The following is a 53755-nucleotide window of genomic DNA, read 5'->3' on the forward strand; positions in this document are numbered from 1 at the left end:
GGGGCAATTCAACGCCGATGCCACCGCGGTGCGCTTCACCAACGGCGGCAGCGCGCCGGCCTGGTATGTGGTGACGCAGGCCGGTTACGACCTGAATGCGCCGCAAAAAGCGCTGTCGCGCGGGATTGAGATCGTTCGCGATTACACCGACGAACAGGGCAAGCCGGTAACGCAGGTGACGCTGGGGCAGAAGATCAACGTCCATCTGAAGGTGCGCGCCAACTCGAAAGAGGGGCAGAGCAACCTGGCGATCGTCGATCTGCTGCCGGGCGGGTTCGAAGTGGTGCAGCAGACGCCGCCCGAGCCGGCCGATGCCGGTGAAGAGAGCGACGATCGCGGCGGCTGGCAGTCGCCGCTGGCCGCGTCCGGCTCCACCTGGGCGCCGGACTACAGCGATATCCGCGAAGATCGGGTGATTATCTACGGTAGCGCCGGCACCGAAGTGCAGGAGTTCGTTTATCAAATCAAGGCCACCAATACCGGCAGCTTTATTGTTCCACCGGCCTACGGTGAAGCCATGTACGACCGTGAAGTGCAGGCCATGTCGGCAGGCGGCGGCAAGCTGGTGGTCGTGCCGGCGAGCAACGATTAGGCCGTATCCGGCGCCAGGCCAACGCCTGGTGCCGGGATGCTGAGAGCGTATGAAGATCCTGACCGGGCGCGTGCTGCAAAACGGCTTGATGGCGGTGTTTTTACTGACGCTGCTGTTGGCCGCGATTCGGCTGTGGCCGCATCCGCCTTTGTGGCAGGGGCTGCCGCAGTCTTCCGTCTATTACGACAGGCACGGCGCGCTGCTGCGCATTACGCTGGCCAACGACGATCGCTACCGGCTGTGGACCCCGCTGGAGCAGGTGTCGCCGTTGGCGGTGCGCGGGCTGCTGTTGCACGAAGATCGCTGGTTCTACTACAACCCCGGTTTTAACCCCGTCAGCCTGATGCGCGGCTTCTGGCGCAGCTATGTCGCCGGCGGCAAGATGCAGGGCGGTTCGACCATCAGCATGCAGCTGGCGCGTATGCGCTGGCATCTCAATACCCGCACGCCGGGTGGCAAGCTGCTGCAGGTGCTGCGTGCGGTGCAGCTGGAGCTCAGCTATTCCAAGCGCGATATCCTGGAAGCCTATCTGAATTACGCTCCCTACGGCCGCAACATCGAAAGCATCGGCGCCGCCAGCCTGATCTATTTCGCCAAGTCGCCGAAGGATTTGACCCTGCCGGAGGCGCTGACGCTGGCGGTGTTGCCGCAGTCGCCCAGCTACCGTCTGGAGCCGAAAACCGGCGTGCTCGGCGCCGCATTGACTCAGGCGCGCAATCGTCTGTTCCAGCGCTGGCAGCAGGTTTACCCGACCGACGCCAGCCAGCAAACGCTGTTCCGCCTGCCATTGGCGCTGCGCCAGCCTGAGCAAGTACCCTATATCGCGCCGCACTTTATCGAACAGCTGCGCCTGCAGACGCAGCAACTGGTGCAGCGCGATACCCGCGTCGATACCACGTTGGACGCCGGGTTGCAGCGGCTGGTCGAGCGGCAGGTCAATGCCTTTATCGCCCGCAACCGCAGCCGCGGCATTCAGAACGCCGCAGTGCTGCTGGTGGACAGCCGCGATATGGGGGTGCGTGCGTTGGTGGGATCGGCGGACTACTACAATCGCCCTATTCAGGGGCAGGTGAACGGCACCAACGCCAAACGCTCGCCGGGATCGACGCTGAAGCCGTTCATCTATGCGCTGGGCATGGAGCAGGGCGTGCTGCATCCGATGACTATTCTGAAAGACGTGCCTTCGTCGTTCGGGGCCTATGCGCCGGAGAATTTCGACCGGCGCTTTCTCGGCCCGGTGACCGCCACCGACGCGCTGAATTTCAGCCGCAATATTCCGGCGGTGTATGTCGCTTCACAGCTGCGTCAGCCGACCTTTTATCAGTTTTTGCGCCTGACCGGCGTCGCCAATATGGCCAACGAAAGCCACTACGGGCTGTCGTTGGTGCTGGGCGGCGGCGAGGTGACGGCGCAGGAATTGGCGAAGCTGTATGCATTGCTGGCGAACCGCGGTGAGCTGCGGCCGCTGCGTATGCAGGTTAACGCGGCTGAATCGGCGCCGGTGCGGCTGTTGAGCGAGGAGGCCAGTTTCATCACGCTGGATATGCTGCGCCAGCACCGGCGGCCGGGCGACACGCTGGCGCAGCGCTCTTCGGCGTTGCCGGTGTATTGGAAGACCGGCACCTCCTGGGGGTTCCGCGACGCCTGGAGCGTCGGGATTTTCGGCCCTTACGTGTTGGTGGTGTGGGAGGGCAACTTCGACGGGCGTGGCAACAATGCGTTGGTCGGCGCCGAAGCGGCCGCGCCGCTGTTTTTCAACATCATCGACAGCGTTAATGCCAGCTACCCCGGCCTGCGAGAACCGAAACATCCGTTCCCTAAACGGCTGCGGCGGGTGGAGATCTGCCTCGCCAGCGGCGATCTGCCGACGCCGTGGTGCCAGCAAAAAGGCAAGACCTGGTTCATTCCCGGCAAGTCGCCGATCAAAGTCGACAGCGTTTACCGGCCGGTGGTGCTGGATATTCACAGCGGCGAGGTCGTTTGCCCGCCGTATGATGCGGCGCAGACCCGCACCGAAGTCTTTGAGTTCTGGCCATCCGATCTGGCCAACGTGTTCGCCCAGGCCGGTCTACCGAAACGCACGCCGCCGGTTAATCGCTGCAAGGATAACGGCATCGCCGTCGGCGGCAACGCGCCGCGCATCACCTCACCGCTGAAAAACACCACCTATACCCTGCGTCAGTCGCAGCAGGGTCGGGATAAAATCGCCTTCAGCGCGGTGACGGACGCCGACAGCAAAACGGTGTACTGGTTCGTCGACGATATCTATCTCGGCAGCAGCGCCAGCAAAAAGCCGATCGACTGGCGGCCGATCAACAACGGGCGCTACCGCATCCGGGCGGTGGACGATCGCGGCCGCGCCGATACGCGGCTGGTGACCATCGAGTGGGTTAACTGAGGTTGGGGCGCCTCGGTTATGCCTGTATAACCGGGGAGAACGGCAGCGGGGATCATGGATAAGAATAAGCACGCCGTGGGTATTTTTACCTTTTTGATGCCGGGATTCGAGAAAGAATATTTCCCGCCCTTTCACTGGAAATAAAAACAACCCAGCGTGCTGCGACCTAATCCGGTAATGTTTAACAGGGAACGCTTAGGCATTATTCACTGATTATTTTCCCTAACCAGCGGCGAATGACTTTTATCTCGTCTGCAGAAAATTCATCTTCCAGAGTTGACTCTAACTTGTTGATTACCTTGTCACAGGATGCAAAAAGCGTTTCGCCATGTGTGGAAAGCTTAATGATTTGAACGCGTTTATAACGAGGGTGCGGCAGACGCTCGATGAGCTCGAGTTTTTCCAATCTGACGAGTATTAAGCTGACGGTCTGAGGGGTCAGTAGTGCCAATCGGGCTAAATCGGCATTAGAGCACCCTTCAAAATTAGAAATAATGCTCATGATAACGAATTGAGGTGCGGTTATTTGATATTGGCTTAATTCCTTTTCCATTTTTTGTTTATAAGCGCCGGATGCTTTACGCAGCAGGTAGCCGAGAATTCCCGCTTCGCAATCAAACATATCATTACTGTTTTTTACGTTCTTTTTCATTTTCAATCCTTGTGAGTTATCAGTGTGCTGATAACATGGCAAGTGAGCTATCTCGTATGATTATGTGAATCGCTCTGCTTTTCAATACTGGATAGGCCTTGTTCTGCAACATTCGCAGTTTCTCAATAATGCATAGGTGGTTGATTATGATAGAACCTTATGGCGTCATTGGACTAAGCCCTACCGCATGGGGCATTCAGAAAAGAGCGGATATTTCGAAGAATCTGGACCATATCGAAGAATTGACCAACGGCGCCTTGTCACTTTGCGCATTGGATATCCCGGTTCGCCTGCTGGTTTTACCTGAGGGCGCACTTCAGGGATTCACCGATGAAGTATTGGATATGCCGATGGTTGAGTTTTTAAAAGATGGGGCTATTGATATTCCAGGGCCTGAGACCGAAAGACTCGGCCAATTGGCGCAACGTCATAATCTCTTCATTATGGCGCAGGCCAAAGTCAGGGAGCCTGATTGGCCGGACATCATGTTCAACGTCGGCTTTGTTATCAATCCTCAGGGCGACATTATACTCAGACACCATAAAATGTCAGCGTTGCTGCCGAGCGAGCGTTCCGCATCACCGCATGACTTATTTGACAAATGGGTCGAGAAATATGGCCGCACGCTGCAATCTTTCTGGCCTGTTGTCGATACCGAAATTGGCCGTCTGGGCGTGATGATGGCGATGGAGGGGAACTTCCCGGAAAATGGGCGCGGTTTGGCGATGAATGGGGCAGAGGTCGTGTATCGCGCTTCACTGCCCACGCCATTTACCGAAAATGATATGTTCGAAATCTCCAACAGGGCTCGCGCACTGGAAAACAACCTGTATATCGTCGCGCCGAACATCGCCCCTGTGTACACCTTTCCCCACTCTTTGGCCCCAATAGATTGCGGTGGTGGGAGTTCATTGATCGTTGATTACAAAGGCAAGATTATTGGTAAACAAAAAGATACCAACGGTTCAAGCTACGTGCATGCCGTCATTGATATCGAGGCGCAGCGTTATCATCGAACGCATTCATCAGTAACCAATTGGTTAAAAGATATCAGAACCGAATGCGCGCAATTGATTTATGAAAAGCCAGTGTATCCCAAAAATATTTACCTTAACCATGCGCAAGGAAATCATAAGGAATACAAGGAAAACGTTCTGAGCAAACAAATAGAGATGATGATTGAGCGCGATATCTATCGTCTTAGTGTCTATGATAAATAGTTTTATATCCAGCGACATTTATCTCTCGGGTAGATGACGCGTAATAGCAAAATTTTCAATTGAATTTTAAAAATCGTAGCGCGAGGGGTGAATGCTCCGCGTTGAACATGCTGCGCCATAATTCCTCTGGGAATAACCCAATGTCTATGTGTCAAGGTTATTATATGAAACTCATTCCTTTGTCATTGTTTTTTTTATCCGTATCCTCCTATGCCGGTATAGAGTATAAGCTTACCGAAATAGTCAATAGCCCGAGCGGGAAGTACCAAGGCCTGGAGCAAGAGGGTTATTTACAATTCAAAGGCATTCCCTATGCGGAGCCGCCGGTGGGTGAAAAACGCTGGCAAGCGCCGGAAAATAAAAGCGTCATGGAGGGCGTGTATTTTGCCGGTAAGTTTGGCAACAGCTGTGCGACGACGGTTAGCCTGGCCGGATTCAGTAAAATAAGCCAGTCGGAAGATTGCCTCTACCTGAATGTTTACGCGCCAAAAGACAATGAGGGTAAAAAGCGGCCGGTTTTGGTTTGGATACCCGGCGGTGGCTTAAGAACCGGGTCGGGTGATGAGTACGACGTGTCTAATTTTATCAAGAAAGATATCGTAGTCGTAACAATAAACTATAGATTGGGCGTTTTTGGTTTTTTCTCGCACCCAGCGCTTAACCATGAGAGTAAGAAAATCAACTATGGCCTTTTGGATCAACAAAAAGCCTTGTCATGGGTTCAACGCAACATAGCCAGCTTTGGCGGGGATCCTGACAATGTCACGTTGTTCGGTGAATCAGCGGGAGGGCATAGCGTGCTTGCAAACATCGTTTCCCCTCTGTCCTCAGGGTTATTTAAGAAAGCGATAATCTCAAGCGGTTCTTATAACCTGGACCAAAAAAATATCGCGCAGGCCAACGCGGTCGGTCTGGAGGTGGCAAAAGCGGTGGGCTGCGATGATGGCACGCCGGACGGGCAGCTGGCTTGCTTAAAGAAAACGCCCGTCGCCAAACTAGCGACAACGGCAATATCCAATTTGTATAACGATCAATTTACTATTGATGGCGATATCATTCCGTATACGTTTAATGAGGCGATCGCGAAAGGAAAAGTCAATAAGGTTGATATTATCAATGGTTTTCAGAATAATGAAGGGACTTTCTTTGCTGGCGTGATAGAAAACGATGCCGGCAAGAAAATCGACAAGCAAATCTATACAGCGTCGATGATGACCTTATACGGAAAATCATTCTCCTCCGTAGAGGAAACGGATGATAACACCGATTTTACGGCAAAACTGAGCGACGATCTGACAAAGTATAAATTTATTTGTCCATCCCTTCAGTTCAACGCCGAGATGGCCAAGAAAAACAGGCTATATGCCTACGTGTTTAACGATAAGACCGCGCCTCAATACATACCAAAGATGTCGAGGCCTTATCTGGCGGCGCACACCAGTGAGCTAATCTATTTCTTTGACGGATTTCATGGCGCCACCGGCGTGAAGCAGGCCTTAACCAAAGAACAGCAACGCCTATCAGATAATATTGTTTCTTATTTAAGTAACTTTATTAAGAACGGCGATCCTAATCAGGGAGCACCGGTGAGAGAAAAATGGACCGAGTTTAATACCGAACATATGATGGCCATTGAGTTTTCCGATAAAGGGATTTTTGATATAAACAATTTATCGAAAAAATACGTCTGCCCTCAGTAATTTCATGCGGCATTAGATGCAGCGCCTCGCCGAGCGTTGGCGTTATAACGGGAGGTTCCCACTGTCGGGAACTTCCCTTTTCGACATTGTTTTATTCATGCCTCCGGCACCGATGTTCAATGCGCAAACCCGCTAAATGGCTGGGTGGAATAGAGTGGTTATCCGGCATGAGGTCAATTATGATACCTCGGTAGTAAATGCATGGCACCACTATCAGGTTGATTTCACTGCGGTTTCACTAGCTTCAGGCCACATTGACTTTACTGCAGCCATTAATTTTAACGCGAGGAAAGCGATGTGATTGAGGTTTTATATCAGGATGAGCATCTGGTGGCGGTGAACAAGCCGTCGGGTTGGTTGGTGCACCGCAGTTGGCTGGATCGTCATGAAACCCGCTTTATGATGCAGACGGTGCGCGATCAGCTCGGGCAGCACGTTTTTACCGTGCACCGTCTCGATCGCCCGACCTCCGGGGTGCTGCTGATGGCGCTGTCCAGCGAGGTGGCGCGCCTGCTGTCGCAGCAGTTCGAACAACATCAGGTGCAGAAAACCTACCATGCGGTGGTGCGAGGTTACGTGCAGGAGGGGGCGACCCTCGATTATCCGCTGACGGCGGAACTGGACAAAATCGCCGATAAACATGCCGATGCCGATAAGGGGCCGCAGCCGGCGGTGACGCACTACCGGCCGTTGGCGCAGGTGGAGATGCCGGTGGCCGTCGGCCGCTACGACAGCGCGCGTTACAGCCTGGTGGAGCTGCAGCCGGAAACCGGCCGCAAGCACCAACTGCGGCGCCATATGGCGCACCTGCGCCATCCGATCATCGGCGACAGCAAGCATGGCGATCTGCGGCAGAACCGCGGTATGGCGCAACATTTCGGCTGCCCGCGCCTGATGCTGCACGCCAGCCACCTGCAGTTGACGCACCCGGTGACCGGCGAACCGCTGCAGGTGACGGCGCGCTGGGACGAAGACTGGCAGGGGGTGATGACGCAGTTCGGCTGGGCGGGGCTATTCCCTGAACTCGGCGGGGTTGAGTTTAGCGCGGCTAACGGTCAGGATAGCTGACAATTTTTAAAGGTAATGAAGGGAGTAGGAGCCATGGCTCAGGTTGGTATCTTCGTGGGAACGGTCTACGGCAATTCGCTGCTGGTGGCGGAAGAAGCGCAAAACATCCTCAGCGAGCAGGGCCATGAGGTCAAACTGTTCGAAGAGGGCACGCTGGAGGCCTGGCAGTATTATCGTCAGCACTACGCGCTGGTGATCACCTCCACCACCGGGCAGGGCGATCTGCCGGACAGCATCGCGCCGCTGTTCCACGCTATCCGCGATCAGGTTGGCTATCAGCCGGAGCTGCGCTATGGGCTGATCGCCCTCGGAGACAGCAGCTATGACAACTTCTGCGGCGCCGGGCGCGCGTTCGACGCGCTGCTGCAGGAGCAGGGCGCCACCCGCGTTGGCGAAGTGCTGGAGATCGATGCGATGGAACAGCCGGAGCCGGAAGTGGCCGCCTGCCCGTGGGTCGAGCAGTGGGGCACGCTGCTGCAATCGTAAAGTAAAAAGGCGCCGCAAAAGGGCGCCTTGGCGATGATGCGGGTCAACCGATCCGCATTATTTGCCGCGGGTGAGTTTTTCCAGATCGGCTTCGATCTCGGCAATCTTGTGCGACACCACGCCTTCGAGATGGCGCAGGTCGTCGAGGATTTTACGCTTCAGATCCACTTCCACCTGATCGCGCTGGCACAGCTGATCCAGCTCGTCGATCACATAACGCAGGTTCGGGTTGATCTCGTGAATTTCCTTGTAGCCCTGACCGGCGTTGTCCGCCACCACGGTTTTACGCTGGCGCGGGTACTTGAATTTCACGCTCTTGGCGAAGAACTCGCCCTTATCCTTGCGGAAATAGATCTTGAGGATGTCGTTGTTGGCCTCTTGACGCAGGCTATAGCGATCGACGTCTTCCGGTTGATTGATGCCCAAACTCTTCAAGTTATCGTACATACTGCGCCCTCTTTAGATGTGATCGTTATATTCCACGACTGCGATTATGGCGGAAAGCGAGATCTGCGACTGTGACTGCCAGCGAAACGCAGACAAAAAAATAGCGGGTGAATCACCCGCTATTTCAATTTAGTCGATAGTGCGCAATAACTCATTAATGCCGACTTTACCGCGCGTTTTGGCGTCGACTTTCTTGACGATCACCGCGCAGTACAGGCTGTAAGAACCGTCTTTCGACGGCAGGTTGCCGGAAACCACCACCGAACCCGCCGGCACGCGGCCGTAATGGATTTCGCCGGTCTCGCGGTCATAGATGCGGGTGCTCTGGCCGAGATACACGCCCATCGAGATCACCGAGCCTTCTTCCACGATCACGCCTTCCACCACTTCGGAGCGCGCGCCGATGAAGCAGTTGTCTTCGATGATGGTCGGGTTGGCCTGCAGCGGCTCCAGCACGCCACCGATGCCGACGCCGCCGGACAGGTGGACGTTTTTGCCGATCTGCGCGCAAGAACCGACGGTTGCCCAGGTGTCGACCATGGTGCCTTCGTCGACGTAGGCGCCGATGTTAACGTAAGACGGCATCAGCACGGTGTTGCGTGCGATGAACGCGCCCTGGCGCACGGTGGCTGGCGGCACGACGCGGAAACCTTCCTTCTGGAAGCGCGCTTCGTCGTAGTCGGCGAACTTCATCGGCACCTTGTCGTAGTAACGGGTTTCCGCGCCGTCCATCACCTTGTTGTCGTTGATGCGGAAAGAGAGCAGCACGGCTTTCTTCAGCCACTGATGGGTGACCCATTGACCGTCGATCTTCTCGGCGACGCGCAGGGCGCCGCTGTCCAGCAGGCCGATCACCTGGTTTACCGCTTCGCGCGTTACGGTGTCTACGTTCGCCGGGGTGATGTCCGCACGGCGTTCGAAGGCGCTTTCAATAACGTTCTGTAATTGCTGCATGCTGTTCTCTTTCCTGATGTTGTCGGTAAAAAGTTACTTGTATCACATTTTATCGTTTGGGGTGAGGGCCTCTGTCAACCGTTGCTCCAACTTTCTGCGCGTTTCTTGGTCGAGTGCGCGCCGCTCGCCGTCGGCCAGGATAAACAAATCCTCGACCCGCTCGCCGATGGTTGAAATGCGCGCGCCGTGCAGCGACAGCCCCAGATCGGCGAACACTTCGCCCACCCGCGCCAACAGGCCGGGTTGGTCGAGCGCGGTCAGCTCCAGGTAGCTGCGGCGATCGGTGTGGGTCGGCAGGAAGGTGACTTCGGTCGGCACGCTGAAGTGGCGCAGCTTGGAAGATGGCCGGCGCACGCGCGGCGGCTGGTACTCCCGCTGGGTGATGGCCTGCAGCAGCGCCTGGCGGATCGCCGCGTGGCGATCTTGCGCCAGCGGGCTGCCGTCCGGCTCCAGCACGATAAAGGTGTCCATCGCCATGCCGTCGCGGTTGGTGAAGATCTGCGCGTCGTGCACGCTCAGGTTACGGCGATCCATCTCTCCGGCGACGGCGGCGAACAGGTAAGGGCGATCCGGGCTCCAGATGAAGATCTCGGTGCCGCCGCGCGTCGCCTGGCGGCTGACTAGCACCAGCGGCTGGGTGGAGTCGTGGGCCAGAAGATGGCGGGCGTGCCAGGCCAGCTGATTCGGCGAGTGACGCAGGAAATAGTCGGCGCGGCAGCGGCTCCAGATACGGTGCAGCGCCTCTTCGTCGATGTTGTCCATGCGCAGCAGCGCCAGCGCCTGCAGGCGATGGTGGCGCACGCGTTCGCGCAGATCCGGGCTGTTTTGCATGCCGCGGCGCAGCTGTTTTTCGGTGGCGAAATACAGCTCGCGCAACAGGCTCTGTTTCCAGCTGTTCCACAGGGTTTCGTTGGTGGCGCAGATATCCGCCACCGTCAGACACACCAGATAGCGCAGGCGGGTTTCGCTCTGCACTTCGCTGCTGAACTGCTGGATCACCGTCGGATCCTGGATATCGCGGCGCTGCGCGGTGACCGACATCAGCAGGTGGCAGCGCACCAGCCAGGCCACCAGTTGAGTTTCGCGCGAGTTGAGGCCGTGCAGTTCGGCGAACTCCACCACGTCTTCCGCGCCGAGGATCGAGTGATCGCCGCCGCGCCCTTTGGCGATATCGTGGAACAAGGCCGCCAGCAGCAGCAGTTCCGGGTGCGGCAGGCGCGGGTACAGCTCCACGCACAGCGGATGGCGCGGCCGGGTTTGCGGATCGGCGAAGCTCTCCAGCTTCTGCAGCACGCGGATGGTGTGTTCGTCGACGGTATAGGCGTGGAACAGATCGAACTGCATCTGCCCGACGATCTTGCCCCACTGCGGCATATAGGCCCACAGCACGCTGTGACGGTGCATCGGCACCAGCGCGCGCGACACCGCGCCGGGGTGGCGCAGGATGGCCATAAACAGATCGCGCGCTTCCGGGATGGTGCACAGCGGCTGTTTCAGGTGGCGGCGCGCGTGGCGCAGCTGGCGCACGGTGGTGGAATAAATGCCCTTGATCTCGCGGTTGCGTACCATCAGGTAGAACATGCGCATGATGGCTTGCGGCTCACGGATAAACAGCGTTTCGTCGCGCAGGTCGATCAGATCGCCGCGCAGCTGGAAATCGTCGTTCAGCGGGCGCGGCTTTTCGGTGGCGTCCAGCGCCAGGATGGCTTCGTCGAACAGCTGTAGCAGCATGTGGTTCAACTCGCTGACGCGGCGCGTCATGCGGTAGAAGTCTTTCATCATGCGCTCGACCGGCTCGTTGCCTTCACCTTCGTAGCGCAGCAGCTGCGCTACGCTGAGCTGACGATCGAACAGCAGACGGTTGTCGTAACGCGGCAGCACCAGGTGCAGCGCGAAACGGATGCGCCACAGGAAGCTTTGGCACTCGTTCAGCTCGTTGCGCTCGGCCTGGGTGAGGAAACCGAAGCCGACCATTTCGTCCAGCGAGGTGGCGCCGAAGTGACGACGCGCCACCCACAGCAGCGTGTGGATATCGCGCAGGCCGCCGGGGCTGCTTTTGATATCCGGCTCCAGGTTATAGCTGGTGCCGTGGTAGCGCTGGTGGCGTTCTTGCTGTTCGTTGATTTTGGCGTGGAAAAACTGCGGCGAAGGCCAGAAGCCGTCGCTGAAGATATGCTTTTGCATCTGCAGGAACAGCGCGACGTCGCCGCAGATCATGCGCGATTCGATCAGATTGGTGGCCACGGTCAGATCCGCCAGCCCCTCCAACAGGCACTCTTCCAGGGTGCGCACGCTGTGGCCCACTTCCAGCTTGAGATCCCACAGCAGGGTGATGAACTCGCCGACCCGTTGCGACTGTTGCTCCGTCAGTCGGCGCTGGCTGAGCACCAGCACGTCGATATCCGACAGCGGATGCAGCTCGCCGCGGCCATAGCCGCCGACCGCCACCAGCGCGGTTTCCGGGATATCTTCGAAGCCGTAAAACGTCCACAGCCGGCGCAGCAGGCGATCGATGAAGTCGCTGCGCGCCGCCACCAGGCTTTCGGCGCTGGAGCCGGCGTCGAACGCCGCCGCCAGCCACAGCTGGAACTGCTCCAGCCGCTGTTTCAGCACCAGGCAGGTGAGATCGTCGTCGCCGTAGACGCTGGGAGAGGCGGGCGGCATCGGCGCGGCCGTTTGAAGGAGATTGTCAGACATAGTGCGCAGCCCATAAAAAAGGCCGGCATAAGCCGGCCTGGTGATATTCTGCACGCGGCGTGCGCCGCGGTGCTTACATCTCGTGCGTAATGATGTTGGGGATGGTGTCATCCTTGCGCAACGTCATTATCTCGCAGCCGTTATCAGTGACCACAATAGTATGCTCATACTGCGCCGACAAGCTGCGATCTTTGGTTTTTACCGTCCAACCGTCTTTCATGGTGCGGATGCGGTAATCGCCGGCGTTGACCATCGGTTCGATGGTGAAGGCCATGCCCGCCTGCAGCACCACGCCGCCGTCGTCGGCGTCATAGTGCAGCACCTGCGGCTCTTCGTGGAACACTTCACCGATGCCGTGGCCGCAGTACTCGCGCACCACCGAGAATTTCTCGGCTTCGACGAATTGCTGGATAGCCTTGCCCAGGGTGCGCAGGCGGATGCCCGGCTTGACCATCTTCAGCGCCAGGTACAGGCTCTCTTGCGTGACGCGGCACAGACGCTCGCCCAGAATGGTCGGTTTGCCGACGATGAACATCTTCGAGGTGTCGCCGTGGAAACCGTCTTTAATTACGGTCACGTCGATGTTGACGATGTCGCCGTCTTTCAGCGTTTTGTCGTCGCTCGGGATGCCGTGGCACACCACTTCGTTCACCGAGATGCACACGGATTTCGGGAAGCCGTGGTAGCCGAGGCAGGCGGAAATGGCCTGCTGTTCGTTGGTGATGTACTCGTGACAGATACGGTCCAGTTCGCCGGTGGTCACGCCAGGTTTGACGTGCGGCTCGATGATCTCCAGCACTTCGGCGGCCAGGCGGCCTGCCACGCGCATTTTTTGGATGTCATCAGGTGTTTTAATTGAGATTGCCATGAAATTCGTCCGCAGGTGTCGTTATCGTCGACAATAAGAAGCAGTGACTTATGGTATCAGCCCGGCCGGGGGCTGCCAAATTTCATTTCCCGGCGCGCGGCGCAAAGCAACAAAAGTTGGTGTCGGCAGCGGGTTTATGGTATAAAGCGCGCCGGCGATCCGTGTCTTGGTTCTTGTGACCAGGCAGGAATTGGCCGAAAATACTTTAACTGCACTCATTTTGTGTAAATAACACACACGTATCGGCACATCCGCCGGGGTGCCCTGAGGTGACTTGTCGCCGCCAGGGTCGGCGTTATGGGATACGTGGAGGCATAACCCCAATTAATCTATAGAGGTTTAATCATGGCAACTGTTTCCATGCGCGACATGCTCAAGGCTGGTGTTCACTTCGGTCACCAGACCCGTTACTGGAACCCGAAAATGAAGCCTTTCATCTTCGGCGCTCGTAACAAGGTTCACATCATCAACCTGGAGCAGACCGTACCAATGTTCAACGCCGCTCTGGCTGAACTGACCAAGATCTCTTCCCGTAAAGGCAAGATCCTGTTCGTTGGTACCAAGCGCGCAGCAAGCGAAGCGGTAAAAGACGCTGCTAACAGCTGTGACCAGTTCTTCGTGAACCACCGCTGGTTGGGCGGCATGCTGACTAACTGGAAAACCGTTCGTCAGTCCATCAAACGTTTGAAAGATCTGGAAATCCAGTCTCAAGACGGCACCCTGGACAAGCTGACCAAGAAAGAAGCGCTGATGCGCACTCGTGAACTGGCCAAGCTGGAAAACTCCCTGGGCGGTATCAAAGACATGGGCGGCCTGCCAGACGCACTGTTCGTTATCGATGCCGATCACGAACACATCGCGATCAAAGAAGCCAACAACCTGGGTATCCCGGTATTCTCTATCGTTGATACCAACTCTAACCCAGACGGCGTTGACTTCATCATCCCTGGTAACGACGATGCAATCCGTGCAGTAAACCTGTACCTGACTGCCGTTGCTGCCGCTGTGCGTGAAGGTCGTTCTCAAGATCTGGCCGTTCAGGCGGAAGAAGGCTTCGTAGAAGCTGAATAATAAGGCAAGCTCGTCACTGAGCCCTTATTAACCAGGTATTGACATATGTTGGTTAGGGGGGCCTGTAAAGGCCCCCTTTGCTTATCTGAATGAGAACTGTCTCCACGCGAGATAACCGAGGAAAAATAAATGGCTGATATTACCGCTGCCCTGGTAAAAGAACTGCGCGAGCGTACCGGCGCTGGCATGATGGATTGCAAGAAGGCGCTGGTTGAATCCAACGGCGACATCGAGCTGGCAATCGAAAACATGCGTAAGTCCGGTGCGATCAAAGCCGCTAAAAAAGCAGGCAACGTGGCTGCTGACGGCGTGATCAAAACCAAGATCGAAGGCAACTACGGCATCATTCTGGAAGTTAACTGCCAGACTGACTTCGTAGCAAAAGACGCCGGTTTCCAGGCGTTCGCCGACAAAGTGCTGGATGCCGCTATGGCTGGCAAAATCACTGACGTTGACGTGCTGAAAGCACAGTTCGAAGAAGAGCGCGTAGCGCTGGTGGCAAAAATCGGCGAAAACATCAACATTCGTCGCGTTGCTTCCCTGGAAGGCGAAGTGCTGGGCAGCTACCTGCACGGCGCGCGTATCGGCGTTCTGGTTGCGGCTAAAGGCGCTGACGAAGAGCTGGTTAAGCAAATCGCAATGCACGTTGCGGCGAGCAAGCCAGAGTTCGTGAAGCCAGAAGACGTGTCTGCTGAAGTGGTAGAAAAAGAGTACCAGGTTCAGCTGGACATCGCCATGCAGTCCGGCAAGCCGAAAGAAATCGCAGAGAAAATGGTTGAAGGCCGCATGAAGAAATTCACCGGCGAAGTTTCTCTGACCGGTCAGCCTTTCGTTATGGATCCGAGCAAGTCTGTTGCTCAGGTGCTGAAAGAGCACAACGCTGACGTGACCAACTTCATTCGCTTCGAAGTGGGCGAAGGCATCGAGAAAGTCGAAACCGACTTCGCTGCTGAAGTTGCCGCGATGAGCAAACAGTCTTAATGACTGTCGATGGAACCGCCGTCTGGCGGTTCCATACTATCCAGCCAGAATTACACCGGTGGTAGGCCCTGCGGCGTGATATTCACCCCAGGCGCGTTTCATCGGCTGAAATCCCCAATACTAATACTGCTTCTTAGGACAGAACACCATGGCAACCAATGCAAAACCCGTATATCAGCGTATTCTGCTTAAACTGAGTGGCGAAGCCCTGCAAGGTGCAGAAGGTTTTGGTATCGACGCCAGCGTTTTGGATCGCATGGCTCAGGAAGTGAAAGAGCTGGTCGAACTGGGAATTCAGGTAGGTGTAGTTATTGGCGGCGGGAACTTGTTCCGCGGCGCGGGCCTGGCGCAGGCCGGCATGAACCGCGTAGTGGGCGACCACATGGGAATGCTGGCTACCGTGATGAACGGCCTGGCTATGCGTGATGCACTGCACCGTGCCTATGTGAACGCCCGCCTGATGTCAGCGATCCCGCTGAACGGCGTATGTGATAATTACAGCTGGGCAGAGGCTATCAGCCTGCTGCGCAACAACCGCGTGGTGATCTTCTCCGCCGGTACCGGCAACCCGTTCTTCACCACCGACTCCGCCGCTTGCCTGCGCGGCATCGAGATCGAAGCGGACGTGGTGCTGAAAGCCACCAAAGTGGATGGCGTATACTCCGCCGATCCGGTGAAGAACCCGGATGCGACGCTGTATGAACAATTAACCTATCAGGACGTGCTGGAGCGCGAGCTGAAAGTGATGGATCTGGCGGCGTTTACGCTGGCCCGCGATCACGGTCTGCCGATCCGCGTGTTCAACATGAACAAGCCTGGCGCGCTGCGCCGCGTGGTGATGGGTGAGAACGAAGGTACGCTGATCAGCAAATAAGGCTGTTCACACCCCTTTTTCGGAGCGCGTGACGCCAGGCGCCGCGCGCTCTCCGAGTACGATTACGGGCTATACTTGAGTATCGCCTGCCAAGTAACCAGCTTCCAAGGGTTTGCAACGTGACTAATGAAATCAGAAAAGATGCTGATTCACGCATGGAAAAAAGCGTAGAAGCATTCAAAAACCAAATCAGCAAGATCCGCACCGGCCGCGCTTCTCCAAGTATTCTGGACGGCATCATGGTGGAATACTACGGCGCCGCCACCCCGCTGCGTCAGCTGGCCAACGTGACCGTGGAAGACTCCCGCACGCTGAAAATCAACGTGTTCGATCGCAGCCTGAGCCAGGCGGTTGAAAAAGCGATCATGAGTTCCGATCTGGGCCTCAACCCGTCTTCCGCCGGTTCCGACATTCGCGTTCCGCTGCCTCCGCTGACCGAAGAGCGTCGTAAGGATCTGATCAAGATCGTGCGCGGCGAAGCCGAGCAGGGCCGTGTGGCGGTGCGCAACGTGCGCCGCGACGCCAACGACAAGGTCAAGGCGCTGCTGAAAGACAAAGAGATCAGCGAAGACGAAGAGCGTCGTTCGCAAGACGAAATTCAGAAAATGACCGACGCTTACATCAAGCTGGTCGACGCCGCGCTGGCGGAGAAAGAAAAAGAGCTGATGGAATTCTAATCAGCATCGCGCAGAAAAAAAGCGTCGCCTGGGCGGCGCTTTGTTTTTTGTGGCGCAGATCCCGTTTCATCGTACTGAAAGATCATGGACAAGCGCTGTCCAAGGTTCCACACTGGAGCACCTCCGATCTCATCAGACAGTTATTCAGAGTGAACTCATGAAGCAACTGACCATTCTTGGCTCGACCGGCTCGGTAGGGACCAGCACCCTGGCCGTGGTCAGGGCGAATCCCGACCGTTTTGCGATCAAAGCACTGGTGGCCGGCCGCAACGTTGCGGTCATGGCGCAGCAATGCATGGAATTCCGGCCCGCCTTTGCCGCGATGGCGGATGAAAGCGCCGCGCGTGAGCTGCGGGCCATCCTGGCGGAAAACGGCGTCGCTACCGAAGTCTTGGCCGGAGAACAAGCGGCCTGCGAGCTGGCCGCGTTGGATGACGTCGATCAAGTGACGGCGGCGATTGTTGGCGCCGCCGGGCTGCTGCCGACGCTGGCGGCGATCCGCGCGGGCAAGCAGGTACTGCTGGCCAACAAGGAGTCGCTGGTCACCTGCGGCCGTCTGTTTATGGACGCGGTGCGGCAAAGCCAGGCGCAACTGCTGCCGCTCGACAGCGAGCACAACGCGATTTTTCAGAGTTTGCCTGAGAGCATTCAGCGTCAGTTGGGATACTCTTCACTGGACAGTCATGGTGTGTCGCGCATCGTGCTTACCGGCTCCGGCGGTCCGTTCCGCACCACGCCTCTGGAGCAGTTCGCCGCGATGACCCCGGATCAAGCCTGCGCCCACCCGAACTGGTCGATGGGCCGCAAGATCTCGGTGGATTCCGCCACCATGATGAACAAAGGTCTGGAATACATTGAGGCCCGCTGGCTGTTTAACGCCTCGGCCGAGCAAATGGAAGTGATCCTGCACCCGCAGTCGGTGATTCACTCGATGGTGCGTTATGCCGACGGCAGCGTGCTGGCGCAGTTGGGTACGCCGGATATGCGCACGCCGATCGCCCATGCGATGGCGTATCCGCAGCGCGTGAACTCCGGCGTGGAAGCGCTGGACTTCTGCCGTATCGGTTCGCTGACCTTCTCCGAACCGGAGCGTGAACGTTATCCTTGTCTGTACCTGGCTGTCGAAGCGTTCGACGCCGGCCAGGCGGCGACCACCGCGCTGAACGCGGCCAACGAAATCGCCGTGGCGGCATTTTTGCAGCAGCAGATTCGCTTTACCGACATCGCGGCGGTCAACCGCCAGGTGGTCGAGCGTCTGGCGTTGCAGGAACCGACGTGCATCGAAGCGGTCTTAGACATTGACCGCCAGGCGCGCGCCGCCGCCGAGGAACGTGTTCGCGCGTTGTGCAACTGAGCACGGCGATTATCCGATTTTGCTCGTAATTCACGTGTGCCGCAGCGGGGCCGTTTGTTCATGCCCCGCTGAGGTGGTATAGTCTGCGCCACCTGTCAGCGGTTATACCGTTGAATTATGGCCCGATTGGCGCCCTGTGCGTCAAGAGCGGCCCGGCCGCGCCGGGCATCGCGAGGGCAGGCTGAAAGCCGTGTCGGGCACACGGCTTTTTTTGCGCGCAAGGGCCTGATGTTCCGGAAAGGCAGTTATATTTCTATTGAGGAAATAAGTACGAGTTATGTCGTCCGCAAACCAACAAGAGGCTACTCCATCTTCCCCGGGGCCGCGCCATGTCGCCATTATCATGGACGGTAACGGACGCTGGGCCAAACGTCAGGGCAAGTTACGTGTCTTCGGTCATAAAGCAGGGGTGAAATCGGTTCGCCGCGCGGTCAGCTTTGCCGCCAGCAACCATTTAGATGCACTCACGCTTTATGCCTTCAGCAGCGAAAACTGGAACCGTCCGGTGCAGGAAGTCTCCGCACTGATGGAGCTTTTTGTCCGCGCCTTGGATAGTGAAGTAAAAAGCCTGCATAAACATAACGTCAGGCTGCGGGTGATCGGCGATATCAGCCGGTTCAGCGCGCGTTTGCAAGAGCGGATCCGCCGCTCTGAAGCACTGACGGAAAATAACGATGGCCTGACGCTCAATATCGCTGCCAACTACGGTGGCCGTTGGGATATCATTCAGGGAGTAAGAGAGCTGGCCGAACAGGTGCGGGTAGGGGAGTTGCGCCCGGATCAGATCAGCGAGGAATTATTGAGCGATCGGGTTTGCATGAGCGACCTGGCGCCGGTGGATCTGGTTATCCGCACCGGCGGTGAACATCGCATCAGTAACTTCCTGCTGTGGCAAATCGCCTATGCTGAACTTTACTTTACTGATGTACTCTGGCCTGATTTCGATGAACTTGTCTTTGAAGGTGCGCTGAATGCATTTGCACAACGTGAGCGCCGCTTCGGGGGAACCACACCTATCGGCGCCGATGCGTCCTAGGGAGAACTTTTGCTGAAGTATCGCCTCATAACTGCTCTGATTTTAATCCCGATCGTTATCGCGGCGCTGTTCCTGCTGCCGCCGCTGGCCTTTGCGCTGGTAACGCTCGTCGTGTGCATGTTAGCAGCCTGGGAGTGGGGCCAACTGGCCGGTTTTACCTCCCGTTCGCAGCGTATCTGGTTGGCGATGCTGTGCGGTTTTCTGCTGGCGCTGATGATGATCAGCGTCCCCGCTTACCACCAATCCGTGCCGCAGATAAGCGGCTCGCTGTGGTTGTCGCTGGCCTGGTGGCTGGCGGCGCTGCTGCTGGTGCTGTTCTATCCCGGCTCGGCCGCTATCTGGCGCAATTCGCGCCCGCTGCGCCTGTTGTTTGGCCTGCTGACCATCGTGCCTTTCTTCTGGGGCATGCTGGCGCTGCGCCAGTTCGGCTACGAGCAAAACCCGTTTACCGGCGCCTGGTGGCTGCTGTACGTGATGCTGCTGGTGTGGGGCGCGGATTCCGGTGCCTACATGTTCGGCAAACTGTTCGGCAAGCACAAGCTGGCGCCTAAGGTCTCGCCGGGCAAAACCTGGGAGGGGCTGATCGGCGGGCTGTTGACGTCGGCGGTCATTTCCTGGCTGTTCGGCCGCTATGCGCCGCTGAACGTGGTGCCGACCACCTTGCTTGCCTGCTCGGTGCTTGCCGTGTTGGCTTCGGTGCTGGGCGATTTGACCGAAAGCATGTTCAAACGCGAAGCGGGCATCAAGGACAGCGGTCATTTGATCCCCGGTCATGGCGGCATACTGGATCGTATCGATAGCCTGACTGCGGCGGTGCCGGTGTTTGCCTGCCTGATGCTGTTGGTGTTTTAATCCGTCGATGACGGAAAGTGAGGGATGATGGTCAGCGTGCTTTGGAACCTGGTGGCGTTTCTGATTGCGCTCGGTATCTTGATTACCGTGCACGAGTTCGGACACTTTTGGGTTGCCCGTCGTTGCGGCGTGCGCGTTGAACGCTTCTCCATCGGTTTCGGCCGGGCGCTGTGGCGCCGCACCGATCGTCAGGGCACCGAGTACGTTATCGCGCTGATTCCGCTCGGCGGTTACGTGAAGATGCTGGACGAGCGCGTGGAGTCGGTGGCGCCGGAAATGCGCCACCAGGCCTTCAACAACAAAACCGTCTGGCAGCGCGCGGCTATCATCAGCGCCGGCCCCATCGCCAACTTCCTGTTTGCTATCCTTGCCTACTGGCTGGTGTTCATCATCGGCGTGCCGAGTTTCCGTCCGGTGATAGGCGAAATCGCGCCGCAGTCGATCGCCGCCAGGGCCGAAATTTCGTCTGGCATGGAACTAAAGTCGGTTGACGGCATCGAAACGCCTGATTGGGAGTCAGTTCGCCTGGCGCTGGTGGCGAAGATTGGCGATGCGCAAACCGAAGTCGGCGTCGCGCCGTTCGGCTCGTCGCAGGTGGTGACCAAAACTCTGGATCTGCGCCAGTGGAACTTTGAACCGGACAAGCAGGATCCCGTTGTCGCGCTGGGCATTATGCCGCGCGGCCCGCAGATTGAATCCGTGCTGGCGGAAGTGCAGCCGAACTCGGCGGCGCAAAAGGCGGGTTTACAAGCGGGGGACAGGATCGTTAAAGTCGATGGTCAGCCGCTGGGTCGTTGGCAGACGCTGGTGAAGCGTATTCACGATGGCCCGGGCCAACCGTTGGCTTTGGAGATTGAAAGAAACGGCGCCCCCTTGTCTTTGACGCTGATACCGGATACAAAGCCGGTGGGAAAAGACAAATCGGTGGGGTTTGCAGGCATCATTCCAAAAGTGCTGCCGCTGCCGGACGAGTATAAGACGATTCGTCAGTATGGACCGTTCTCGGCGCTGTATCAGGCCGGCGACAAGACCTGGCAGCTGATGCGGCTGACGGTCAACATGCTGGGCAAATTAATAACCGGTGATGTAAAGCTGAACAACCTGAGTGGCCCGATCTCGATTGCACAGGGAGCAGGGGCGTCAGCCGGAGTCGGGTTCGTGTATTATCTGATGTTCCTGGCGTTGATTAGCGTCAACCTGGGTATCATCAACCTGTTCCCATTACCGGTGTTAGATGGTGGGCATCTCCTCTTCCTGGCGATAGAAAAGCTGAAGGGTGGGCCGGTTTCCGAGCGAGTACAGGACTACAGCTACCGCATAGGTTCGATCGTGCTGGTGTTGTTGATGGGTCTTGCACTTTTCAATGATTTTTCCCGCCTCTAGGGGCGGGGATAGGTTAGGAAGAACGCATAACAACGATGGCGATGAAAAAGTTGCTCATAGCGTCGCTGCTGTTTGGCAGCGCCACCGTATACGGTGCAGACGGGTTCGTAGTGAAAGACATTCATTTCGAAGGCCTGCAGCGAGTCGCCGTCGGTGCGGCGTTACTCAACATGCCGGTTCGCGTCGGCGATACCGTCACTGACGATGACATCAGTAATACCATCCGTGCCTTGTTTGCCACCGGCAACTTCGAGGACGTGCGCGTACTGCGCGATGGTAATACCCTGATCGTTCAGGTGAAGGAACGTCCTACCATCGCCAGCATCACTTTCTCCGGCAACAAGTCGGTGAAGGATGACATGCTCAAGCAGAACCTGGAAGCCTCCGGCGTCCGGGTGGGCGAGGCGCTCGACCGCACCACGATCTCCAGCATTGAAAAAGGGCTGGAAGACTTCTACTACAGCGTCGGTAAATACAGCGCCTCGGTGAAAGCCGTGGTCACGCCGTTGCCGCGTAACCGTGTCGACCTGAAACTGGTGTTCACGGAAGGGGTCTCCGCCAAGATTCAACAAATCAATATCGTCGGCAACCATGCCTTCACCAATGACGAACTGATCTCGCGCTTCCAGCTGCGTGACGAAGTGCCGTGGTGGAACCTGGTCGGCGATCGCAAATACCAGAAGCAGAAACTGGCGGGCGATCTCGAAACCCTGCGCAGCTTCTATCTGGATCGCGGCTATGCCCGTTTCAACATCGATTCTACCCAGGTGAGCCTGACGCCGGATAAAAAAGGCATCTACATCACCATCAACATCACCGAAGGCGATCAGTACAAGCTTTCCGATGTCGTGGTAAACGGCAACCTGGCCGGTCACTCGGCGGAAGTCGCGCAGATCACCAAAATCGAACCGGGCGAGCTGTACAACGGCAGCAAGGTGACCAAAATGGAAGACAACATCAAAACGATGTTGGGCCGTTATGGTTACGCCTACCCGCGCGTCGGCACTCAGCCGGAGATCAACGACGCGGATAAAACCGTCAAGCTGCACGTCAACGTCGACGCGGGCAACCGCTTCTACGTGCGCCGCATCAAGTTCGAAGGCAACGACACCAGCAAGGATTCCGTACTGCGCCGCGAAATGCGCCAGATGGAAGGTGCCTGGCTCGGCAACGAGCAGGTCGAGCAGGGTAAAGAGCGTCTGAACCGCTTGGGTTACTTCGAAACGGTTGACGTGGAAACCCAGCGCGTGCCGGGCACCGCCGATCAGGTTGACGTGACCTACAAGGTGAAAGAGCGCAACACCGGTACCTTTAACTTCGGCGTCGGTTACGGCACCGAGAGCGGCGTCAGCTTCCAGGCCGGCGTGCAGCAGGACAACTGGTTGGGTACCGGCTACTCGGTCGGCATCAGCGGCACCAAGAACGACTACCAGACCTATACCGAATTCTCGGTCACCAACCCGTACTTCACCGTTGACGGTGTGAGCCTGGGCGGCCGCGTATTCTACAACGACTTTAAAGCGGATAACGCGGACCTGTCCGACTACACCAACAAGAGTTACGGTGTTGACGGCACGCTGGGCTTCCCGATCAACGAAAACAACTCGTTGCGCACCGGTCTGGGCTATGTCCACAACGGCCTGTCGAACATGCAGCCGCAGATCGCCATGTGGCGTTATCTCGACTCGATGGGCGTGGATGCGAACAAAACCGACCGCGCCAGCTACTCGACGGACGACTTCACCCTGAACCTGGGTTGGACCTACAATAACCTGGACCGCGGCTACTTCCCGACCTCGGGCAACCGCACCACGTTGAACGGCAAGGTCACCATTCCGGGTTCGGACAACGAATACTACAAGGTGACGCTGGACAGCGTACAGTACGTGCCGATCAACGACGACCGCACCTGGGTGCTGTTGGGTCGCGGACGTCTGGGTTACGCGGATGGGCTGGGCGGCAAGGAAATGCCGTTCTATGAGAACTTCTACGCCGGTGGTTCAAGCACCGTGCGCGGCTTCCAGTCCAATACCATCGGTCCGAAGGCGGTGTATTACAACTCCAACTCGTACCAGTGCCAGTTCAACGCCGGCAGCACGACCGATCGTCAGAGCATCTGTAGCTCGGATGACGCGGTGGGCGGTAACGCCATGGCGGTCGCCAGCCTGGAGCTGATCACCCCGACGCCGTTCATCAGCGAGAAGTACGCCAACTCGGTGCGCACGTCGCTGTTCATCGATGCGGGTACCGTGTGGGATACCAAGTGGAAGAATACCAACGAAACGCTGATGTATGGCGTGCCGGACTACAGCAAGGCCAGCAATATTCGTTCCTCAGCCGGTATCGCGCTGCAGTGGATGTCGCCGCTGGGGCCGTTGGTGTTCTCTTACGCCAACCCGATCAAGAAATACGAAGGCGACAAGTCCGAACAGTTCCAGTTTAACATCGGTAAGACCTGGTAACGGGTCTCGCCTCTGGGCATAACAGTTATTAAGAATCGCAATGGCCAGGCGCCCGCCGGCAGAGGGAGATGATTCTCATTGTTTGGTGGGACAAGTCTGGCAAATTGTGTACTTCAGTGTCATATGACACAAATGGGTGATGGTAAGGAGTTTATAGTGAAAAAGTGGTTGTGTGCCGCAGGCCTCGGTTTAGCAATGGCTGCTTCAGCTGGCGTTCAGGCAGCAGATAAGATCGCTGTCGTTAACGTCTCCAGCATTTTCCAACAGCTGCCGGCCCGCGAAGCGGTCGCTAAACAGCTGGAAAACGAGTTTAAAGGCCGTGCAAGCGAACTCCAGAACATGGAACGTAGCCTGCAGACCAAAATGCAACGTCTGCAGCGTGACGGCGCTACCATGAAAGCCAGCGACCGCAGCAAGTTGGAAAAAGACGTGATGGCGCAGCGCGAGCAGTTCTCTCAGAAAGCTCAGGCTTTCGAGCAGGACAACCGTCGTCGCCAGATGGAAGAGCGTAACAAGATCCTGAGCCGCATCCAGGACGCGGTGAAGTCTGTCGCGAGCAAAGGCGGTTATGACGTGGTGATCGACGCCAACGCCGTTGCCTATGCAGACTCTTCCAAAGATATCACTGCTGACGTGCTGAAACAGGTTAAATAACACATGCTTTCAATTCGACTGGCTGATTTAGCGCAGCAGTTGGATGCACAATTGCACGGTGATGGCGATCTCGTCATCACCGGCATTGCTTCTATGCATTCGGCACAGCCTGGCCAAATCACGTTTTTGTCAAACAGCCGCTACCAAGAGCAGCTGTCTTCCTGCCAGGCAAGCGCCGTGGTGCTTACCGAAGCGGATTTACCACACTGCCGCAGTGCGGCGCTGGTGGTTAAGAACCCTTACCTGACCTATGCGCGCATGGCGCAGCTGATGGACACCACGCCGTCGCCGGCCCAGGATATCGCGCCAAGCGCGGTTATCTCGCCTGAAGCGCAGCTGGGGCAGAACGTCGCCATTGGGGCGAACGCGGTGATCGAGTCGGGTGCGGTGCTTGGCGATAACGTGGTTATCGGCCCGGGCTGCTTCATCGGCAAACACGCACGCATCGGTGCGGGAACGCGTCTGTGGGCGAACGTCACGATTTATCATGCGGTCGAAATCGGCCAGCGCTGCCTGATCCAGTCCGGAACGGTGATCGGCGCAGACGGTTTCGGCTATGCGAACGAGCGCGGCGAGTGGATCAAAATTCCTCAGTTGGGCACGGTGATTATCGGCGATCGCGTCGAAATCGGCGCTTGCACCACCATTGACCGCGGCGCTTTGGATAACACCCAAATCGGGAATGGTGTTATCATCGACAACCAATGCCAGATTGCACATAACGTCGTGATTGGCGACAATACCGCCGTCGCCGGCGGTGTGATCATGGCCGGCAGCCTGAAAATCGGCCGCTACTGCCAGATCGGCGGCGCCAGCGTGATCAACGGTCACATGGAGATTGCCGACAAGGTTGTTGTTACCGGAATGGGAATGGTTATGCGACCAATCACCGAACCTGGGGTATACTCTTCGGGCATTCCGTTGCAGCCTAACAAGGTTTGGCGTAAAACCGCTGCGTTGGTAATGAATATCGATGAGATCAGCAAGCGCTTGAAAGCTGTCGAACGTAAAGTCGGAAAAGACTAGTCATTGCCGCCCGCTCTCGCGGGTACAAAACGAAACGCGTTGGTCGTGAGACCAAAAGCGCAAAGAGATGTTAATTTGCGGCCTGCATGATGATCTCCTTTTGGGGTCAGCGCAGGCCGTGTTGTTGATGCCATCAGTTTTTAGAGACAGGAAGAGTATTTTGACTACTGACACTCATACTCTGGATATTGCAGAAATTTTGGATCTGCTTCCTCACCGTTACCCGTTCTTGCTGGTCGACCGCGTCCTCGAGTTTGAAGAGCACAAATATCTGCGTGCGGTGAAGAACGTATCGGTGAATGAACCGTTTTTCCAGGGCCACTTCCCTGGCAAACCGATTTTCCCAGGCGTATTGATCCTGGAAGCCATGGCGCAGGCCACCGGTATCCTGGCGTTTAAAAGCGTCGGCAAACTGGAGCCGGGCGAGCTGTATTACTTCGCCGGTATCGACGAAGCGCGCTTCAAGCGCCCTGTGGTGCCAGGCGATCAGATGGTCATGGAAGTCACCTTCGAGAAAACGCGCCGCGGTCTGACTCGCTTCAAAGGCGTGGCGACCGTTGACGGTAAAATTGTCTGCGAAGCAACCATGATGTGTGCCCGCAGCCGGGAGGCTTAATCCGTGATTGACCAAACCGCCTTTATCCATCCAAGCGCGATAGTCGAAGAAGGCGCCGTGATCGGCGCCAACGTGCATATCGGCCCTTTCTGCTACGTCGGCTCCCAGGTGGAAATCGGCGCCGGCACGGTGCTGAAATCCCACGTGGTGGTAAACGGCATTACCAAGATTGGCCGCGATAATCAGATTTATCAGTTCGCCTCCATCGGCGAAGTGAATCAGGATCTGAAATACGCGGGCGAGCCGACGCGTGTGGAAGTGGGCGATCGCAACCGCATCCGCGAAAGCGTCACCATTCACCGCGGCACCGCGCAGGGCACCGGCCTGACCAAAGTGGGTAATGACAACCTGCTGATGGTCAACGTGCACGTCGCCCACGACTGCGTGGTCGGCAATTCTTGCGTGCTGGCCAACAACGCCACGCTGGCAGGGCATGTGGAAATCGACGATCACGCCATCATCGGCGGCATGACCGCGATCCACCAGTTCTGCATTATCGGTGCGCATGTGATGGTAGGCGGTTGTTCCGGCGTCGCTCAGGATGTGCCTCCGTTCGTCATCGCTCAGGGCAACCACGCAACACCATTTGGCGTCAACGCGGTCGGCCTGAAGCGTCGCGGTTTTGACAAGGATGAAATGCAGGCGATTCGCAACGCCTACAAAATCCTTTACCGCAGCGAGAAAACGCTGGATGAAGCGAAAGCGGAAATTGAAGCCCTGGCTAAAGAGCAGCCGGTGGTGCAGCAGTACCTCGATTTCTTCACCCGTTCCACCCGTGGCATCATTCGCTGAGTTATGTCGAATCGTCCATTGACTATCGGATTGGTCGCCGGAGAAACCTCCGGTGACATTCTCGGCGCCGGCTTGATCCGCGCGCTCAAGGCGCAGATCCCCGACGCGCGTTTCGTTGGCGTCGCCGGCCCGCTGATGCAGGCCGAAGGGTGTGAAGCCTGGTACGAAATGGAAGAGCTGGCGGTTATGGGCGTGGTGGAAGTGCTCGAGCGCTTGCCACGCCTGTTGAAGATCCGCAAGGATCTCACTCGCCGCTTCAGCGAGCTGCGGCCGGACGTGTTTGTCGGCATCGACGCGCCGGACTTCAACATCACGCTGGAAGGCCGCCTCAAGCAGCGCGGCATTCGCACCATTCATTACGTCAGCCCATCCGTATGGGCCTGGCGGCAAAAGCGCGTTTTCAAAATTGGCAAAGCCACCGATCTGGTGCTGGCCTTTCTCCCTTTCGAAAAAGCGTTTTACGATCGTTTCAACGTGCCTTGCCGCTTTATCGGCCACACCATGGCGGACGCCATGCCGTTGCAGCCGGATCGGCTGGCGGCGCGCGCCCAGCTTGGCATCGCTCCGCAGGCGCGCTGTCTGGCCTTGTTGCCAGGCAGCCGCGGCGCCGAAGTCGAGATGCTGAGCGCCGACTTCCTCAAAACCGCGCAGCTGCTGCGCACACGTTATCCCGAGCTGGAAGTGGTGGTGCCGCTGGTCAATGCCAAACGGCGCGAGCAGTTTGAGCGCATTAAGGCCGAGGTGGCGCCGGATCTGACCGTACACCTGCTGAACGGCCAGGGACGTGAAGCGATGATCGCCAGCGATGCGGCGCTGCTGGCGTCCGGCACGGCGGCGCTGGAGTGCATGCTGGCCAAGTGCCCGATGGTGGTGGGGTATCGCATGAAACCGTTCACTTTCTGGCTGGCGCAGAAGCTGGTGAAAACCCCTTACGTTTCGCTGCCGAATCTGCTGGCGGGGCGCGAGATCGTCACCGAGCTGCTGCAGCATGACTGCGTGCCGGACAAACTGGCCGCCGCCGTGATGCCGCTGCTGGAAGAGAGCCCGCAAACCGAAGCGCTGAAACAGACTTTCCTTACCTTGCACCAAAGCATCCGTTGCGGTGCGGACGAACAGGCCGCTCAGGCTGTGTTGGAGCTGGCGAAAGCATGATTGAACCCTTTATCTATCCCGCTGCCACGCTGATTGCCGGTGTGGACGAAGTGGGCCGCGGCCCGTTGGTCGGCGCGGTGGTCACCGCCGCCGTGATCCTCGATCCGGCGCAGCCGATCGTCGGTCTGGCGGACTCCAAGAAACTCAGTGAAAAACGTCGTTTGGCGCTGTATGACGAAATCGTCGCCAAAGCGCTCTCCTGGAGCTTGGGCCGCGCCGAGCCGGCGGAAATCGACCAGCTGAATATTTTGCATGCGACGATGCTGGCGATGCAGCGCGCGGTGGCAGGGTTGCATATCGCGCCGGACATGGTTTTAATCGACGGTAACCGTTGCCCGAGTCTGCCGATGCGTTCGCAGGCGGTGGTGAAGGGCGACAGCCGCGTGGCGGAGATCAGCGCGGCGTCCATTCTGGCGAAGGTCACGCGCGATCGCGAAATGGCCGAGCTGGACAGCGAGTTCCCGGATTACGGTTTCGCGCAGCATAAAGGCTACCCGACCGCCTTCCACCTGGAGCGGCTGGCCGCGCTGGGCGCCACCGAGCATCACCGCCGCAGCTTCGCGCCGGTGAAAAGGGCGCTGGCGCTGTAGTCTGCGGGCCTGATTGACCAGGCCCGACGATAGCATTAACCCGGGTTCAGCCTGCTGAACCCCTTCAATCAGGTATCTGGAGATGGCCGAACCTCGTTTTATTCACCTGCGCGTCCACAGCGACTACTCCATGATTGATGGATTGGCCAAGACGGCGCCGCTGGTGAAAAGAGCCGCCGCGTTAGCCATGCCTGCTCTGGCAATCACCGATTTCACCAACCTGTGCGGGCTGGTGAAATTTTACGGCAGCGCGCACGGCGCCGGGATCAAACCGATCATCGGCGCGGATTTCCATGTGCAAAGCGAAGAGCTGGGCGATGAACTGGCTCAGTTGACGGTGCTGGCCAGCAACAACGAAGGCTACCAGAACCTGACGCTGCTGATTTCCCGCGCCTATCAGCGTGGCTATGGCGCCGCCGGCCCGACCATCGATCGCGACTGGCTGATCGAACACCGCGAAGGGCTGATCCTGCTCTCCGGTGCGCGTCAGGGCGACGTCGGCAAGTTTCTGCTGCGCGGCAACCAGGCGCAGGTGGATCAGTGCCTGGACTTCTACCAGCAGCACTTCCCTGACTGTTACTACCTGGAACTGATTCGCACCGGCCGCCCGGACGAAGAGAACTACCTGCATGCGGCGGTGGCGCTGGCCACCGAGCGCGGTTTGCCGGTGGTGGCCACCAACGACGTGCGCTTCCTGGTGGAAGATGACTTCGACGCCCATGAGATTCGCGTCGCCATCCACGACGGCTTCACGCTGGACGATCCCAAGCGGCCGCGCAACTACAGCCCGCAACAGTACATGCGCAGCGAAGACGAGATGTGCGAACTGTTCGCCGACATCCCGGAAGCGCTGCTGAACAGCGTCGAAATCGCCAAGCGCTGCAACGTCACCATTCGCCTCGGCGAATACTTCCTGCCGCAGTTCCCGACCGGCGATATGAGCACCGAGGACTTCCTGGTGCTCAAATCGAAAGAGGGGCTGGAAGAGCGTCTGGAGTTCCTGTTCCCCGATCCTGAAGTGCGCGCGCAGCGCCGCCCGGAATACGACGAGCGTCTGGACGTCGAGCTGAAGGTGATCAACCAGATGGGGTTCCCCGGCTACTTCCTGATCGTGATGGAGTTTATCCAGTGGTCGAAGGACAACAATGTGCCGGTTGGCCCGGGGCGCGGCTCCGGCGCCGGTTCGCTGGTGGCCTATGCGTTGAAAATCACCGACCTCGATCCGCTGGAGTTCGACCTGCTGTTTGAACGCTTTCTGAACCCGGAACGTGTTTCGATGCCCGACTTCGACGTCGACTTCTGCATGGAGAAGCGCGATCAGGTGATAGAGCACGTGGCGGAGATGTACGGCCGCGAAGCGGTATCACAGATCATCACCTTCGGTACCATGGCGGCGAAAGCGGTTATCCGCGACGTGGGCCGGGTGCTGGGGCACCCGTACGGCTTCGTCGATCGCATCTCCAAGCTGGTGCCGCCGGATCCGGGCATGACGCTGGAAAAAGCCTTCGCCGCCGAACCGCAGCTGCCTGAAATTTACGAGGCCGACGAAGAGGTCAAGGCGCTGATCGACATGGCGCGCAAGCTGGAAGGGGTAACGCGCAACGCTGGTAAACACGCCGGTGGCGTGGTGATCGCGCCGACCAAGATCACCGACTTCGCGCCATTGTACTGCGACGCCGAAGGGCACCACCCGGTGACCCAGTTCGACAAGAACGACGTGGAATACGCTGGGCTGGTGAAGTTCGACTTCCTCGGTCTGCGTACCCTGACCATCATCGACTGGGCGCTGGAGATGATCAACGCCCGGCGCGCCAAGACCGGGCTGGAACCGATCGACATCGCCGCCATTCCGCTCGACGACAAGAAAAGCTTCGACATGCTGCAGCGCTCGGAAACCACGGCGGTGTTCCAGCTTGAATCGCGCGGCATGAAAGACCTGATCAAACGTCTGAAGCCCGACTGCTTCGAAGACATGATCGCACTGGTAGCGCTGTTCCGCCCGGGGCCGCTGCAGTCGGGCATGGTAGATAACTTCATCGACCGCAAGCACGGCCGCGAAGAGATCTCCTACCCGGATATCCAGTGGCAGCACGAGTCGCTCAAGCCGGTACTGGAACCGACCTACGGTATCATCCTGTATCAGGAACAGGTGATGCAGATTGCCCAGGTGCTGGCCGGTTACACCCTGGGCGGCGCGGACATGCTGCGTCGTGCGATGGGTAAAAAGAACCCGGTCGAAATGGCCAAGCAGCGCGGCGGCTTTGAAGACGGCGCGAAATCGCGCGGCATCGACGGCGAACTGTCGGTGAAAATCTTCGATCTGGTGGAAAAATTCGCCGGTTACGGCTTTAACAAATCGCACTCCGCCGCCTATGCGCTGGTCTCTTACCAGACGCTGTGGCTGAAGGCGCACTACCCGGCCGAGTTTATGGCGGCGGTAATGACCGCCGATATGGACAACACCGACAAAGTGGTGGGGCTGGTGGACGAATGTTGGCGTATGGGGCTGAAGATCCTGCCGCCGGACATCAACAGCGGCCTGTATCACTTCCACGTTAACGACGACGGCGAGATCGTTTACGGCATCGGCGCCATCAAGGGCGTGGGGGAAGGGCCGATCGAGGCGATTATCGAGGCGCGCAACAGCGGCGAGCAAGGTTACTTCAAAGACCTGTTCGACCTGTGCGCGCGCTCCGACATCAAGAAACTGAACCGCCGCATTCTGGAGAAACTGATCATGTCCGGGGCGTTCGATCGCCTTGGGCCGCACCGCGCCGCGCTGATGAATTCGCTTGGCGATGCGTTGAAAGCGGCGGATCAGCATGCGAAAGCCGAAGCTATCGGCCAGGTGGATATGTTTGGCGTGCTGGCGGAAGCGCCGGAGCAGGTGGAGCAATCCTACGCCAATATCGCGCCCTGGCCGGAGCAGGTGGTGCTGGACGGTGAACGGGAGACGCTGGGGCTGTACCTCACCGGCCACCCGATCACCCAGTACCTGAAGGAGATCGAACGTTACGCCGGTGGCCAGCGTTTGAAAGACATGCACCCGACGGACCGGGGCAAAATGACTACCGCCGTCGGGCTGGTGGTCGCCGCGCGGGTGATGGTGACCAAGCGCGGCAACCGCATCGGCATCTGTACGCTGGATGACCGTTCGGGCCGTCTGGAAGTGATGCTATTCACCGAAGCGTTAGAAAAATACCAGCATTTGTTGGAAAAAGACCGTATCCTTATCGCCAGTGGACAGGTCAGCTTTGATGACTTTAGCGGCGGGCTTAAAATGATGGCCCGCGAGGTAATGGACATCAGTGAAGCCCGGGAAAAATATGCTCGCGGGCTTGCTATCTCGCTGACTGACAGGCAAATTGATGACCAGCTTTTGAACCGTCTCCGTCAGTCGTTGGAACCCCATCGCTCGGGGACGATTCCAGTGCATCTCTACTATCAACGGGAAGATGCGCGAGCCAAGCTGCGTTTTGGCGCAACCTGGCGCGTGACGCCCACCGACCGCTTGTTGATCGACTTGCGGACGTTGGTAGGCAATGAGCAGGTGGACTTGGAATTTGACTAAAATAGGAATGCTATGAGTCTGAATTTTCTTGATTTTGAACAGCCGATTGCAGAGCTGGAAGCGAAAATTGACTCGCTGACTGCAGTCAGCCGTCAAGACGAAAAATTAGATATTAATCTGGACGAAGAGGTTCAGCGCCTGCGTGAAAAGAGCGTTGAGCTGACGCGCAAGATTTTTGCCGATCTTGGGGCTTGGCAGATTGCCCAATTGGCACGCCACCCGCGCCGTCCTTATACCCTGGATTATATCAAACACATCTTTACCGACTTCGAAGAGTTGGCGGGCGATCGCGCTTACGCCGACGATAAAGCGATCGTCGGCGGCATTGCGCGCCTGGATGGCCGCCCGGTGATGATCATCGGGCACCAGAAAGGCCGCGAAACCAAAGAGAAGATCCGCCGCAACTTCGGCATGCCGGCGCCGGAAGGCTACCGTAAGGCGCTGCGCCTGATGGAAATGGCCGCACGTTTCAAGATGCCGCTCATTACCTTTATCGATACCCCGGGCGCTTATCCGGGCGTGGGTGCGGAAGAACGTGGCCAGTCGGAAGCCATCGCGCGCAACCTGCGCGAGATGTCGCGCCTGAACATCCCGGTCATCTGCACCGTCATCGGCGAAGGCGGCTCCGGCGGCGCGCTGGCGATCGGCGTGGGCGACAAGGTGAACATGCTGCAGTACAGCACCTATTCGGTGATTTCGCCGGAAGGCTGCGCCTCCATCCTGTGGAAGAGCGCCGACAAGGCGCCGCTGGCCGCAGAAGCGATGGGCATCACTGCGCCGCGTCTGAAAGAACTGAAGTTGATCGACTCGGTGATCCCGGAGCCGCTGGGTTCCGCGCACCGCGACGTGCCGGCGATGGCGGCCGCGCTGAAAGCGCAGCTGTTGGCCGACCTGAAAGATCTGGACGGTCTGAACGACGAAGAGTTGCTCAACCGTCGCTATCAGCGTCTGATGAACTACGGCTATTGCTGAGTTCTGTTGTTCGCTGCAAGAAACCGCCTTCGGGCGGTTTTTTTTTTGGCTACACACCGCCGGATTTTCGTGGTGTTATAGAGACTTGGCCGTTAACTGACAGGAGCTGCCGATGAATATCATCGCCATCATGGGCCCGACGGGCGTCTACTACAAAGATGAGCCGATTCGCGAGCTCCATGCTGCGCTGGCCGCCATGGGATTCCAGCTGGTGTATCCTAAAAACAGCGGTGACCTGCTGAAACTGATCGAAGCCAACGCCCGCATCTGCGGGGTGATCTTCGACTGGGACGACTACAGCCTGGAGCTGTGCAGCGAGATCAACGAGCTGAACGAATACCTGCCGCTGTACGCCTTTATCAATACCCACTCCACCTTCGACGTCAGCCTGCATGAAATGCGCATGGTGCTCTATTTCTTCGAGTACGGTCTGAATGCGGCGGACGATATCGCGCAGCGCATCCAGCAGTACACGGCGGAATACATCGACACCATTACGCCGCCGCTGACCAAGGCGCTGTTCATCTACGTGCGCGAAGGCAAGTACACGTTCTGCACGCCGGGCCACATGGCCGGCACCGCGTTCCAGAAAAGCCCGGTGGGCTGCCTGTTCTATGACTTCTTCGGCGCCAATACCCTGAAGGCCGACATTTCGATTTCGGTCACCGAGCTCGGCTCGCTGCTGGATCACACCGGCCCGCACCTCGAGGCCGAAGAGTATATCGCGCGCACCTTCAACGCCGAGCAGAGCTATCTGGTCACCAACGGCACCTCCACCGCCAACAAGATCGTCGGCATGTATTCGGCGCCGGCGGGCAGCACGGTGCTGATCGACCGTAACTGCCACAAATCGCTGTGCCACCTGCTGATGATGAGCGATATCGTGCCGATCTACCTGCGCCCGCTGCGCAACGCCTACGGCATCCTCGGCGGTATTCCGCAGCGCGAGTTCACCCGCGCCAGCATCGCCGCCCGGGTGCAGGAGACCCAGAACGCCACCTGGCCGGTACACGCGGTGATCACCAATTCCACCTATGACGGCCTGCTGTACAACACCGACTACATCAAGCAGACGCTGGAGGTGCCGTCGATCCACTTCGATTCCGCCTGGGTGCCTTACACCAACTTCCACCCGATTTACGACGGCAAAAGCGGCATGAGCGGCGAGCGGGTGCCCGGTAAGGTGATTTACGAAACCCAGTCGACGCACAAGCTGCTGGCGGCCTTCTCGCAGGCTTCGATGATTCATATCAAGGGCGACTACGACGAAAGCACCTTCAACGAAGCCTACATGATGCACACTACCACCTCGCCGCACTACGGCATCGTGGCGTCGATGGAGACCGCTGCCGCCATGCTGCGCGGCAACCCGGGGCGGCGTTTGATCAACCGTTCGGTGGAGCGCGCGTTGCATTTCCGCCGTGAAGTACAGCGGCTGCGCGAGGAGAGCGACAGCTGGTTCTTCGATATCTGGCAGCCGGAAGAGATCGATGAGGCGCAGTGCTGGCCGCTGGATCCCGACGACAACTGGCACGGTTTCGGCCAGACCGATCGCGATCATATGTATCTTGATCCGATCAAGGTGACGATCCTCACGCCGGGCATGAACGAGCTGGGCGCGCTGGAGGAGGAGGGGATCCCGGCGGCGCTGGTGGCGAAGTACCTCGACGAGCGCGGCATCGTGGTGGAGAAGACCGGGCCTTACAACCTGCTGTTCCTGTTCAGCATCGGCATCGATAAAACCAAGGCGATGAGCCTGCTGCGCGGGCTGACCGATTTCAAGCGCGCCTACGATCTCAACCTGCGGGTGAAGAACATGCTGCCGGATCTGTATGCCGAAGATCCGGATTTTTATCGCCATATGCGCATTCAGGATCTGGCCGCCGGCATCCATCGCCTGATCTGCCAACATGATCTGCCGCGCCTGATGCAGCGGGCGTTCGACGTGCTGCCGGAAATGAAGCTGACGCCGCACCAGATGTTCCAGGAGCAGGTGCGCGGCAATGTGGAAACTTGCGAGCTGGATCAGTTGGTGGGCAAGGTGGCGGCCAATATGATCCTGCCTTATCCGCCGGGCGTGCCGCTGGTGATGCCGGGGGAAATGATCACCGAAGAGAGCCGGGCGGTACTCGATTTCCTGCTGATGCTGTGTTCGATCGGCGAGCGTTACCCCGGCTTTGAAACCGACATCCACGGTGCCAAACTGACGGAAGACGGGCGTTATCTGGTGAAGGTGCTGAAAGCGCCGCAGCCATAATGGCATAAAGCGCCCGGCGGTTTGGCAAGATGCGCCGGGCTTTCTCATTGACGGCATTGCCGCCGCCGGATACCGTGCCCCACCAAAACGAACAGAAGAGGGTTTCTATGCTGGCGTTACGTCAGGTGCATCACATCGCGATCATTGGCGCGGACTACGCTGCCAGCAAGCGTTTTTACTGCGACATTCTCGGGTTTACCCTGCTGAGCGAAGTCTACCGTGCGGAGCGCGACTCCTGGAAAGCGGATCTGGCGCTCAACGGGCAATACACCATCGAGCTGTTTTCTTTCCCTTCGCCGCCGGCCCGGGTCAGCCGCCCGGAGGCTTGCGGCCTGCGCCATCTGGCGTTCAGCGTTGACGATATCGAGCAGGCTATCGCCCATCTGCAGGCGGCTGGCGTCGCTTGTGAACCGCTGCGCGTCGATCCTTACACCCAATCTCGCTTTACCTTTTTCAGCGATCCCGATGGTTTACCGTTAGAATTATACGAGAGTTAACGGCTTAATCGCCTCCCGGCGGCCACAGCCGGGGGCGGTTATGCTATGATCGCGCCCTTGCCCTACATGCCTACAGAGTTATTTCCGCCATGCAAGAGCCTGCTTTTCGCGTCGGGGAGTGGCTGGTTACCCCTGCCGACAACACTATCAGCCGCGACGGCCGCCAAAAAACGCTGGAACCGCGCCTGATCGACATGCTGTGCTATTTCGCCCGGCATCCTGACGTGGTGCTGAGCCGCGACGAGCTGATCGACAATGTCTGGACGCGCAATATCGTCACCAACCACGTGGTGACCCAATGCATTTCAGAACTGCGCAAATACCTGAAAGACGGCGACAGCGACAGTCAGGAATACATTATTACCGTGCCCAAACGCGGTTATAAGTTGGCGGCTTCGGTGATCTGGTGTGAAGAAGGGGAGCCGCAGCCCGCTTTGGCTCAGGCGCCGCAGATCGCGGTGATCATGCATGAGCCGGAAGACGGCAGCGATGATGAAGAGGATACGCCGTATGTGCCGCCGCGCCGGGCAAGCGCGCCGGCTGCTGCGCCCGGCGAGAAGAAGCCGCGTTTTTATCGCCGCTCGACGTTCTGGGTGTGGCTGGCGTTTCTGAGTGCGCTGAGCGTCTGCGTGGCGTTTGTCGGCATCGCCACGCTGTCGCAGCGCGTGCCGGTCTCCAGCATGCCGGTGCTGCTCAACCCGCGCGATATCGATATCCGCATTCAGGGCGGCGAGAGCTGCAGCAACTGGATGCCGCAGCTCTCTTATGTGGTGGGCGTCAGCGAGCTGATTACCGATTCGTTGAACACTTACTCGACCTTCCTGGTGCACGACCAGACCAACTACAACTATTCCGGCCCCAGCAATTCGGGCAAGTCGCTGTATATCGAGTTCGTTAATCAGCGCCACTACCGCGCCCAGCAGTGTTTCCTGTCCGTGCGGCTGGTGGATAACGCCGACAGTTCGATCATGTTGGACAAGCGTTACTTCATCACCGCCGATAACCAGCTGAAGATCCAAAGCGACTTCCTCTCCAGCCTGTCCGCGGCGCTGAAACAGCCCTGGCCGCCGCAGCTGGAGCAGCGTCTGGCGCAGCTGTTGCCCGACAACGGACCGCTGCTGCAGCGTTTCTACCAGGCACATCAATTGTTGATCCACGGCGACGCCGATTCGTTGACCCGCGCCAGCGTTCAGTTGAGCGATCTGATTAAAAGCGCGCCGAATTTCCACTACCTGCTGGCGGAAAAAGCGCTGGTGGATGTGCTGCGCAATTCTTATCAACCGTTCGACAGCCAGGCATTGGCGCAATTGCGGGCCGATATCAGCCATCTGGCGACGATCCCCGAATTGAAGAACACGCCGATTATGCAGCAGGTTCTGGCGGTAGATGCCTTGACGCAGGGGCGCATTGACGAAGCGCACCGGGCTATCGATCTGGGGATTGAGCTGCAAATGTCGTGGCTGAACTATGTGCTGTTGGGCAAGGTGTATGAAATGCAGGGGCAGAACCATTTGGCGGCGGACTCTTATATCACTGCCTTCAACCTGCGCCCCGGCGAAGATACATTGCATTGGATCACCAACGGCGTATTCCAGACGTCATTGACCAACGTCGTGCCTTATTTAAATAACTATCAGCGCCAATAATTAACCGATATCACGCCGCCATTATTCTTTGGGGATCATGGCGGCGTTATTTATTGGTGAAGGCATGTTGCATGAATGTATTATTTTGCTGCGCGATATTATCTCTTTTTTGCCGTTTGTTATTCGTTTTTAACCTTTGCATCTTATTGTTTTGAAATGATGTTTATCTTTTCTTTAGCTTACCTTTTTATCTTGATGTGTTAATGAAAAACCTCAAATTATCATTTGTATGATCATGAGCGTAATCTCACTTTATCTTTAGGACTTTATTCCCGTCGATGGTTAGCATCCTGACTATCAAGCCGGCTCATTAAAATATTTTATTTATGGGTGTGGCTTATAAGAAACGTAAATCAGGAGAAACTGACCATGGCTTCACCCAAGAAAATAGGGCTTATTGCCTGCACCGGCGTCGTCGCCGGTAATATGATGGGGAGCGGGATTGCCTTATTGCCCGCCAACCTGGCGAGTCTCGGATCCATCGCCATCTGGGGATGGGTGATCTCGATTATCGGGGCGATGTCGTTGGCCTATGTGTATGCCCGCCTCGCCACCAAAAACCCGCAGCAGGGCGGCCCTATCGCCTATGCCGGTGAAATTTCTCCGGCCTTCGGTTTCCAGACCGGCGTGCTTTATTACCATGCCAACTGGATCGGTAACCTGGCCATCGGCATTACCGCCGTTTCTTATCTCTCCACCTTCTTCCCGGCGCTGAACAACCCGGTGCCCGCCGGTATTGCCTGTATCGCCATCGTGTGGATCTTCACCTTCGTGAACATGCTGGGCGGGACCTGGGTCAGCCGTTTGACCACCCTGGGCCTGGTGTTGGTGCTGATCCCGGTGATCGTGACCGCCACCATCGGCTGGCACTGGTTTGACGCCGCTACCTACCAGGCTAACTGGAACACCTCCGGCACCACCGACAGCCATGCGGTCATCAAAAGTATCCTGCTGTGCCTGTGGGCGTTCATCGGCGTGGAATCCGCGGCGGTCAGCACCGGCATGGTGAAAAACCCGAAACGCACCGTACCGCTGGCGACCATGCTCGGCACCGGTCTGGCGGGCATCATCTATATCGCCGCCACCCAGGTGATCAGCGGCATGTTCCCGGCGTCTGAAATGGCCGCCAGCGGCGCGCCGTTCGCCATCAGCGCCTCGGCAATTATGGGTAACTGGGCGGCGCCGATGGTTTCTGCCTTCACCGCCTTCGCCTGCCTGACCTCGCTCGGTTCGTGGATGATGCTGGTCGGCCAGGCCGGGGTACGCGCCGCCAACGACGGCAATTTCCCGAAAGTGTACGGCGAGCTGGATAAAAACGGCATTCCGAAGAAAGGCCTGCTGCTGGCCGGTTGCAAAATGACCGCGCTGATGGTGCTGATCACCCTGATGAGCTCCGCCGGCGGCAAAGCGTCCGACCTGTTCGGCGAGCTGACCGGTATCGCGGTGCTGCTGACCATGCTGCCTTACTTCTACTCCTGCGTAGACCTGATCCGCTTTGAAGGGGTCAACGTACGCAACCTGCTGAGCCTGATCGCTTCAGTGTGCGGCTGCGGCTTCTGCTTCATCGCGCTGATGGGCGCCAACTCTTTCGAACTGTCCGGCACCTTTATCATCAGCCTGATTATCCTGATGTTCTACGCCCGGAAAATGAATACCCGCCAGGCTGCCAGCGCAGCGGCGGTCGATGAAAACACCACGGCCAAAGCGCACTGATTCGCGTCCGCTGACCGACTGAATTTACCCAGCCCCTTTCTTTCCGACCTGTCAGCCGCGACGGGAAGGGGCTTGCTTTGCCAGGAGAAATGCATATGAACGTTATCGCCATCATGAATCACATGGGTGTCTACTTCAAAGAAGAGCCTATCCGTGAACTGCATCAGGCGCTGGAAAGTCTGGATTTCCGCATCGTTTACCCTAACGATCGCGAAGACTTGCTGAAACTGATCGAGAACAACGCCCGCTTGTGTGGGGTGATCTTCGACTGGGACAAATACAACCTGGAGCTGTGCGAAGAGATCAGCCAACTGAACGAGTACATGCCGCTGTACGCGTTCGCCAACACCTATTCCACGCTGGACGTCAGCCTGAACGATCTGCGCATGCAGGTGCGCTTCTTCGAATATGCGCTCGGCGCGGCAACCGACATCGCCGCCAAGATCAAACAGAATACCGACGAATATATCGACACCATCCTGCCGCCGCTGACCAAGGCGCTGTTCAAATACGTGCGCGAAGGCAAGTACACCTTCTGTACGCCGGGCCACATGGGCGGCACCGCGTTCCAGAAAAGCCCGGTCGGCAGCCTGTTCTACGATTTCTTCGGCCCGAATACCATGAAGTCGGATATCTCAATTTCGGTGTCCGAGCTGGGATCGCTGCTGGATCACTCCGGCCCGCACAAAGAGGCGGAAGAGTATATTTCTCGCGTGTTCAACGCCGAACGCAGCTACATGGTCACCAACGGCACCTCAACCGCCAACAAGATCGTCGGCATGTATTCGGCGCCGGCGGGCAGCACGGTGCTGATTGACCGTAACTGCCACAAGTCGCTGACTCACCTGATGATGATGAGTGACATCACGCCGATCTACTTCCGCCCGACCCGCAACGCTTACGGCATCCTCGGCGGCATTCCGCAGAGCGAGTTCCAGCGCGCCACCATCGCCAAACGCGTGAAGGACACCCCGAACGCCACCTGGCCGGTGCACGCGGTGATCACCAACTCCACCTATGACGGCTTGCTGTACAACACCGACTTTATCAAGAACACCCTGGACGTGAAGTCTATCCACTTTGACTCCGCCTGGGTGCCTTACACCAATTTCCACCCGATCTATAAAGGCAAGTGCGGCATGAGCGGCGGCCGCGTGGAGGGCAAGGTGATCTATGAAACCCAGTCCACCCACAAACTGTTGGCGGCTTTCTCGCAGGCGTCGATGATCCACGTGAAGGGCGATATCAACGAAGAGACCTTCAACGAAGCCTACATGATGCACACTACCACCTCGCCGCACTACGGCATCGTGGCCTCTACCGAAACCGCCGCGGCGATGATGAAAGGCAACGCCGGCAAGCGCCTGATCCACGGCTCTATCGAACGCGCGATCAAGTTCCGTAAAGAGATCAAACGCCTGAAAGTCGAATCCGNATGCACACTACCACCTCGCCGCACTACGGCATCGTGGCCTCTACCGAAACCGCCGCGGCGATGATGAAAGGCAACGCCGGCAAGCGCCTGATCCACGGCTCTATCGAACGCGCGATCAAGTTCCGTAAAGAGATCAAACGCCTGAAAGTCGAATCCGACGGCTGGTTCTTCGACGTCTGGCAGCCGGAGCATATCGATGAGCCGGAATGCTGGCCGCTGCGTTCCGACAGCGCCTGGCACGGTTTCAAGAACATCGACAATGAACACATGTACCTCGATCCGATCAAGGTCACCATCCTGACGCCGGGGATGAGCAAGGAAGGCGAGATGCAGCCGTTCGGCATCCCGGCCAGCATCGTGGCGAAATACCTCGATGAACGCGGCATCATCGTCGAGAAAACCGGGCCGTACAACCTGTTGTTCCTGTTCAGCATCGGCATCGACAAAACCAAGGCGCTCAGCCTGCTGCGCGCGATGACCGACTTCAAACGCTCGTTCGATCTGAACCTGCGGGTGAAAAACATGCTGCCTTCGCTGTATCAGGAAGCGCCTGATTTCTATGAAAACATGCGCATTCAGGATCTGGCGCAGAACATTCACCGCCTGGTGGAGCAACACAACCTGCCGGATCTGATGTACCGCGCGTTCGAAGTGCTGCCAACCATGGTGATGAACCCGTACCAGGCGTTCCAGAAAGAGCTGCACGGCGAAGTGGAAGAGGTCTATCTGGAGGACATGGTCGGCAAGGTCAACGCCAATATGATCCTGCCATACCCACCGGGCGTGCCGTTGGTGATGCCGGGCGAAATGCTGACCGAGGAGAGCCGGCCGGTGCTTGAGTTCCTGCAGATGCTGTGCGAAATCGGCGCGCATTATCCGGGCTTTGAAACCGACATTCACGGCGCCTATCGTCAGGCGGACGGACGTTATCGGGTGAAAGTGCTGAAGGCGAAATAACCGCAGCCAAAAACAGGGGAGGCGCTCGCGCTTCCCCTTTGTCGTTCACCGACTGATGGGAGACCAACATGAAAACACCCTCACAGCCGCGCGCAATCTACTATGTCGTAGCGATACAAATTTGGGAATATTTCAGCTTTTACGGCATGCGTGCGTTACTGATTCTCTATCTGACCCACCAACTCGGCTATACCGACAGCCGCGCCATCGATCTCTACAGCGCTTACGCTTCGTTAGTTTACGTCACTCCTATTTTGGGCGGCTGGCTCGCCGACCGCCTGCTGGGCAACCGCGTCGCGGTGATCGCCGGCGCGGCGCTGATGACCCTGGGGCATATCGTGCTCGGCCTGAGCGCGGTCTCCGCCCAGTCGCTCTATCTGGCGCTGGCGATCATCATCTGCGGTTACGGCCTGTTCAAATCCAATATCAGCTGCCTGCTGGGCGAGCTGTACCCGGCGCAGGACTCGCGCCGCGAGGGAGGCTTCTCGCTGCTGTACGCCGCCGGTAACGTCGGATCTATTTTGGCGCCGATCGCCTGTGGGTTGGCGGCCGAGCGCTATGGCTGGCACGTCGGCTTTGCGTTGGCCGGGATCGGCATGTTCGCCGGCCTGGTGATCTTCCTGCTGGGCGGGCGTCATTTCCGCCACACTCGCGGCGTGAATGCCCCGCTGATGCGTGCCAGAAGCCTGGGCTTGCCGCACTGGGGCTGGCTGTTGGCGGCGTTGCTGGCGTCGCCGCTGTTCTTCACGCTGTTGTTTGTGCGCGACTGGGCCGGTTATTTGCTCGGGCTGGTGTGCGTGGCGGCGGTGGTGCTGGTGGCGCGTATTATGCTGCGAGCGGACGCCGGCCAGCGCCGGGGCCTGTGGCAGATCGTTGCGCTGATGCTGCTGGGTACGCTGTTCTGGGCCTTTGCCCAACAAGGCGGCAGCTCCATCAGCCTGTTTATCGATCACTTCGTCGATCGGCGCTGGTTCGGCTGGACGGTGCCGACCGCGCTGTTCCAGTCGGTTAACGCCTGCGCGGTGATGCTGGGCGGCGTGGCGCTGGCGTGGCTGGCTAGCGGCGATGGCGCGGGCGATCGCACGCTGCGCATCTGGTGCAAGTTCGCCTTTGGCCTGCTGCTGATCGGCGTCGGCTTTACGCTGATGGCGCTCAATACGCGGCTGCACGGGCCGGGATCGATGGGGCTGATGATCGCCGGCCTGGCGGTGATGGGCTTCGCCGAACTGTTTATCGATCCGGTGGCGATGGCGCAGATCACCCGGCTGAACATTCCCGGCGCCACCGGGGTGTTGACCGGCATCTATATGCTGGCGACCGGCTCGATCGCCAACTATCTGGCGGGCATTATCGCCAATCAGACCGCCGAGGATCATATCGAAGGGGCGGCGATGCAGGCGTATGGCCGCATTTTCGCTCAGATCGGCTGGGGAGCGGCCGGGTGCGCGCTGGCGGTGATCGCGGTGCTGGGCGGCTGGTGGCTGCTGACGCGACGCCAGGCCCGGACGGTTAATGCTTGATTGATGACGGTAGGCGGAGTTAACGTGCAGCTATGTAGAAGTGACAAAGCCTACCGATGGATACTGATCAATTAACGACGCTGGTGGCGGACCAGCTGGGCGCGCAGCAGCGGCTGCTGGTGGCGTTCAGCGGCGGTCTGGACTCCAGCGTGCTGCTGCATCTGCTGGCGGCATTGCGCCGCCAACGTCCGGCGCTGCAGCTGCGTGCATTGCACGTGCACCACGGCCTGAGCGCCTTCGCCGACCGCTGGGTGGAGCATTGCCGCCGCCGCTGCGCCGACTGGCAGGTGCCGCTGACGGTGACGCACGTGCAGGTGGACGCCCGCCAGGGCGGCATCGAAGCGGCGGCGCGTGCGGCGCGCTATGCCGCCTTCAGCGCCGCTCTGGCGGAGGGCGAAGCGCTGCTTACCGCTCAACACCTTGACGATCAAAGCGAAACTTTCCTGTTGGCGCTCAAGCGCGGCAGCGGGCCGGCGGGGCTATCGGCGATGGCGGCGCGCACCACGTTGGGCGAGCATCTGTTGTTGCGGCCATTGCTGGGCTGTTCGCGCCAGACGCTGGAAAGCTATGCGCAGCGCCACGCCTTAAGCTGGATCGATGACGACAGCAATCAGGACACGCGCTTCGATCGCAATTTCCTGCGTTTGCAGGTTTTGCCGCAGCTCAACCAGCGCTGGCCGCACTTCGCTTCGGCGGTGGCGCGCAGCGCCAGCCTGTGCGCCGAGCAGGAGCAGCTGTTGGACGAACTGCTGGCGGAACCGCTGCAAAGCCTGTTGGCGGCAGATCGCTCATTGGCGATCGACGGCCTGACGGACTGTTCTCCGGTACGGCGTTTCGCCTTGCTGCGGCGCTGGATCGCGTTGTTTAACGTCACTATGCCGGCGCGTGAGCAGCTACAGCGCCTGTGGGAGGAGGTGGCGCTCAGCCGGGAAGACGCCGAACCGCAGCTGCAGCTCGGCGCCTATCAGATCCGCCGTTTCCGTGGCCGACTGCACCTGCTGCCGCCGCTGGCGACGCTGCGCGGTGTGCATCTGCCCTGGCGGCCTGACGAGCCGCTGGCGTTGCCGGACGGGCTGGGGCGCCTGATCGCCGGCGAGGGCGAACTGACGCTGCGCGCGCCGCAGCCAGCGCAGCGGATCAGCATTCGTTTCGGCGGCGTGCAGGGCACCGTGCGCATCGTAGGGCGCTCCCATTCGCGACCGATAAAAAAACTGTGGCAGGAGCTGGGGATTCCTCCCTGGCAGCGTGATCGCATCCCGTTGATTTATTATGATGAGCAGCTGATCGCCGCCCTGGGCACATTCGTCTGTGAGGCGGGGCAAGTGGCGGAAGACGAACGCCCGTGGCGACTGCGCTGGGAAAAAAATCATAATCGTGAGGAGCAATGATGAAGTTTGTGGGGATCACGCTGTTGGCCGCCGGCCTGTTCAGCCTGCCGGCATTGGCGGCGGGGGATGCGGCCGCCGGTCAGGCGAAAGCCGCTGCCTGCGCGGCTTGCCACGGCGCACAGGGCAAGGTGACGGTGCCGATGTACCCGAATTTGGCCGGGCAGAACGCCATGTACCTGCAGCACGCGCTGCAGGCGTACAAGAAAGGAGAGCGCAACGGCGGCCAGGCCGAGGTGATGAAGGCCTATGTGTCCGGCCTGTCGGAGGATGATATCGCCGATCTGGCGGCCTATTACGCCAGCCTGAAGCCATAAATGACGAGGGCAGCCGGTAGGCTGCCCTGTTGGGATGGGGTTACCGCTGCTCAGTCTGACAGACTGACGACCACGGTACCGATTTCCGGATGACTGAAACTGCTGATATGGTCCAGACGCAGGTCGCGCTGCTGGCCGTTCTGCTCGATGGTCAGATACTCAACGCGTTTCTTTTGCAGCAGGTCGATCGCCTTGGCCTCGATCACTTCTCCGTCGCGTAACTCCAGCTTCAGAATAAGTTTATGCTGACAGGCGAGTTCCAGGTTGTCGTAGTCATCGCAATTGATGGGTTGGTACTCATCATTCATCAACATAGTCGCTCACCAATAAGTTAGCGGCGGCAAAGGCCGCCTGTTCCCTAACGGAGGACGGTAGCGCGTCGTTCGCTGCGACATCGTCCAATGCCTTTAACGCACAAGCCAGCGCATCAGGCACGTAGCCAAGATCTCCACTGCCAATCTCGGCGTAAGTACGGCGTACTAACTCACAGTATTGTTGCACAGTTTCCTCCCTTAAGAACCTCTGCATCATCAAGACCGCTCTCGCGATGAGGCGCAGGCTCTCGGAGTTTTATCCTATCCTAGACGACTATAGCACAGCTGTTATGGAGTTATCAGCACCCCGACACGCCTTTCGCTCTGCGCCGGGCCGGGCTGCGCTGGCGGCGTTCGGCCCTGATCAAGTACACTGTTGCCGGATAATTACGAGGTCACCCATGGCGCTGAAAGCAACCATTTATAAAGCCGCGGTCAATATCGCTGATATGGATCGTCATTTCTACCACGACGCCGCGCTGACGCTGGCGCAACACCCGTCCGAAAACGAACAGCGCATGATGCTGCGCCTGCTGGCCTGGATCTGCCATGCCGACGAACGGTTGGTGTTCACCAAAGGGCTGAGCGCCGACGACGAGCCGGAGATCTGGCAGCGCAACGACCATAACGGGCTGGAAATGTGGATCGAGATGGGGTTGCCCGACGAGAAGCGCATTCGCAAGGCCTGCAACCAGTCACCGCGCGTGGTGTTGTACGCTTACGGCGAGCGCGCCGCACACGTTTGGTGGCAGGCGATGCAGGGCAAAGTGGCCGGTTACAAGAACCTGAGCGTACGCTTCCTCGACGACGAGCAGCTGGCGCGGCTGACGGCGCTGGCCAGCCGCACCATGACGCTGCAGGCGACGCTGCAGGAGGGAACTATTTGGTTGTCCGATGCTCAGAATAGTCTGGAAATCCAGTTTGCCGAGTGGCAGCAGGCGCAGGTGTGACCGGTGCTGGAACTGTCAAGAAACGTAGCCATACCGGATAATGAGCTGGAATTGACGGCGATCCGCGCGCAGGGCGCGGGCGGTCAGCACGTGAACAAAACCTCAACGGCGATCCATTTGCGCTTTGACATCCGGGCATCCAGCCTGCCAGAGTATTATAAGGAAAGGCTGCTGGCGCTGAATCACCATTTAATTACCGCCGATGGCGTGGTGATTATCAAGGCGCAAGAGTATCGCAGTCAGGAATTGAATCGCGAAGCGGCGTTGGCCAGGCTGGTCGCGTTGATTCAGCAGGCGATGGTGGTGGAAAAAACGCGCAAGGCGACCAAGCCGACGAAAGGAGCGAAACTGCGTCGCCTGGAAGGCAAGACGCGCAAAGGCGCCACCAAGGCGCTGCGTGGCAAGGTTCGCACTTAGGAATACATGAACACAGTAGGAGAATAACTGTGAAGAAAATTACGATAGCCCTGTTCTTGGCGGCAGGCGCACTCTCGTTGTTGGGATGCAACAATCATTATCAGCCGAAGGAACAACCGCTGCAGGCGATGCCGCAGAGTTATCAAGGGGTGTTGCCTTGCGCCGATTGCGGCGGTCTGGATACGGCGCTGTTCCTGGATGAAGACGGTACTTTTGTGCTGCAGGAGACCTATCGCGGCAGCAAAGACGGCGATCAGACCTTTGCCGACTACGGCAAATGGGCGCGCACCGCGGATAAGCTGGTACTGACCGACAGCACCGGCGAGAAACGCTATTTCCGTCCGGTGGGCAAGAGCCTGGAAATGCTGGACCGCAGCGGCGCGCCGATCGAGTCCAAGCTGAATTACCGTCTGGAGCCGGTCGAAAAGCCGTTGCCTAAAACCCCGATGGTGATGAAAGGCAGCTACAGTTATATGGCCGACGCGGCGGTGTTCAAAGATTGCGCCACCGGCATCACTTTCCCGGTGGATAACAACATCGCGCTGGAGCAAGGTTACGCCAAGGCCAACAAGACTGCCGGCGAGCCGGTGTTCCTGACCTTCAACGCGCACTTCAGCGTGCAGCCGTCGATGGAAGAGGGGCAGATTGAAAAAGCGGTGGTGCCGGACGGCAAGATCGCGTTCGACCGCAGCAAAAGCTGCAGCAGCAAGTAACGCGTTTCTGATATAAAAAAACCCGCCTAGGCGGGTTTTTTATTCTCTGGCGATCGGCGCTTAGCGTTTGATCTGGCCCAGCAGGAAATCAACGATTTCACCGGTTTTGATCATTTGCTTCTCGCCGACGCGGCGGTTCTTGTACTCGATCTCTTCGTTATCGAGGTTACGATCGCCGATAACGATAGAGTGCGGCACGCCGATCAGTTCCATATCCGCGAACATCACGCCCGGACGCTCTTTGCGGTCATCGAGGATCACATCGATGCCGTGGGAGCGCAGGGTGTTGTACAGCTCTTCCGCCAGCGCCTGCACGCGGAATGACTTGTGCATGTTCATCGGCAGGATCGCTACCTGGAACGGCGCGATGGCGTCCGGCCAGATGATGCCGCGTTCGTCGTGGTTCTGCTCGATGGCGGCAGCCACGACGCGCGTAACCCCGATGCCGTAGCAACCCATGGTCAGCACCTGGTTGCGGCCGTCTTCACCCTGCACGGTCGCTTTCATCGCTTCCGAGTACTTGGTGCCGAGCTGGAAGATATGGCCCACTTCGATGCCGCGTTTGATCAGCAGCGTACCCTGACCGTCCGGGCTGGCGTCGCCTTCCACCACGTTACGGATATCGGCCACCTGCGGCAGCGGCAGATCGCGCTCCCAGTTGATGCCGAAGTAGTGTTTGCCGTCAACGTTGGCGCCGGCGCCGAAATCGCTCATCGCCGCTACGCTGCGATCGGCAACCACCGGCATCGGCAGCTTGACTGGGCCAAGCGAGCCTGGGCCGGCGCCGACGATGGCGCGGATCTCTTCTTCGGTGGCGAAGGTCAGCGGCGCGGCAACCTGCGCCAGCTTCTCGGCCTTGACTTCGTTCAGCTCGTGATCGCCGCGCACCAGCAGGGCGACCAGCTTGTGGCCGCTCTCTTCGGTGGCGCGCACCATCAGCGTCTTCACGGTTTTTTCCACCGGCAGCTGGAATTGCTCGACCAGCTCGGCGATGGTTTTGGCGTTCGGCGTATCCACCAGGCGCAGCTCTTCGCTGGCTGCGGCGCGCGGCTCTGCCGGAGCGACCGCTTCCGCCAGCTCGATGTTAGCGGCGAAATCGGAACCGGTGGAGAACACGATATCGTCTTCACCGCTCTGCGCCAGCACCTGGAATTCGTGCGAGGCGCTGCCGCCGATCGAGCCGGTATCCGCCTGCACCGGGCGGAAATCCAGGCCCATGCGGCTGAAGATTTTGCTGTACGCTTCGTACATTGCGTCGTAAGTCTCCTGCAGAGACTCCTGTGAGGTGTGGAAGGAGTAGGCATCCTTCATCAGGAACTCACGGGAACGCATCACGCCGAAACGCGGGCGCACTTCATCACGGAACTTGGTCTGGATCTGGAAGAAGTTCAGCGGCAGCTGTTTGTACGAACTGATCTCGTTGCGGATCAGATCGGTGATCACTTCTTCATGCGTCGGGCCCAGTACGAACGGACGATCGCCGCGGTCGACGAAGCGCAGCAGCTCGGGGCCGTATTGCTCCCAACGGCCGCTTTCCTGCCACAGATCGGCAGGCTGAACCACCGGCATGGAAACTTCGATCGCGTTAGCATTGTTCATTTCTTCGCGAACGATGTTTTCAACCTTTTTCAGAACGCGCAGGCCGGTCGGCAGCCAGGTGTAAAGACCGGAGGCCAGCTTGCGGATCATCCCGGCGCGCAGCATCAGCTGGTGGCTGATCACTTCGGCGTCGGCAGGTGTCTCCTTCAAAGTGGAGAGCAGATATTGGCTAGTACGCATGGTGTTTTGGTTCCGTTAGAACTGCAAATTGCATCGGGCTGCCAGAGTGGCGGCCAAAAAGTGATTTAGTTTACCAGCGCGAGCGGGTCGCCAAAAGAGAGGCGGCGGAATTTTAACGCGGGTCGAGCGACAGCACTTCGGTGTGACCGTCCACGACGCGCCAGCGCACGTTGAAATCCAGCAGCCAGACGGCGTAATCCCGTTCGACGTCCTCTCCTTTACGATAGGCGGGACGGGGATCTTGCGCCAGCACCTGGCTGATAAAACGCCTTAATTGCGGGTAGCGCGCCTGATGTTGCTGCAGTTGCTGCTCGGCCTGCGGAGCAAAACGCACCGGCATATCGCCGGCGGGCGCGGCCTGGGCAAAACCGGCGCGGGCCTGCGGCTGGCTCTCGGCGAACGGCAGATAAGGCTTGATGTCCACCACTGGGGTGCCGTCGACCAGATCGAGGCTGCCCAGCTCGAGCGCCACTTCGCCGTTTTTTACCCGCACGCCTTTCAGTTCAATGAGGGACATGCCGAGCGGATTGGGGCGAAAGGTGGATCGAGTGGCGAACACGCCCATACGGGCATTGCCGCCCAGGCGCGGTGGGCGCACCGTTGGCCGCCAGCCGCCCTCCATGGTTTGATGGAAGATGAACATCACCCACAGATGGCTGAAATCGCTGAGGCCTCGCACCGCTTCCGCCTGGTTGTAGGGCGGCAGCAGCAGCAGTTCACCGCCGCCGTCTTCGACCAGCCCCGGTTGGCGGGGAACGGCGAATTTTTCTTTATACGGCGAGCGGATCACGCCGATCTGCTCGAAAACGAATTCGGTCATTTGGACGAGACGTTAAGCGCCGAGCCCTGACAAACGGCCTGCTGATAGCAACCGGCGACGCCGCTGACAATCTGGCAGTCGTGCAGCAGCACGGCGTTGGCCTTCATGTAAGACGCACGGATTTGCATGCGTTTACGGGCGGTGGCCAGATTTGGTGGAGAGTCTTGCACGGTGGTTTGGCACGATTCGCCGGACACTTCACCCAGATCGCGGAACGGCTTGCCCACGAGTTCTTCTGCACTTTTATACAGTTTTACCGGAGCGGGGCGGGCGGCCGGCGTGGTTTTGGCCGGAGCGGTGGTGGTCGGCTTGCTGGTGCTGCTTGTTGAGGATGGCGCGATACGCTGCGATGAACATCCGGCCAGCGCGAGCGCTAACAAACAGAGAGGTAAAACACGCATTGAGATTCCTCTGCCTTAATGAAAGTGGCGCTATTGAAGCAAGCTATGGCGGAAATAACAAGACGGGCCTTGGCCCGTCTTGCAATTATAGGAATAAAATGGGTGAATAAGCGCTTACCAGCCTTTCACCGCTCCGCCGTTGAAGATTTTGTTGGCGGCCGCGTCAACTTCGTCAGACTGATAGGCCTGAACGAATTTCTTCACGTTTTCCGCATCTTTGTTATCTTCGCGCGCAACCAGCAGGTTGACGTAAGGCGAGTCTTTATCTTCCACGAACAGACCGTCTTTCGCCGGGGTCAGGCCGATCTGGCTGGCGTAGGTGGTGTTGATCACCGCCAGCGCGATCTGCTGATCGTCCAGAGAGCGCGGCAGCTGAGGCGCTTCCAGCTCAACCAGCTTCAGGTTTTTCGGGTTCTCGGTCACGTCCAGCACGGTCGGCAGCAGGCCAACGCCGTCTTTCAGCTTGATCAGACCAACTTTCTGCAGCAGCAGCAGCGAACGGCCCAGGTTGGTCGGATCGTTAGGCAGTGCGATCTGCGAACCTTCTTTCAGCTCGTCCAGCGATTTGATTTTCTTGGAGTAACCGGCGATCGGGTAAACGAAGGTGTTGCCGACCGGCACCAGCTTGTAACCGCGGTCTTTGATCTGCTGATCCAGATAAGGCTTGTGCTGGAAGGCGTTCAGATCGATATCGCCTTTGCTCAGCGCTTCGTTAGGCAGCACGTAGTCGTTGAAGGTCACCAGCTCGACGTCCAGACCGTATTTCTCTTTCGCCACTTTCTGCGCCACTTCGGCGACTTGCTGCTCAGCGCCGACGATCACGCCGACTTTGATGTGGTTTGGATTCTTTTCATCCTGGCCGCAGCCCGTCAGAGCCAGAGTGCCGATCAGTGCGCCAATTGCCGCGATGGATTTAAATTTTAACGACATATCCCTTCCTCATTAGACTCGCATTAATATGCTGTGAAACTATTTATGGGTAACGGCTTTGACGATGCGATCGCCGCAGAACTGGATCAGATAAACCAAAACTACCAGTAATACTAATACGGTATTCATCACTGTGGCGTTATAACCGATATAACCGTATTGGTAACCGATTTGGCCCAGGCCGCCGGCGCCGACAGCGCCGCCCATGGCCGAGTAACCCACCAGGGTGATCAGGGTGATGGTCGCGGCGTTAACCAGGCCCGGCAGGGCTTCCGGCAGCAACACTTTCTTGATGATCTGCATCGGCGTGGCGCCCATGGCGCGCGCGGCTTCCACCAGGCCGGACGGGATTTCCAGCAGGGCGTTTTCCACCATGCGCGCGATGAACGGCGCGGCGCCCACGGTCAACGGCACGATGGCCGCTTGCAGACCGATCGAGGTGCCGACGATCATGCGGGTAAACGGAATCATCCAAACCAGCAGGATAATGAACGGGATGGAACGGAAGATGTTCACCAGCCCGGACAAAATTTTATACAGCGAATTGTTGGCGATGATCTGCCCCGGGCGGGTGACATACAACAGCACGCCTACCGGCAGGCCGAGCACGAAACCGAAGAAGCCGGAGACAAAGGTCATCATGACGGTTTCCCACACGCCACGCGCCATCAACCACATCATTGCCTCAGACATAACCCAGAACCTCTACTTTTACCTGATTTTCTTGCAGGAACTTAATCGTCGCCAGCGCGTCTTCGTCGCTGCCGTGCAGCTCCGCCAGCATCACGCCGAATTTCACGCCGCCGGCATAATCCATCTGGGCGCTGATAATGTTGTTGTTCACGTTGAAGCGGCGAGCGGCTTCAGACAGCAGCGGCGCATCGACCGACTGGCCGGTGAACTCCAGACGCAGCAGCGGCTGGCGGCCGCCCTGACGCTCCGGCGACAGGCGCGCAGCGTAGTCGTCCGGGATATCCAGATGCAGCGTGGACTGAATGAACTGTTGGGCCAGCGGGGTTTTCGGGTGTGAGAACACTTCGCTGACGCTGTCTTTTTCGATCAGCTGCCCCTGGCTGATGACCGCGACCTGGTCGCAAATGCGTTTCACCACGTCCATTTCGTGGGTGATCAGCAGAATGGTCAGACCCAGACGGCGGTTGATGTCTTTCAGCAGTTCCAGGATGGAACGGGTGGTGGCCGGATCCAGCGCGCTGGTGACTTCGTCGCACAGCAGCACTTTAGGGTTGCTGGCCAGCGCACGGGCGATCGCAACGCGCTGTTTCTGGCCGCCGGACAGGTTGGCCGGGTAGGCGTCGTGTTTGTCCGCCAGGCCAACCAGCTCCAGCAGTTCGGTCACGCGTTTCTTGATCTCGGCGCGCGGCGTATTGTCCAGCTCCAGCGGCAGCGCCACGTTACCGAACACCGTGCGGGAAGAGAGCAGGTTGAAGTGCTGGAAGATCATGCCGATTTGGCGGCGGGCGCGCGTCAGTTCGCTTTCCGACAGGGACGTCAGATCCTGGCCATCGACCAGCACCTGGCCGGAAGTGGGGCGCTCCAGCATGTTGGCGCAGCGGATCAGCGTGCTTTTGCCGGCACCGGAAGACCCGATAACGCCATAGATTTGCCCGGCAGGGACGTGAAGGGTCACGTCAGAGAGCGCGGTAATGGTGCGCGAACCCTGCTGGAACACTTTAGTGATGTTAGAAAGTTTAATCATATTCTTCTTATTTTAGCGTGGTTGCCCGTGGCTAGATAAAAGTAAACCTCGGCGTGGAACCAAGGTATGGATCAGATGTTAAGGCGTCTAGACGTCTAAGTCAACGGCCAACGACGTTCTCCGGCGTTCTCAGCGTGGGGTAAAACATGCGATACTGTCAGCGTATACAGGCCCTCAGGAGCAAAGCGGTGACACAAAGCGTTCCAGCAATTTTTCTCGATCGTGACGGTACGATTAATGTTGACCATGGTTATGTCCATGAAATCGACAACTTCCACTTTATCGACGGCGTGATTGACGCCTGTCGCGAACTCAAAAAGATGGGCTTCGCGCTGGTGATGGTGACCAATCAGTCCGGCATTGCGCGCGGCAAGTTCAGCGAAGACCAGTTTATGTACCTGACCGAGTGGATGGATTGGTCGCTGGCCGATCGCGACGTTGACTTCGACGGCATCTATTTCTGCCCGCATCATCCGGAGGCGGTAGTAGAAGAGTATCGTCAGGTGTGCGACTGCCGTAAACCGCAGCCGGGCATGCTGCTGCAAGCGCAGCAGGAATTGAACATCGATATGGCCGCTTCTTATATGGTGGGCGATAAACCGGAAGACATGCAGGCGGCGATCGCGGCCGGCGTCGGCACCAAGGTGCTGGTGCGTACCGGCAAGCCGGTGACGGAGCAGGGCGAAAAGTTGGCCGATTGGGTGCTAAATAGCCTGGCGGACCTGCCGGCAGCCATCAAAAAGCGGGTTTAATAGGCGTTACGAATGAATAGTGAGCGGTCAGATAAAAAAAGCATATTATCGCTTGTCATTCTGAACCGGCTCCCTATAATGCGCCTCCAT

General features: G+C 58.3%; 47 protein-coding genes and 2 pseudogenes (1 of these 49 only partly in view). 36 read left to right on the forward strand and 13 right to left on the reverse strand.

All coding sequences use genetic code 11. The features are described 5' to 3' along the window. Nucleotides 1-592, forward strand: the 3' end of a protein-coding gene (locus GKN89_RS17990; protein ID WP_154747483.1) for an alpha-2-macroglobulin. It extends 5384 nt beyond the left edge of the window; 592 of the gene's 5976 nt are visible here — the last part of the coding sequence; its start codon lies off the left edge, out of view; the stop codon is at nucleotides 590-592. A 49-nt stretch (nucleotides 593-641) separates the two neighbouring features. Next, nucleotides 642-2990 carry a penicillin-binding protein 1C gene (gene pbpC, locus GKN89_RS17995; RefSeq protein WP_154747484.1) on the forward strand — a complete coding sequence of 783 codons (2349 nt, stop codon included), beginning with the start codon at nucleotides 642-644 and terminating at the stop codon, nucleotides 2988-2990. Between the two features lie 202 nt (nucleotides 2991-3192). Here pbpC and GKN89_RS18000 read toward each other — a convergent pair whose 3' ends face one another. Beyond that, nucleotides 3193-3642 carry a MarR family winged helix-turn-helix transcriptional regulator gene (locus GKN89_RS18000; RefSeq protein ID WP_019455746.1) on the reverse strand — a complete coding sequence of 150 codons (450 nt, stop codon included), beginning with the start codon at nucleotides 3640-3642 and terminating at the stop codon, nucleotides 3193-3195. 146 nt (nucleotides 3643-3788) lie between these two features. On the opposite strand from GKN89_RS18000, the gene GKN89_RS18005 reads away from it, so the two are divergent. The 4 genes from GKN89_RS18005 to GKN89_RS18020 all read left to right on the forward strand — a co-directional run bounded on the left by GKN89_RS18005 (nucleotide 3789) and on the right by GKN89_RS18020 (nucleotide 8116). Continuing rightward, a complete protein-coding gene (locus GKN89_RS18005) occupies nucleotides 3789-4862 on the forward strand; it encodes a nitrilase-related carbon-nitrogen hydrolase (RefSeq protein ID WP_154747485.1) in 1074 nt (357 codons plus the stop codon). A gap of 164 nt (nucleotides 4863-5026) precedes the next feature. Next, nucleotides 5027-6562 carry a carboxylesterase/lipase family protein gene (locus GKN89_RS18010; RefSeq protein WP_230329009.1) on the forward strand — a complete coding sequence of 512 codons (1536 nt, stop codon included), beginning with the start codon at nucleotides 5027-5029 and terminating at the stop codon, nucleotides 6560-6562. A gap of 297 nt (nucleotides 6563-6859) precedes the next feature. Next, nucleotides 6860-7630 carry a tRNA pseudouridine(65) synthase TruC gene (truC, locus tag GKN89_RS18015; protein ID WP_019455750.1) on the forward strand — a complete coding sequence of 257 codons (771 nt, stop codon included), beginning with the start codon at nucleotides 6860-6862 and terminating at the stop codon, nucleotides 7628-7630. Nucleotides 7631-7663: 33 nt separating this feature from the next. Beyond that, nucleotides 7664-8116 (forward strand): flavodoxin, encoded by a 453-nt coding sequence (locus tag GKN89_RS18020; RefSeq protein ID WP_016929894.1) that lies wholly within the window; start codon nucleotides 7664-7666, stop codon nucleotides 8114-8116. A 57-nt stretch (nucleotides 8117-8173) separates the two neighbouring features. On the opposite strand, the gene GKN89_RS18025 is transcribed toward GKN89_RS18020, so the two are convergent. The 4 genes from GKN89_RS18025 to map all read right to left on the reverse strand — a co-directional run bounded on the left by GKN89_RS18025 (nucleotide 8174) and on the right by map (nucleotide 13082). Continuing rightward, nucleotides 8174-8563, reverse strand: a complete 390-nt coding sequence (locus GKN89_RS18025; RefSeq protein WP_004931929.1) for a DUF3461 family protein — start codon at nucleotides 8561-8563, stop codon at nucleotides 8174-8176. A gap of 129 nt (nucleotides 8564-8692) precedes the next feature. Continuing rightward, nucleotides 8693-9517 (reverse strand): 2,3,4,5-tetrahydropyridine-2,6-dicarboxylate N-succinyltransferase, encoded by an 825-nt coding sequence (gene dapD, locus GKN89_RS18030; protein WP_004931932.1) that lies wholly within the window; start codon nucleotides 9515-9517, stop codon nucleotides 8693-8695. Nucleotides 9518-9559: 42 nt separating this feature from the next. Continuing rightward, a complete protein-coding gene (gene glnD, locus GKN89_RS18035) occupies nucleotides 9560-12214 on the reverse strand; it encodes a bifunctional uridylyltransferase/uridylyl-removing protein GlnD (RefSeq protein ID WP_154747487.1) in 2655 nt (884 codons plus the stop codon). A gap of 73 nt (nucleotides 12215-12287) precedes the next feature. Then, a complete protein-coding gene (gene map, locus GKN89_RS18040; protein WP_004931936.1) occupies nucleotides 12288-13082 on the reverse strand; it encodes a type I methionyl aminopeptidase in 795 nt (264 codons plus the stop codon). 345 nt (nucleotides 13083-13427) lie between these two features. On the opposite strand from map, the gene rpsB reads away from it, so the two are divergent. The 26 genes and pseudogenes from rpsB (at nucleotide 13428) to GKN89_RS18170 (ending at nucleotide 44872) form a co-directional block, all read left to right on the forward strand. Continuing rightward, nucleotides 13428-14153 carry a 30S ribosomal protein S2 gene (gene rpsB / locus GKN89_RS18045; RefSeq protein ID WP_004931937.1) on the forward strand — a complete coding sequence of 242 codons (726 nt, stop codon included), beginning with the start codon at nucleotides 13428-13430 and terminating at the stop codon, nucleotides 14151-14153. A 129-nt stretch (nucleotides 14154-14282) separates the two neighbouring features. Further along, complete coding sequence (tsf, locus tag GKN89_RS18050) at nucleotides 14283-15134, forward strand: translation elongation factor Ts (protein WP_004931939.1); 852 nt, start codon at nucleotides 14283-14285, stop codon at nucleotides 15132-15134. A gap of 148 nt (nucleotides 15135-15282) precedes the next feature. After that, on the forward strand, nucleotides 15283-16008 hold the full coding sequence (gene pyrH, locus GKN89_RS18055; protein WP_004931940.1) for a UMP kinase: 726 nt from the start codon (nucleotides 15283-15285) through the stop codon (nucleotides 16006-16008). 119 nt (nucleotides 16009-16127) lie between these two features. After that, nucleotides 16128-16685, forward strand: coding sequence for a ribosome recycling factor (frr, locus tag GKN89_RS18060; protein ID WP_025160240.1), 558 nt, complete (start codon nucleotides 16128-16130; stop codon nucleotides 16683-16685). Between the two features lie 157 nt (nucleotides 16686-16842). Next, nucleotides 16843-18039 carry a 1-deoxy-D-xylulose-5-phosphate reductoisomerase gene (gene ispC, locus GKN89_RS18065; protein WP_019455755.1) on the forward strand — a complete coding sequence of 399 codons (1197 nt, stop codon included), beginning with the start codon at nucleotides 16843-16845 and terminating at the stop codon, nucleotides 18037-18039. 277 nt (nucleotides 18040-18316) lie between these two features. Then, on the forward strand, nucleotides 18317-19075 hold the full coding sequence (ispU, locus tag GKN89_RS18070) for a (2E,6E)-farnesyl-diphosphate-specific ditrans,polycis-undecaprenyl-diphosphate synthase (RefSeq protein ID WP_025160241.1): 759 nt from the start codon (nucleotides 18317-18319) through the stop codon (nucleotides 19073-19075). Between the two features lie 9 nt (nucleotides 19076-19084). Beyond that, nucleotides 19085-19927, forward strand: a complete 843-nt coding sequence (gene cdsA, locus GKN89_RS18075; RefSeq protein WP_154747489.1) for a phosphatidate cytidylyltransferase — start codon at nucleotides 19085-19087, stop codon at nucleotides 19925-19927. 27 nt (nucleotides 19928-19954) lie between these two features. After that, nucleotides 19955-21310 (forward strand): sigma E protease regulator RseP, encoded by a 1356-nt coding sequence (gene rseP, locus GKN89_RS18080; protein WP_025160242.1) that lies wholly within the window; start codon nucleotides 19955-19957, stop codon nucleotides 21308-21310. 35 nt (nucleotides 21311-21345) lie between these two features. Continuing rightward, nucleotides 21346-23772, forward strand: a complete 2427-nt coding sequence (gene bamA / locus GKN89_RS18085) for an outer membrane protein assembly factor BamA (RefSeq protein WP_019455759.1) — start codon at nucleotides 21346-21348, stop codon at nucleotides 23770-23772. Nucleotides 23773-23928: 156 nt separating this feature from the next. Further along, nucleotides 23929-24426, forward strand: coding sequence for a molecular chaperone Skp (gene skp / locus GKN89_RS18090; protein ID WP_004931958.1), 498 nt, complete (start codon nucleotides 23929-23931; stop codon nucleotides 24424-24426). 3 nt (nucleotides 24427-24429) lie between these two features. Further along, the gene (gene lpxD, locus GKN89_RS18095; RefSeq protein ID WP_025160243.1) at nucleotides 24430-25452 is read left to right on the forward strand and encodes a UDP-3-O-(3-hydroxymyristoyl)glucosamine N-acyltransferase; all 1023 of its coding nucleotides are present in this window, start codon (nucleotides 24430-24432) and stop codon (nucleotides 25450-25452) included. Between the two features lie 160 nt (nucleotides 25453-25612). Beyond that, the gene (fabZ, locus tag GKN89_RS18100) at nucleotides 25613-26068 is read left to right on the forward strand and encodes a 3-hydroxyacyl-ACP dehydratase FabZ (protein WP_004931962.1); all 456 of its coding nucleotides are present in this window, start codon (nucleotides 25613-25615) and stop codon (nucleotides 26066-26068) included. Between the two features lie 3 nt (nucleotides 26069-26071). Then, nucleotides 26072-26860 carry an acyl-ACP--UDP-N-acetylglucosamine O-acyltransferase gene (gene lpxA / locus GKN89_RS18105; protein ID WP_063917930.1) on the forward strand — a complete coding sequence of 263 codons (789 nt, stop codon included), beginning with the start codon at nucleotides 26072-26074 and terminating at the stop codon, nucleotides 26858-26860. A 3-nt stretch (nucleotides 26861-26863) separates the two neighbouring features. Next, nucleotides 26864-28012 carry a lipid-A-disaccharide synthase gene (gene lpxB / locus GKN89_RS18110; RefSeq protein ID WP_063917929.1) on the forward strand — a complete coding sequence of 383 codons (1149 nt, stop codon included), beginning with the start codon at nucleotides 26864-26866 and terminating at the stop codon, nucleotides 28010-28012. Next, nucleotides 28009-28602: a ribonuclease HII gene (rnhB, locus tag GKN89_RS18115; RefSeq protein ID WP_019455763.1), complete on the forward strand. Its 594-nt coding sequence runs from the start codon at nucleotides 28009-28011 to the stop codon at nucleotides 28600-28602. Before lpxB ends, rnhB begins: the two co-directional genes overlap by 4 nt. Nucleotides 28603-28684: 82 nt before the next feature. Further along, nucleotides 28685-32173 carry a DNA polymerase III subunit alpha gene (gene dnaE / locus GKN89_RS18120; protein WP_019455764.1) on the forward strand — a complete coding sequence of 1163 codons (3489 nt, stop codon included), beginning with the start codon at nucleotides 28685-28687 and terminating at the stop codon, nucleotides 32171-32173. Nucleotides 32174-32185: 12 nt separating this feature from the next. Continuing rightward, entirely contained in the window at nucleotides 32186-33145 is a 960-nt protein-coding gene (accA, locus tag GKN89_RS18125) for an acetyl-CoA carboxylase carboxyl transferase subunit alpha (RefSeq protein WP_019455765.1), read from the forward strand. Between the two features lie 112 nt (nucleotides 33146-33257). Next, a complete protein-coding gene (locus GKN89_RS18130; protein ID WP_154747490.1) occupies nucleotides 33258-35402 on the forward strand; it encodes a lysine decarboxylase LdcC in 2145 nt (714 codons plus the stop codon). Between the two features lie 107 nt (nucleotides 35403-35509). Then, the gene (locus GKN89_RS18135) at nucleotides 35510-35899 is read left to right on the forward strand and encodes a VOC family protein (protein WP_019455767.1); all 390 of its coding nucleotides are present in this window, start codon (nucleotides 35510-35512) and stop codon (nucleotides 35897-35899) included. Between the two features lie 89 nt (nucleotides 35900-35988). Further along, the gene (gene cadC, locus GKN89_RS18140) at nucleotides 35989-37545 is read left to right on the forward strand and encodes a lysine decarboxylation/transport transcriptional activator CadC (RefSeq protein WP_154747491.1); all 1557 of its coding nucleotides are present in this window, start codon (nucleotides 35989-35991) and stop codon (nucleotides 37543-37545) included. A 369-nt stretch (nucleotides 37546-37914) separates the two neighbouring features. After that, complete coding sequence (gene cadB, locus GKN89_RS18145) at nucleotides 37915-39258, forward strand: cadaverine/lysine antiporter (protein WP_019455769.1); 1344 nt, start codon at nucleotides 37915-37917, stop codon at nucleotides 39256-39258. A 95-nt stretch (nucleotides 39259-39353) separates the two neighbouring features. Continuing rightward, nucleotides 39354-40670 (forward strand): annotated as a pseudogene (cadA, locus tag GKN89_RS18150) (lysine decarboxylase CadA); the annotation flags it as partial. A gap of 23 nt (nucleotides 40671-40693) precedes the next feature. Beyond that, a pseudogene (locus GKN89_RS18155) lies at nucleotides 40694-41650 on the forward strand (lysine decarboxylase LdcC); the annotation flags it as partial. A gap of 68 nt (nucleotides 41651-41718) precedes the next feature. Beyond that, the gene (gene dtpD / locus GKN89_RS18160; RefSeq protein ID WP_019455771.1) at nucleotides 41719-43170 is read left to right on the forward strand and encodes a dipeptide permease DtpD; all 1452 of its coding nucleotides are present in this window, start codon (nucleotides 41719-41721) and stop codon (nucleotides 43168-43170) included. A 56-nt stretch (nucleotides 43171-43226) separates the two neighbouring features. Next, nucleotides 43227-44558 (forward strand): tRNA lysidine(34) synthetase TilS, encoded by a 1332-nt coding sequence (gene tilS / locus GKN89_RS18165; protein ID WP_154747493.1) that lies wholly within the window; start codon nucleotides 43227-43229, stop codon nucleotides 44556-44558. Then, nucleotides 44558-44872 carry a c-type cytochrome gene (locus tag GKN89_RS18170; RefSeq protein WP_074055985.1) on the forward strand — a complete coding sequence of 105 codons (315 nt, stop codon included), beginning with the start codon at nucleotides 44558-44560 and terminating at the stop codon, nucleotides 44870-44872. The genes tilS and GKN89_RS18170 overlap by 1 nt, the downstream gene beginning before the upstream one ends. Before the next feature lie 50 nt (nucleotides 44873-44922). Here the strand turns inward: GKN89_RS18170 and rof are convergent, their stop codons facing one another. Beyond that, nucleotides 44923-45186: a Rho-binding antiterminator gene (rof, locus tag GKN89_RS18175; protein ID WP_004931991.1), complete on the reverse strand. Its 264-nt coding sequence runs from the start codon at nucleotides 45184-45186 to the stop codon at nucleotides 44923-44925. Then, nucleotides 45173-45373, reverse strand: a complete 201-nt coding sequence (locus GKN89_RS18180; protein ID WP_004931993.1) for a YaeP family protein — start codon at nucleotides 45371-45373, stop codon at nucleotides 45173-45175. The genes rof and GKN89_RS18180 overlap by 14 nt, the downstream gene beginning before the upstream one ends. A 214-nt stretch (nucleotides 45374-45587) precedes the next feature. Here GKN89_RS18180 and GKN89_RS18185 point away from each other — a divergent pair, with 214 nt between their 5' ends. Genes GKN89_RS18185 through nlpE form a run of 3 tightly spaced genes read left to right on the forward strand, consistent with a single transcriptional unit; the run spans nucleotide 45588 to nucleotide 47266 of the window. After that, nucleotides 45588-46136 (forward strand): YaeQ family protein, encoded by a 549-nt coding sequence (locus tag GKN89_RS18185; RefSeq protein WP_063917925.1) that lies wholly within the window; start codon nucleotides 45588-45590, stop codon nucleotides 46134-46136. Nucleotides 46137-46139: 3 nt separating this feature from the next. Beyond that, nucleotides 46140-46553 (forward strand): alternative ribosome rescue aminoacyl-tRNA hydrolase ArfB, encoded by a 414-nt coding sequence (gene arfB / locus GKN89_RS18190; protein ID WP_004931997.1) that lies wholly within the window; start codon nucleotides 46140-46142, stop codon nucleotides 46551-46553. A gap of 29 nt (nucleotides 46554-46582) precedes the next feature. Then, a complete protein-coding gene (gene nlpE, locus GKN89_RS18195) occupies nucleotides 46583-47266 on the forward strand; it encodes an envelope stress response activation lipoprotein NlpE (protein WP_004932000.1) in 684 nt (227 codons plus the stop codon). A 60-nt stretch (nucleotides 47267-47326) separates the two neighbouring features. On the opposite strand, the gene proS is transcribed toward nlpE, so the two are convergent. From proS to metN, 6 genes are all read right to left on the reverse strand, one after another. Then, nucleotides 47327-49045: a proline--tRNA ligase gene (proS, locus tag GKN89_RS18200; protein WP_074055982.1), complete on the reverse strand. Its 1719-nt coding sequence runs from the start codon at nucleotides 49043-49045 to the stop codon at nucleotides 47327-47329. A gap of 112 nt (nucleotides 49046-49157) precedes the next feature. Then, on the reverse strand, nucleotides 49158-49865 hold the full coding sequence (tsaA, locus tag GKN89_RS18205; RefSeq protein WP_033644898.1) for a tRNA (N6-threonylcarbamoyladenosine(37)-N6)-methyltransferase TrmO: 708 nt from the start codon (nucleotides 49863-49865) through the stop codon (nucleotides 49158-49160). Then, nucleotides 49862-50266 carry an Rcs stress response system protein RcsF gene (gene rcsF / locus GKN89_RS18210; RefSeq protein ID WP_004932006.1) on the reverse strand — a complete coding sequence of 135 codons (405 nt, stop codon included), beginning with the start codon at nucleotides 50264-50266 and terminating at the stop codon, nucleotides 49862-49864. Before rcsF ends, tsaA begins: the two co-directional genes overlap by 4 nt. Before the next feature lie 114 nt (nucleotides 50267-50380). Further along, on the reverse strand, nucleotides 50381-51196 hold the full coding sequence (locus tag GKN89_RS18215; protein ID WP_019455780.1) for a MetQ/NlpA family lipoprotein: 816 nt from the start codon (nucleotides 51194-51196) through the stop codon (nucleotides 50381-50383). A 39-nt stretch (nucleotides 51197-51235) separates the two neighbouring features. Then, entirely contained in the window at nucleotides 51236-51889 is a 654-nt protein-coding gene (locus GKN89_RS18220) for a methionine ABC transporter permease MetI (RefSeq protein WP_004932010.1), read from the reverse strand. After that, nucleotides 51882-52913 carry a methionine ABC transporter ATP-binding protein MetN gene (metN, locus tag GKN89_RS18225; protein ID WP_154747494.1) on the reverse strand — a complete coding sequence of 344 codons (1032 nt, stop codon included), beginning with the start codon at nucleotides 52911-52913 and terminating at the stop codon, nucleotides 51882-51884. The genes GKN89_RS18220 and metN overlap by 8 nt, the downstream gene beginning before the upstream one ends. Before the next feature lie 188 nt (nucleotides 52914-53101). On the opposite strand from metN, the gene gmhB reads away from it, so the two are divergent. Beyond that, nucleotides 53102-53665 (forward strand): D-glycero-beta-D-manno-heptose 1,7-bisphosphate 7-phosphatase, encoded by a 564-nt coding sequence (gmhB, locus tag GKN89_RS18230; RefSeq protein ID WP_015378880.1) that lies wholly within the window; start codon nucleotides 53102-53104, stop codon nucleotides 53663-53665. The last annotated feature ends 90 nt before the right edge of the window (nucleotides 53666-53755 follow it).

This window comes from Serratia sp. YC16, from assembly GCF_009707615.1.
GTDB lineage: Bacteria > Pseudomonadota > Gammaproteobacteria > Enterobacterales > Enterobacteriaceae > Serratia > Serratia surfactantfaciens.

Coding starts and splice junctions, on each gene's coding strand:
- GKN89_RS18130 (WP_154747490.1), top strand. CDS start 33,258: ATGAATATCATCGCCATCATGGGCCCGACGGGCGTCTACTACAAAGAT.
- pbpC (WP_154747484.1), top strand. CDS start 642: ATGAAGATCCTGACCGGGCGCGTGCTGCAAAACGGCTTGATGGCGGTG.
- rof (WP_004931991.1), bottom strand. CDS start 45,186: ATGTTGATGAATGATGAGTACCAACCCATCAATTGCGATGACTACGAC.
- GKN89_RS18170 (WP_074055985.1), top strand. CDS start 44,558: ATGAAGTTTGTGGGGATCACGCTGTTGGCCGCCGGCCTGTTCAGCCTG.
- tsf (WP_004931939.1), top strand. CDS start 14,283: ATGGCTGATATTACCGCTGCCCTGGTAAAAGAACTGCGCGAGCGTACC.
- tilS (WP_154747493.1), top strand. CDS start 43,227: ATGGATACTGATCAATTAACGACGCTGGTGGCGGACCAGCTGGGCGCG.
- ispU (WP_025160241.1), top strand. CDS start 18,317: ATGTCGTCCGCAAACCAACAAGAGGCTACTCCATCTTCCCCGGGGCCG.
- GKN89_RS18185 (WP_063917925.1), top strand. CDS start 45,588: ATGGCGCTGAAAGCAACCATTTATAAAGCCGCGGTCAATATCGCTGAT.
- dnaE (WP_019455764.1), top strand. CDS start 28,685: ATGGCCGAACCTCGTTTTATTCACCTGCGCGTCCACAGCGACTACTCC.
- GKN89_RS18135 (WP_019455767.1), top strand. CDS start 35,510: ATGCTGGCGTTACGTCAGGTGCATCACATCGCGATCATTGGCGCGGAC.
- metN (WP_154747494.1), bottom strand. CDS start 52,913: ATGATTAAACTTTCTAACATCACTAAAGTGTTCCAGCAGGGTTCGCGC.
- cadC (WP_154747491.1), top strand. CDS start 35,989: ATGCAAGAGCCTGCTTTTCGCGTCGGGGAGTGGCTGGTTACCCCTGCC.
- GKN89_RS18215 (WP_019455780.1), bottom strand. CDS start 51,196: ATGTCGTTAAAATTTAAATCCATCGCGGCAATTGGCGCACTGATCGGC.
- rpsB (WP_004931937.1), top strand. CDS start 13,428: ATGGCAACTGTTTCCATGCGCGACATGCTCAAGGCTGGTGTTCACTTC.
- lpxB (WP_063917929.1), top strand. CDS start 26,864: ATGTCGAATCGTCCATTGACTATCGGATTGGTCGCCGGAGAAACCTCC.
- GKN89_RS18000 (WP_019455746.1), bottom strand. CDS start 3,642: ATGAAAAAGAACGTAAAAAACAGTAATGATATGTTTGATTGCGAAGCG.
- rnhB (WP_019455763.1), top strand. CDS start 28,009: ATGATTGAACCCTTTATCTATCCCGCTGCCACGCTGATTGCCGGTGTG.
- GKN89_RS18220 (WP_004932010.1), bottom strand. CDS start 51,889: ATGTCTGAGGCAATGATGTGGTTGATGGCGCGTGGCGTGTGGGAAACC.
- GKN89_RS18025 (WP_004931929.1), bottom strand. CDS start 8,563: ATGTACGATAACTTGAAGAGTTTGGGCATCAATCAACCGGAAGACGTC.
- rcsF (WP_004932006.1), bottom strand. CDS start 50,266: ATGCGTGTTTTACCTCTCTGTTTGTTAGCGCTCGCGCTGGCCGGATGT.
- ispC (WP_019455755.1), top strand. CDS start 16,843: ATGAAGCAACTGACCATTCTTGGCTCGACCGGCTCGGTAGGGACCAGC.
- GKN89_RS18020 (WP_016929894.1), top strand. CDS start 7,664: ATGGCTCAGGTTGGTATCTTCGTGGGAACGGTCTACGGCAATTCGCTG.
- dapD (WP_004931932.1), bottom strand. CDS start 9,517: ATGCAGCAATTACAGAACGTTATTGAAAGCGCCTTCGAACGCCGTGCG.
- accA (WP_019455765.1), top strand. CDS start 32,186: ATGAGTCTGAATTTTCTTGATTTTGAACAGCCGATTGCAGAGCTGGAA.
- map (WP_004931936.1), bottom strand. CDS start 13,082: ATGGCAATCTCAATTAAAACACCTGATGACATCCAAAAAATGCGCGTG.
- bamA (WP_019455759.1), top strand. CDS start 21,346: ATGGCGATGAAAAAGTTGCTCATAGCGTCGCTGCTGTTTGGCAGCGCC.
- lpxD (WP_025160243.1), top strand. CDS start 24,430: ATGCTTTCAATTCGACTGGCTGATTTAGCGCAGCAGTTGGATGCACAA.
- tsaA (WP_033644898.1), bottom strand. CDS start 49,865: ATGACCGAATTCGTTTTCGAGCAGATCGGCGTGATCCGCTCGCCGTAT.
- cadB (WP_019455769.1), top strand. CDS start 37,915: ATGGCTTCACCCAAGAAAATAGGGCTTATTGCCTGCACCGGCGTCGTC.
- proS (WP_074055982.1), bottom strand. CDS start 49,045: ATGCGTACTAGCCAATATCTGCTCTCCACTTTGAAGGAGACACCTGCC.
- GKN89_RS18005 (WP_154747485.1), top strand. CDS start 3,789: ATGATAGAACCTTATGGCGTCATTGGACTAAGCCCTACCGCATGGGGC.
- rseP (WP_025160242.1), top strand. CDS start 19,955: ATGGTCAGCGTGCTTTGGAACCTGGTGGCGTTTCTGATTGCGCTCGGT.
- pyrH (WP_004931940.1), top strand. CDS start 15,283: ATGGCAACCAATGCAAAACCCGTATATCAGCGTATTCTGCTTAAACTG.
- GKN89_RS18010 (WP_230329009.1), top strand. CDS start 5,027: ATGAAACTCATTCCTTTGTCATTGTTTTTTTTATCCGTATCCTCCTAT.
- glnD (WP_154747487.1), bottom strand. CDS start 12,214: ATGTCTGACAATCTCCTTCAAACGGCCGCGCCGATGCCGCCCGCCTCT.
- dtpD (WP_019455771.1), top strand. CDS start 41,719: ATGAAAACACCCTCACAGCCGCGCGCAATCTACTATGTCGTAGCGATA.